Here is a 57,671-nt window from a genome sequence, read left to right as displayed (position 1 = left end):
TTTCCCCTGATGTGCAAGCGAATTATTTAGCTTCACCACCGTTAGTTGTTGCACATGCGCTCATCGGGACGGTGTGTAAAGATTTAACCAAGGAACCTCTTGGTGAAGATTCAAATGGCCAACCCATTTATTTGAGAGATATTTGGCCAACTTCTCAAGAAATACAGGAATTCATCGAAAAAAATGTCACGCGTAAGGTTTTTGCTGAAAAGTATGCAGATGTTTTTAAGGGAGATGAAAATTGGCAAAAAGTTCAGATTCCTACGGGTTCTACCTATTCTTGGGATGAGCAATCCACCTATGTACGCAATCCACCTTATTTCGATGATATGCAGAAAACACCTGATATCTTACCAGATATTAAAGATGCACGGATTTTAGGTTTATTTGGTGATAAAATCACGACGGATCATATTTCTCCTGCTGGTTCTATTAAAGCAGCTTCTCCTGCCGGAAAATATTTAATGGATCATGGTGTTAAAGTGGCTGATTTTAATCAGTATGGAACGCGTCGTGGGAATCACGAAGTTATGGTGCGTGGGACCTTTGCCAATATTCGCATTCGTAATTTCATGTTGGGAGAAAATGGTCGAGAAGGAGGTTATACGGTTCATTATCCGTCAGCGGTAGAACAAGCCATTTACGATGCGGCAATGGCGTATAAACAAGAAGGTACTCCACTCGTTGTTTTTGCTGGTATTGAATATGGCAATGGATCATCGCGCGATTGGGCAGCCAAAGGCACCAATCTTCTTGGTATAAAAGCAGTGATTGTACAGTCTTTTGAAAGGATTCATCGCTCTAATCTTGTTGGTATGGGCATTGTTCCCTTTGTCTTTGAGGAGGGTGTAAGTTGGACATCTTTAGGCTTAAAGGGAGATGAAAAGGTGACAATTGAAGGAATTCATAACTTGAAACCTCGTCAAAAGACAGTAGCGAAAATTACTTTTTCTGATGGTACGATAAAAACCGCTCCGTTATTATGCCGTATTGATACTGAAGATGAGCTAGATTATTTGCATCATGGGGGGATTTTGCAATATGTCTTGCGTAAGTTAGCCGTTTAAATTCTTTTATTTGTTAAGGAATGTCTATTATTAAGCTATAAAGCTGCGGATCAAAGAGTTTGGCTTCGTTTTTTTATGACTATCTTTGAAAATCTAATTGACGTTAGCTTTGGGATTGCGCTATAAGCCACACAGTTATAGGCAGCTTTATAGTTTTGCTTGGGTTGAATTTATTTATATTGGTAGAGTTGTTCTTTAGACTCATTTTACCAAGGTGTTGAAAGAGAGATTATATTTATGGCGAATACACCTTCTGCTCGAAAAGCGGTGCGCAAGGTTGCGGCGCGCACACAGGTTAATAGGGCCCGCCGTTCGCGCGTTCGTACCTTTATACGTAAGTTTGATGATGCTTTAGCGGGTGGTGATAAGGCATCTGCAGAGATTGCATTTAAGAATTTTGAGCCTGAAATTATGCGTGCGGTTTCTAAAGGAGTTTTTCATAAAAATGCTGCTGCGAGGAAAGTATCGCGTTTAGCTAAACGTTTGAAGGCTCTCAGCGTTTAAGCTTTTTCTCCTTTATTGAGAATCAAGCCAGTATCCATGAGGATGCTGGCTTTTTGTTTATTATTTCAAAAAGTTTCTATCGAAAATAAGAATCGATAATGATTCTCCTCTTGAAAAAGGAGAGAAAGTTTATAGGAGGGGTATGGTTATCCACAAGCTTTGTGGATTTTTACAGAGTCTTTTTTGTCAAGCATTTTATTTTTTTTTTTAAATCTGAAGAGATTCTTTAATTGTTGGTAAATTTAGAGAAAAAAAATGAATTGAATCAATATTTTTTTCATTCCTCATTGATACAAGCATTTTTTTCGGGTTTTTTGATTTTATTTTGACCTCTTGCATTTTACCTCTGCTGTTTTGTATGGTTCTTATGAAGACTAAAAAGCATGAAGGGGTCACACCAGCACATTGTTCTGTATTTTGTTGAGTACAAGATGTTTTGACTTAGGCTTTTTGAAGCTTTTGTGCTGGGGAGGTTTTCTGACGATTTTTTAGTTTTCTGAATAGATATGTTTACCATTTTAGAAGGGTGGGTCATATCATGAGTGCAAGTAAATCTTATTGGTCATCTTTGTTAGTGGGGTTGTGATGAGGCTATCCTAGGGGAGGGTGAGTAATCTTATTTGGGGTAGGGCGTTTTGCCTTCGCTAGATTTATTTTAGCTGTTTGGCAGGACAGAATTTTATTTTTATCAGGATGAAAGATGGTGGATAAATTGAACTCTAAAGCTAGTTCCTTTAAAAGGGTTTCGGTGAATATCCTGTCGGCAGAGAACATAATAAAGAATAGGATGACAGAGAGTGATGAGGACGTTTGTAGAAATGCTTCTATAGGGCATTCTATTGTTTCAGAGGAGGAAAGTGCGGCGGCTTTTATACGTGTTATGGCGCAATTAAAGGTGCAGGTTGGTGTTGAGGCTTATACCAGTTGGTTTGGACGTGTGAAGCTTGCTGAATATAGCCATACTCTTGTAAAGCTTTCTGTTCCTACAGCTTTTTTACGTTCATGGATTAATAATCACTATGGTTCTCTTTTGACTCATTTATGGAAACAAGAGAATTCAGCAATTCTTCGTGTTGAAGTTATTGTTCGTGGTATGGAACGCGTTTCAAGAGACGTCGTTTGTAAAAGAAGTGTTCCTTCTGCTGTGCTAGAGGAGCAAGCGACTTCATCTTTTGTTGAAAGTTGTGCAGAGCATTCAGTTAAGAGTTCTCAAACGGGAGTTTTTGGATCTCCACTTGATTCTCGCTATACTTTTGAAAGTTTTGTTGAGGGGGCTTCTAATCGTGTTGCTTTAGCAGCTGCGCGTTCAATTGCGGAGGGGCATAAAAGTGCTTTGCGTTTTAATCCTCTTTTTATTCACGCATCTGTTGGTTTAGGAAAAACACATTTGCTTCAAGCAGTTGCTGCTTCTGCATTGAAGCGTTTAACGTCTGCGCGTGTTATTTATTTAACTGCTGAATATTTTATGTGGCGTTTTGCAACAGCTATTCGTGATAATGATGCTCTTTCTTTTAAAGAGCAGCTTCGTGATATCGACCTTTTGATTATTGATGATATGCAGTTTTTGCAGGGTAAGTCGATACAACATGAGTTTTGCCATTTGCTTAATATGTTGCTTGATAGTGCAAAACAAGTTGTTGTCGCTGCAGATCGTCCGCCAGCAGAATTAGAATCGCTTGATCTTCGCGTTCGTTCTCGTCTTCAGGGAGGGGTAGCTCTTGAAATTGAAGCACCAGATTATGAAATGCGTTTGCAAATGTTGCGCCAGCGGTTGAAGGTGGCACAACAAGATGATGGCATGGTATCAATTTCTGATGATATCTTGGAATATATTGCGAAAACGGTTTTAGGGTCGGGGCGTGATATTGAAGGTGCATTTAATCAGCTCTTGTTTCGCCAATCTTTTGAGTCTGATTTATCTTTAGAGCGGATTGATGAGTTATTAGGTCACTTGACACGTCCTGGTGAACCTAAGCGTATTCGGATTGAAGAAATTCAGCGTACGGTAGCACGTCATTATAATGTTTCTAAACAGGACTTGTTATCTAATCGTCGAACACGTACGGTTGTGAAGCCACGGCAAGTTGCAATGTATTTAGCAAAAGTATTAACTCCTCGCTCGTTGCCAGAAATTGGGCGTCGTTTTGGTGGACGTGATCATACAACAGTTTTACACGCTGTGCGTAAAATTGAAGATTTGGTTTGTGGTGATCAGACCTTGGCTAAGGAACTTGAATTGCTTAAGCGTTTGATTGGAGAACAGGCTGTATAGTGTTTATCGTTTCTTTCTTTGGAGAAACTTTAAAGAATTTAATGAAAAGATTTATTTTCTTCTTATGCAGGAGTGACTTGCCATTTTAAGAGAGGTTTAATAAAGTCTAGCAGGCGATTCTTTGAAGAGGATCTATTTTAATGCTAAGGAATTCTTATAGTTTTTAGTAAATCATACGGGGCTTTTATGCGTATTACAGTTGATCGCAGTCAATTTCTCAAGTCTCTTGGTCGGGTTCACCGTGTGGTAGAGCGCCGTAATACTGTTCCTATTTTATCGAATGTGCTGATTGATGCAGAAAATGGTCGTGTGCAGTTAAAAGCAACAGACCTTGATTTAGAGGTTACGGAATCTTTTGCAGTTAATGTTAAACAAGCTGGAGCAACAACTGTTCCAGCATATTTGCTCTATGATATCATTCGAAAACTTCCTGATAGCAATGAAGTTGTCTTATCCGTCGATGAGAATCAAGCAGGCACAATGTCTGTTGTTTCGGGTTGTGCACATTTTCAGCTTCAATGTCTTCCGAAGGCAGATTTTCCAGAGTCGCTTCCTGGGCAGTTTGGTTATCGTTTTTCTCTATCGGCATCAAGCTTAAAACATTTACTTGATTGTACGCAATTTGCTATTTCTACTGAAGAAACCCGTTATTATCTTAATGGTATTTATTTACATGTTATTAATGATGGTGTTTTGAAATTGCGTTTGGTTGCAACTGATGGTCATCGTTTGGCACAAGTTGAGATGGAAGCTCCTTCAGGAGTTGAGGGAATGCCCGGTGTTATTGTTCCCCGTAAAGCTGTAGGAGAATTGCAAAAACTTCTTTCAGAAGAAAATGATAGCGATGTATGTATAGAGCTTTCAGAGACAAAGATTCGTTTTTCTGTAGGTTCTGTGATTTTTACATCAAAATTAATTGATGGAACATTTCCGGATTATCAACGTGTTATTCCTCTTGGAAATGATAAAGAATTAATTGTTAATAGGCAGGACTTTTCTTCTGCAGTTGATCGTGTTTCAACGATTTCAAGTGATCGGGGGCGTGCAGTTAAATTAACGATTGAGCATGGACAGTTAAGGCTTGTTGTTAATAGCCCAGATTCGGGCAGTGCAGAAGATCAATTATCAGTAACTTATGCATCTGAACCGCTTGAGATAGGATTTAATTCACGTTATCTTTTGGATATTGCTGGGCAGCTTTCAAGTGACGAGATGGTTTTTATGTTGGCTGAGGCTGGAGCACCAGCTCTGATTCGTGATAATGATGATGCGGATGTGCTCTATGTACTGATGCCTATTCGCGTTTAGGGGCAATTGTTTTGCAATGTATGGCCAGTCATGTGCACAAAGTGGCAGTGAGGCAGCTGAAGCTTTTACGTTATCGCAATTATCCTTTTTTCAATATTCATTTTTCTGGTCAGCATGTGGTTTTTACCGGCCATAACGGTGCTGGTAAGACGAATCTTTTAGAGGCGTTATCTTTTCTTTCTCCTGGTCGTGGTTTGCGGCGTGCTGCTTATTCTGACGTTAGCTTTGTAGATGGTGGCGGTGGAGGATTTGTTGTATTTGCGCGTCTTGAATGCGCTCTTTATGGCGAAGTAAAGATTGGTACAGCTTTGGAGGTTAGCGATAACAGTCGAAAAGTCCATATTAATGGTGTGAATGAGTCGGGTGATTGCCTAACAGATTATTGTCATATTAGTGTCCTAACACCGTCTATGGATGGTCTTTTTACAGGTCCTTCGCTTGAGCGCCGTAGTTTTTTGGATCGTATGGTTTTGGCGATTGATCCCTTGCATAGGCGCCGCATAGCCGATTATGATAGAGCTATGCGCGCACGTAATCGTTTATTTTTAGATGGAAATGAAGATTGTGCTTGGTTTGATGCTTTAGAAAAGCAGATGGCAGAACTGGCGACAGCTATTTCTGCGGCGCGTGTTGATGTTATTCGTCTTTTAAATGATATGTTTACACAAATGCCATCACAGATACCTTTTCCACGAGCTTTTTTGCAAATTGATGGTTTTTTGGAAACAGCTCTTAGTGAAATATCAGCAATTGAAGTTGAAGAGCAATTTTGTGATCGATTACGGCATAATCGCGCAATGGACCGTGCTGCTGGTCGGACGTTAGAAGGACCACATCGCGCAGATTTGCAGGTTTTTTATGCTGATAAAAATATAGAAGCAACATCGTGTTCAACAGGTGAACAAAAAGCGCTGCTGACAGGTTTAGTTTTGTGTCATGCTCGTCTAACAGGTATGATGTCGGAAAAAGCCCCCATTCTTCTTCTTGATGAAATGGCTGCTCATCTTGATTCGCACCGACGTGCTGCTTTATTTGATATTCTTGATGATTTAGCTGTACAAACATTTATGACAGGAACAGATCGTCTTTTATTTGATGACTTAAAAGGACGCGCAGAATTCTTTGAGATTAAGGATGGGGCTTTATTGTCGTAAAAACATGCTAAATATTATTTTTAATAAGTGATAGGTCTAAAAGAAAAGGCATGCTATGTCTGAGATGATAACGATTTTAAATGGTCCTAATTTAAATTTTCTAGGTCAACGTGAGCCAGAAATTTATGGAACTGAGACTCTGGAAGATATTGAAAAAAGATGCAGAGAATGGGCAAAAAAAAATGATATCATAATAAATTTTTATCAAAGTAATTGTGAAGGGCAGTTGGTAGCATGGATACAAGAAGCAATAGAGGCAAGTTCTGGATTGATTATTAACCCAGCCGCTTACAGTCACACATCTGTTGCACTTCTTGATGCCCTAAAAATGTTTTCAGGGCCAAAAGTAGAAGTTCATTTATCTCATATTTACCAGCGTGAAGCTTTTCGTCACTACTCTTATACATCTGCAGGTGTAGACGCTATCATAACTGGGTGTGGAGGTGATGGATATTGGTTTGCACTTGAATATATTGCAAAACAATTAAGCAAAACAATTAAATTGTGATAGGTAAAGAATAAGCGTTTGATAAGAGTAATATAGGCATTGAATTCACTTGATAATTATTTTCAAATCTGTACAATACGAGGTATATATTTATGACAATTTTTGGTGCATATGACGGGGGTAAATAGAGATGAAAAGCTTTGTTCGACAATTAGAAATGCTTGTGATTTTAGGGGGAACACTGCTTTTATCTGGTTGTAAAATTGATGTTATACAGCCATCAGGTTATGTTGCACGTCAACAGCTCATTTTGATAGTTGTTTGTGTGGTGGTGATGCTTTGTGTTGTCATCCCAGTTATGGTGAGTGTGGTATTTTTAGCTATAAAATATCGTGCATCGAATATGAAAGCGGACTATTCTCCTGATTGGGCGCATTCAAATAAAATTGAAGCGTTGATGTGGGGTATTCCAATTGTAATTGTAATGGTTTTAGGTTCATTAACAGCTTATTATACTTATAAGCTGGAACCTACAAATCCTCTCCCAGTGGAAGTTGTAGGTGAAGGAAAGCCATTACAGATAGATGCCGTTTCTCTTGATTGGAAATGGCTTTTTATTTATCCTGAATATGGTGTTGCATCGATTAATGAGATTTATGCACCTGAAGGGCGTCAAGTTTTATTGCAATTGACGTCAGAGAATTCTGTCAATGCTTTTTGGGTCCCCAAACTGGGTACAGTTCTTTACGCTATGCCGCAGATGAATGCTAAGTTGCATTTGGTCGCTGAAGAGCAAGGAGTATTCAAAGGAACCTCAGCAAATTACAGTGGTGATGGTTTTTCGAGTATGCGGTTTAAGTGGCATTCTGTGTCTTTGCAGGACTTTGAGGATTGGATTGTAAAAGCTCGGGCTAATGGTCGAGTACTTGATCGTGCATCTTATCGTCAACTTTCTATTGCGCCTCGTATGGGTGATATTGCTGCGAAGAAAAAAGATGCTGAAGTTCGTTATTTTGCACCTGTGGAGAAGCGCCTTTACTATCGTGTTGTTAATCGATGTGTCGATGAAAATACGGTATGTAATGAGGATTTAATGAAACGTGCTGCTGCTCAGACGCTATGGGGTGCACTATGTTCAGTATTTGATCCTGATGTTATTTAAAGAATCAGTAAAGAAAGAGCCCTTTTAACATAGGGTTTCTTTTAAACTTGAATTTCATTTGAAATGGGTTGAGAAATGTTTGGAAGACTTACAGATCCTACGGCAGGTGCTTTTCATGCACTTGCACATGAGCCGATCGTTTTATACACGTGTATTGCGATTGTTGTGGTTGGTTTAATTGCTGTTGTTGCTCTAACAGCACTTGGGTGGTGGGGGATTCTATGGCGAAATTGGATTACAACTGTTGACCATAAACGCATAGGCATTATGTACATAGTTCTTGGAATTATTATGCTTGTTCGCGGTTTTGCGGACGCACTCATGATGCGAACACATCAAGCTTTAGCTCTTGGGAGTGAAAGTGCAGGTTATTTGCCACCTGACCATTTTGATCAAATTTTTTCGGCGCATGGCACTATCATGATTTTTTTCATGGCTACGCCTATTTTATTTGGTCTTTTTAATTATCTTATACCGCTTCAAATTGGTGCGCGTGATGTTGCTTTTCCCTTTGCAAATAATCTAGGTTTTTGGATTACGGCTGCAGGGGCAATATTGATTAACATATCCCTAGGTGTTGGGAATTTTGGTCGTGGTGGCTGGTTGATGTATCCACCTTTTACAGAATTGCAAACGAGTCCAGATACAGGGGTAGACTATTATTTATGGTCACTTCAACTTTCTGGTATAGCGACAACAATGGGGGCGGTCAATTTTGTTGCGACTTTGATTAAGATGCGTGCTCCTGGGATGACGATGATGAGAATGCCTGTTTTTTGTTGGAGCGCTTTTGTTAGCAATGTCCTTATTTTAGTTATTTACCCTGTCTTAACTGTAGCATTTGCACTCTTGGCATGCGATCGTTATTTGGGCATGAATTTCTTTTCTAATGTTGGTGGCGGAAATCCGATGGTATGGATTAACTATGTTTGGGTTTTTGGTCATCCTGAGGTTTATGTTTTGGTTGTTCCTGCTTTTGGAATTGTTTCTGAGGTTGTATCAACTTTTTCTTCAAAACGCCTCTTTGGTTATACTTCGATGATATGGGCCATGTTGGTTATTTTGATTCTTTCGCTTCTTGTTTGGGGACATCATTTCTTCACAATGGGTGGCGGTGAAGCTGTGAATACTTTCTTTGGTATTGCGACAATGATTATTGCTGTTCCAACAGGTGTAAAAGTCTTTAATTGGCTGCTAACTATGTATAAGGGGCGGATTCGCTTTGAGCCTCCAATGCTTTGGTGCATGGGAATGATTTTTACATTTGTTGGTGGTGGATTAACTGGTGTTTTGTTATCTATTGTGCCAGCTGATTGGCAGTTTCATAATTCGTTGTTTTTGGTAGCGCATTTCCATCATACAATTATTGGTGGTGTCGTTTTTGCGTACTTAGCGGGGATTGCATTTTGGTTTCCAAAAGTTTTTGGTTATAAACCAAATCGAGCATTGGGTATTGCATCTTTCTGGTGTTGGTTCATTGGTTTTTACCTTGCCTTTTTCCCAGTCTATGCACTTGGTTTAATGGGTGGGACGCGTCGTCTCCAGCATTACATGGAACCTAGTTGGCAACCGATGTTTATGATTGCTGCATTGGGTGCTTTTATTATTTTGCTTGGTATCCTTTGTTTTGTGCTGCAAGTTGTTTTGGCGATTTGGTACGGTATCAAACATAAGGGACATTTACCTGTAACATTAAATGATTCTTGGGGTGATGCACGGACCCTTGAATGGTCTATCTCTTCACCGCCTCCTTCTTACAATTTTGCAATAGTTCCGAAAATACAGTCTGATGATGCTTATTGGAATATGAAGAAAAGTGGTTATCAACGTCCTACCAGTGGATTTACAAAAATTCATATGCCGTCCAATACATCGGCTGGAATTATTGCGGGATTTTTCTCATTAGTTGTTGGTTTTGCGCTTGTCTGGCATATTTGGTGGCTTGTTGCGGTCGGCTTGATTGGTTTTATTGCAACGCTTGTGTGTCATTCATTAACAGGTGACCATCATGGTTATTATATTCCGGCTGAAGAAGTACAAAAAACTGAAGATGCCTTTACAGCTGTTCTTAAAGAACAAGGAGTGACAGTATGAGTGCAGTAACAATGAATAAAGTGAGTGCTGTGGATGAACATCACCACGATAATAGTTCGGTAATGACGTTTGGTTTTTGGGTCTATATTCTCTCAGATTTGATCCTGTTTTCGACACTTTTTTCAAGTTTTGCTGTTTTTTCTGCTTCTTATGGTGGTGGTAAGGCGGGCAATGAGTTTATTGATTTAAAATTTGTTTTGGTTGAGACTGCTTTCTTGTTGTTTTCATCCGTCACTTATGGTTTTACAATGGTACAAGCACATAAAAATAACATCAGTGGTGTGCGTTTATGGATGGCTATTACCTTTGTATTTGGGTGTTGCTTCATTGGTATGGAACTTTACGAATTTCATGAACTTTTGGGTGAGGTCTTTTATTACGATCCAAATGCTTATGCTGGTATTGATCCTGCGACGGGTTTACAGCTTTTTGGACGGGAGATTCTCTCTGCTTATTGGTCAGCATTTTTTGCTTTGGTTGGCACCCATGGACTTCACGTAAGTGTTGGTCTTCTTTGGATGGTTGTGATGTTTTTTCATCTTCGTCGTAATGGCTTGGATCAGAACAATAAAACACGTTTAGCATGCCTTTCCATTTTTTGGCATTTACTTGATATTGTATGGGTTGGTGTTTTCACCATGGTTTATCTATTAGGAGCGTTGTGATGAGCATGCAAAATGAAACACATGGTCCCAGTACTGGTTCCTATTTGGTCGGCTTTATTCTGGCTGTATTTTTCACCCTAGGTTCTTTTGTTCCTGTGATGTATGGAATGATGGAAAGTTGGGCAGTTAGTACAAAAGTTGTGTATCTTATTGGGATGGCTATCATTCAGATTATAGTACAAATTGTTTTCTTTTTGCACTTGAACTCTGGTCCAGATGCCAAGTGGAATTTAAGCGCATTGTGGTTTGCTGCTATTTGCGTTTTTGTTATTATTGGGGGAACTTGGTGGGCTATCTCTCATTTGAATTATAATATGATGGGTGGTTCAGGACGTGTTATTGAACCGGAAATATCAAGTAGAGATGGTTCTTCAGTATCTGAGCAGTTATCAAACAAAGATATATCCGTAAGAAAACAGCCAGAAAAGATACAGGGCTCAGAAATGCCTATGGAGCAGGGGGGGCTAAGTACGCAGTCTCCTGTGGAGTAGTTGTTAGAAATATCTGTGGGAGCTGATGCGGCATGTATCAGCTCTTACAAGAAATTCGTAGGATATTAAAGAGAGGGGTAGGTACAAGATATCAGTGGAATGAGTATCATGATTTTGAATGTACTTTTATTTTAAAAGAGAAATTCCATGGAGTATTTAGTCAAGCCTTAATTTTTGAGATAAATAGCTGTTTGTAGGATATACAAAAAGTGATATTTATACAATTTACTACAAAGAAAGAGAATGTGAGAAACAAGTTTTTATGTTGTGTGAGATAAAAGCTACGAGGCGGTAACGTTTTTATGATTTACAGGATTTATATTAAAGATAGCATTAAAGTTATTTGTAATAATAATATGCCATTGAAATCAAAAATTTAGAGAATAATCAGAAAACTTAATGAAAACCGTTGCAATGACAGTTATTGGTGCTGGTTCTTTTGGTACTGCATTAGCGATTGCTCTTGCCCGTAATGGTCATAATGTTTTACTTTGGGGATATAAACCCCAACATATCAAAGAATTACAAGAACAACGTTGTAATAAAGTATATTTACCCGATATTCAATTTCCTGAAAATTTATTACTTGAAGCTTCGCTTGAAACTGCAATAGTAGCAAGTCACAATATATTAATCGCTGTTCCAAGCCATGTATTTCATCAAGTTTTGTATAACATTCAGCCTTATTTAGATCAGCATTCACGTGTTATTTGGGCAACAAAAGGTTTAGAACATGGTACCGGACGTTTCTTACAAGAGGTTGCTCGTGAGATTTTAGGTGAAAAAATTCCTTTAGCTGTTTTTTCTGGACCAACTTTTGCTCAAGAACTAGCTGTTGGTTGGCCTACTGCAATGACGATAGCAGCTTCTGATGTTGAGTTTGGTAAAGAATTGCAGCAACTTTTTCATTGTGACAAAAGTTTTAGAGTTTATAAAAGTTCAGATATGATTGGCGTTCAATTAGGGGGAGCAGTTAAAAATGTTATTGCTATTGGTGCAGGAATATCAGATGGCATGGGATTTGGGGCAAATGCACGAATAGCTCTCATCACACGAGGACTAGCTGAAATCAGTCGTTTAGGAGGGGCTATGGGTGCTGAGCTTTCCACATTTATGGGAATGACAGGCTTAGGTGATCTGGTTTTGACATGTACTGATAATCAGTCGCGTAATCGCCGTTTTGGAATACTTCTTGGTAAAGGAGTAGATATCAAAGAAGCGGAAAAACAAATTGGTCAGGTTGTGGAAGGGTACTTAAATACCAAGGAAGTACATACGTTGGCGCAACGTATTGGGATAGAAATGCCCATTGTAGAACAAATTTATCAAATTCTCTATTGTGGTAAAAACATAACTGAAGCGGCGAACGCATTACTAAGCCGTACTCTTAAGGATGAAATACAATGATATCCTGTTTTTTTAAATAATTCCAATTGTAAAAAATAGAAACATGCTATGATAGGCATATAAAATAGATTGTATTGATGGTTGTATAAGACAGTCATATTCTAGGAAATTATAGATTCATATCATTCGATTCTTTATGAAACATGGATGAAATATAAAAGTTTTGGCTTTTGTCTAAAAACTATCTCTTTGAAAATAAATTATCGTTTCCACTTACACATGTTTATGTAATATAATGAATTTATGCAATGTAATGAAGAAGATATTTTGATTTTCTCTTAAATTCATCTCACAATGATATTTGCAAACAGAATAATACAAGACTCATTAGGTGGAAGCATCTTATTTATTAACGTATAAGCTAAAAATATCATTGCTATTATCCAATTTTCAATATTATTTGCTGCGTGTAACAGCGTTTATATCTCGATAGGGGCAGGGATATCGTGTGTCTCTGTTTGTGTAATTCTTTAAAACAAGAAGACAATCTAATTTGGGAAGAAGATGAAATTTTAAAGATGAAAACCAGTTTCCATTTCTACCATCATTTTTAAATTCAGTTTTACGCTATCTAAAGCATATCTTTTAAATAATGGAGATTACCTCACACCTTGATGTGTCAGGTAAAATAGAACGCCCAAAATAAAACACTATTACTATTGTATATTTACGCGCTTGTTTTAAAGAGACCTCTCTTAAAACTCCCAAGCCCAATTCGCGACGGTGACCGTAAATAGTGTAACGATAAAGCCATTGTGCACGTCCCCATCTTTATGTTTATGAAGGAGGAAGCCGAGCATCATCACACATCCTACCTTGAGACAGCTCTTGGCACTTGAGCCTGTTCCGTAGAGATGTTTACGCCTTTTATTTTCTCACATGTCAATTCTGTTTTTTATATGCAAGAAATGACTTTTGGAATTATAAATTTGAAAATCTAAAATTGAAAAAATGTTATTGTACTTATTTGTGGCTGTCATTTAAACTGAAAAAATAATGTGATTATAAAGATAAAAAATTGATTTATATGAATAATTCATTTTATTTTTGTATTGAATTAATTAAAAATATGTGTTTGCTTGTCACAAGCGGGTTAGTATGTGGATAAAAATTATTAAAAATACTTCTAATGAATCATCTCAAGCATCAAGGGGTGTTTCAACATTAGAACATGGCAAGTAAAATGATGGTGTCGGTTTGTCATTTTTATAAACATTAAAATGGTGGAGCAAAAAGGATTTATGTACTTCACGGGGATTTTTATACGTTCTACAGATACCATTGTGAAATGGAATTGCGTGTATTGAGAGATATCTTTTAAAAAAATGCATGAAGGAGCAACAGCCGTAGTGTTTTTGGGCGTTCTATTTTACCTGATATATCAGAGAAATGCTTTCATTAAAGAACGAGAAAATAAAGGTGTGAGGTAAAGCGTAACCTCCCTTATTTAAAAAAATATTGTGTGGGTGCTTTTAAAATTGTAAAGCCTCATTAAAGAATAATAGTCAGATTAATGATTGATTTCTTTACGCCTTCATATTCTTCCTAAATTAGATTGCCTTTGCGTTTCAAGAATAAATAAAACGGTAGGCAATATTTTTTTCAATCTGGTATACAAAAGCTGAAGCTAAGGATTTTAATAATCCCCTAATCTCTGTTTCACACTGCGAGGGCTGGGGATTGATTTATAAGCAACAGCAAAAGCGTATGCTTTAGTAAGGTAAATAACGTCATAAAATACAAAATTTATCAACCATGGATTGAAGAAATATTCCGGATTTTTATGAAACACTTTGCAAAACAAGGTATCTGGTTTTGTATTAGACTTATTCTTATAAAGACCTGCACACGTGCCTTACGTCATATTTTTCTAAGTGCGATGATTTTTATCCTTCCTGAGTATCATCACTTTTTTTCAGCTCTTCAAGTATTGGCATAGACATGATGTTATAGCCTGAATCAACATAATGGATTTCACCTGTAACACCTGATGATAAGTCAGAGAGTAGATAAAGAGCAGATTTTCCAATTTCATGAATATTTACGGTACGACGTAATGGGGCATTACGGCGTTGATGTGAAAATATTGCACGTGCAGCTGCAATACCATTACCTGCTAAAGTTCTAACAGGACCAGCGGAAATCGCATTGACACGAATATTTTGAGGACCAAAGTCCGCTGCTAAATAACGTACCATAGCTTCTAGAGCTGCTTTAGCAACACCCATGATGTTATAATTAGGCACAACTTGCTGTGAAGCACCGTAGGTAAGAGTTAAAAGTGTTCCTCCATTGGGCATAAGCCTACCCGCGCGCTGGGCAATTTCAGTAAAGGAATAAGCTGAAATAACCATCGTGCGTTGGAAGTTTTCACGTGTTGTAACATCAACATAACGTCCTTTTAGCTGAGTTTTATCTGAAAAACCAATGGCATGGACAATAAAATCAATAGTTTTCCATTCTTTTTCAAGTTGCTCAAAGACGTAGTCAATATTTTCAATTTTTTCAACATCACACTCTAGCACTAATTTGCAGCCAAGTTTATCAGCTAGAGGCTGAACACGTTTTCCAAAAGCATTCCCTTGATAAGTCAATGCTAATTCAGCTCCTGCTTGTGCGAGCTGACAGGCAATGCCCCAAGCAATTGAATGGTCATTCGCAATCCCCATAATAAGGCCACGTTTGCCCTCCATCAAACCTTTCATATTATTCTCCGTAAGACCGTACTTTTTTCAATTACTAAGAACGTGTGTTTATTCATAGCGTTGGAAAACAAGCGTTGCATTGGTACCGCCAAAGCCAAAAGTATTTGACAATACGGTATTCAGTTGTTGATGATCACGTCGTTTACGAACGATTGGCATATCAGCAAAAGCTGGATCAAGTTCTTCAATATGGGCACTTTCACAAATAAAATTATGCTGCATCATTAACAGTGTGTAGATTGCTTCTTGAACACCAGCTGCACCCAAGGAATGACCAGTCAGAGATTTTGTGGCAGAAATTGGCGGGCATTGATCACCTGCTCCGAAGATACGGCGGATCGCTTCTATTTCAGGAGGATCACCAACAGGTGTTGCTGTTGCATGGGGATTGATATAATCAATCTTATTTTTGACGGTCGCAAGTGCCATGCGCATGCACCGTTCTGCTCCCTCACCCGACGGAGAGACCATATCGTATCCATCGGATGTAGCGCCATAACCAACAATTTCTCCATAGATTTTTGCACCACGCGCTTTAGCGACTTCTAGTTCTTCAAGAACCAAAACGCCAGCGCCACCAGCAATAACAAATCCATCACGATTAGCGTCATAAGCACGCGAAGCTTTTTCTGGTACATCATTATATTTGCTGGACATAGCACCCATAGCATCGAATAAAACAGATAATGTCCAATCCAGATCTTCGCAACCACCAGCAAAAATGCGATCTTGTTTTCCATATTGGATTGTTTCATAAGCATTGCCGATACAATGATTGGATGTAGCACATGCGGAAGAGATTGAATAGTTTACGCCCTTAATTTTAAAAAAAGTTGCAAGTGTTGCGGATGCCGTGGAACTCATCACTTTAGGCACAACAAAAGGACCGATGCGTTTTGGACCTTTTTGGCGTGTAATATCAGCAGCCTCAACGATTGACTGAGTTGAAGCACCTCCAGAACCCATAATAATACCCGTGTGTTCATTCGATACTTCATGCGGTTCTAGACCCGCATCAGCAATTGCCTGATCCATGGCGATGTGATTCCATGCTGTTCCACGCCCATGAAAACGTAGAGCACGTCGATCTACGAGTTCTTCTATATTAATATCAGGTTTGCCGTAAACTCTGCTACGAAAGCCTAATTCGGCATATTGAGGTGCGTAAGAAATTCCGGATTTTGCTTCACGTAAACTGGTTAAAACAGCTTCAGGTCCATTTCCAATCGCGGAGACAATTCCCATTCCAGTTACAACAACTCGACGCATTCATACCTCCTCGTTCCATACAGAATAGTGAAAAGTTCTTTCTGACGGAAATAACGTTCAATCTTCTTTGAATAAAGCAACGCGTAAATCACTCGCCTTATAAATAGTCTCTCCATCTGCTTTTAGCCACCCATCAGCTATTCCTAAGACTAAATTTCCACGCCGAATACGCTTAAAATCTATTTCATATTCAAGAATTTTGGTTTGTGGAGTTACCATCCCTGATAACTTTACTTCACCTGTTGATATCGCTCTTCCTTTTCCTGGTTCGCCTAGCCAACCAAGAAAAAATCCTGTCAATTGCCACATACCATCCAGTCCGAGACATCCTGGCATGACGGGATCGCCTATAAAGTGACAATTAAAGAACCACAGGTCTGGTGTAATGTCAAATTCGGCGCGAACCATTCCTTTATCGTATTTACCATCAGTTTCACTAATTTGAGTGATTCGATGAATCATTAACATTGGCGGTGCTGGCAATTGCGCATTACCTTTACCAAACATTTCGCCGCGAGCGCAGCTTAGAAGCTCTTCATAAGTGTAGCGAGACTTTTGTTCAGCCATTGTTACTCCATTTATTTGCATATATTTTTATTTCTGCGCTTTTCCCAACCTACTTTTAGAGCAAATTTTAAAGAGAGGGAAATGATTTTATATCATTTTTAATGACAAAAGGCCTTTTTTATGTATTCTACACAGGTAATTATTTAAAAATGGAATACAAGATTACACCATACTATTCCCATTTTTTTGTATTTTGATCTTATTTAGCAGGAATATATTTGGGTTTGTAATATGTCAGTGAGTGCAGACGATTTAGATATGAATGAAGAGCAACAGTTCACAAAAGAGTGTGGAAAAATTGTGCAATATTATTCCATTTCTATGTTAGAAAAACGTTTGCGTCAGAATGGTTTGCGTCCAACACGTCAGCGGTTGGAACTTGCGCATATGATTTTTTCTCAAGGAAATCGTCATATTACTGCTGAAGAGCTCTATGAGGAAGCGGGGAGGGCAGGTGTGCCTGTATCTTTAGCAACGGTTTATAATACGCTTCATCAATTTACGGAAGCGGGATTGTTACGGATTATTGCCGTAGAAGGCTCAAAAACTTGGTTTGATACCAATACCTCTGATCACTACCATTTTTATATAGAAGGCGAAAATCGTATTCTTGATATTCCTTACAATTTGGAAGAAGCTCCCATTATTAGAAATTTGCCTAAGCCACCAGAAGGTATGGAAATTTCACATGTTGATTTGATCGTACGATTAAAACCCAAAAATCAATCTTGTGATAGGCAGTGAGGATATTCAATGAGGAATAAAAATTAAATTTGATGAGTTTGAGCATTCACCAACCTTTTACTTTTTCATCAGGATAGATTCCCCATAACTGGGGTTGCTGAAGCCATCCGCGCGTATTATTAATGTTTAGTTCGCACCATTGTCCATCACATTGGCGGATATTGCCAATGACATTAGGTTCTACTTCTGCCACAAGCTCTGCGTTTTCGGTGGGGTTTTTTCGGAGCATCAGCCTTTTTGTTTTATCTTTTTGCCATGGAATAGTTATAGCAGTTCGCTTTCCCGATAAAAGCGATTGATACACCCACCCCTCATCGCCTTCTGCATCACGAATTTTGCGCCATTGATCATATTCTTGAATGATTTCAATAGGCAAGCCCTTCTTTTTGTAGGTAAAAATGATAGAATAGTTGCTTCCTGGTCCGACGCGCACATTAACGCTGGTGGGTTTAATCGAAGCAAATCGCGGAAGTGGTAAACCACTGGGCCCTAAATTTTGATTAAATGTTTGTGCGTGCAACAAATGAGGTGAACCCAATACAATGACTGTTGCTATTAAGATACATGATGCGAGCATTGAAACGCGAAACCAACGAGAATTTTGCACACTGAACTCCTTTATTTCGTCATATATTGGAAATTTAAAATCTGAAATATAAGACTAAAATTATGACATATCGCTCGTTAAAGAGATCTAAACAATGAAAAAATTGTTACGAGAATAGCAAAATAAGGAAAACAAAAGTTTGTATTTTTTAGTGCTTATCTTGTTTATAAGGGGATAAATATAAATAAACACTGGATTTTTATGCAGCTGTACGCGTTATAAAACAGTAAAGTATACTGGGTCCATAGCAATTTTTGTACAGGAAATTAGGGCTAAAGTATTGCATCTCTTTTCTGAGTTTGTTTCTCGAAGTAAAAGTACATGTATGCATATTATGAACAAAGAGCTGTTCAGTAAAGGGGGTATCATGTGGCTTGAAAAGAAGTTTTGAATGGACAAAATAATACGATGAATAAAACAGTTAAGCTTAAAAATATGAGAAAAATTATGAAGTAGATTGATATATGAAGGGCTGATTTTAACAGGACAGTTTTTCGTGATAATCCATTTTATAAAATTTGCTATACTATAATTTCATGCCATGATAATGCTTATCGGTATGGTAGATAAGCTCGATCCATTATACCTTTACGAGCTCTCAATGTTACGTAGTTCTTATTATTTATGGCGTTCATAAGAAGCATTTTTATTTTTTTCTTAAATAGCTTTTATTCTATTTGCATACTAACCCTGCTTATGATGTACAAGAAATAATCTTGATTGATTCAATATAAGAAGGTGTTGAGAAAATAAGAAGGTGTTGAGAAACTTCACGTTATTCAGAATTATTACTTAATATGAAAAACGATTACTTATAACGATAAATCAACGCGTTAAAAACTTTAACTCGTTATTTGAGTTGTAAATATATTTCCATTAAAAATGGTAATAAAAGGCACATTCATCCATATTAAAATACAGTGTTTTCTCTGTTTATTGTTAATTTTCTTTTTCTATAACTCAGTATAGAAGAAAGTTGAATGAAATAGAAGAGCTTATTCGATACACTTATGGGGGTCATTACATAAGTGATGAATAGAAGAAATTTAACAAGAAAAAAAGAATCTGTAGTGCAGTGGTTGAAATTCGTCATCGTTTAGAGAGACAGAGTCAAGGGATATAAAAAGTTATGGAATTATATCGTTTTGTTACATAACTGAAGGGAAAGAGGATTATGCATTTGATATCATATTTGTATACACAATCGCATATTGCGATAGTTACTTTTGTTTTGCAATCTGATCTAGCATCTTCGAAAGATGTAGAATATTTAATGACAAAAAAAGAAAATCATCATGAAATTTATACATAAGAAACAGTTACTTAAGAGATATCCGGAAGGAGAAAAATTATAGCGAAAAGTGATAATAAAACACCCTACACTCAATTCACATAAGAACAAGTCGCTTAAATATCTAAAGCGTAATTTGTTATCTGTTTTTTGAAATATAAGAATGAAAAAACCACCCCTATGACAGAAACTTTATTATTTCCAGATAACTAACATATTAGATAACATTGTACACAAAAAACTCTACACAAGCAATTTATTGCAACCGCCTATGAAGATAAAATTTTCTGGAAGCTTATTATCTACTGCTTACGCAATTGCATAAAGTATATTACTTTACCGCAACAGTTCGTCCGTTACTAACAAAACCTTCTCTTTGCGCACGCTTACGAGCAAGCTTACGTGTACGACGAATAGCTTCAGCTTTTTCACGAGCACGCTTCTCAGATGGCTTCTCATAATAACTACGCATTTTCATTTCACGGAAGATACCTTCACGCTGCATCTTTTTTTTCAACGCACGGAGCGCTTGGTCAACATTATTATCACGAACGAGTACTTGCACTATCTATCCTGCTTTTTTCAGTGTCATAAATGATAGGAAAAACCTACGTCCTTTTAAAGGCATATCCAAAAGGACAAGCACCTATATCATATAAATAAGACATTTGTCTATATCGCTTTTTAAAATTCTATTCTTTTTGCAATAAAACACTTTTTATAATGAATGATAAAATTTTACGGTTATAAATTTATGAAAGTCCTTGTATTTGATCATTTTCGTCAAGATGAATTTTTTCAGCCGTGGGATAATGGGGTAGTCCCGGCATGGTCATAACATCTCCACAAATGACAACAATAAAGCCGGCTCCTGCGGAGAGACGAACTTCTCGTACGGGAATTTCAAAATCAACAGGAGCACCATATTGCTTGGGATCAGAAGAAAAAGAATAAGGTGTTTTTGCCATACAAATAGGGTAGGCGCCAAAACCTTCTTTTTCCCAAGATTCAAGTTGTTTGAGAATAGGGGCTGAGATGATGGCGCCACGCCCACCGTATAGCTTTGTTATAATACAATTAATTTTTTGAACGAGTGGAATATTATCTCGATATAAAACTTTAAAATGAGAATCTTTTTCTTCAATCAAGGTAACGAGTTCTTGTGCAAGTTCTATAGCGCCTTTTCCACCTTGTTCCCAATGCTTACAGATAATAGCTTTGTGTCCAGTTGTTGCAACTATTTTTTGTAATGTTTTTATTTCAGCATCGCTATCGCTGTCAAAATGATTGATAGCCACAACACAAGGAATACCGTAGTGCTCCATATTCTTTATATGTCGTAAAAGATTAGCTGTTCCTTTTTCTAAAGCGGTGATATTTTCTTCTGTCAGGTTATTTTTATCTACACCACCATTCATTTTTAATGCACGAATAGTTGCGACGATCACTGTAGCATTTGGTACAATACCTGCTTGCCTACATTTGATATTGAAGAACTTTTCTGCTCCAAGATCTGCTCCAAACCCTGCTTCTGTGACAACATAATCAGCAAGTTTTAAAGCAGTTTTTGTTGCTATAACTGAATTGCAACCATGAGCAATGTTGGCAAAAGGTCCTCCATGAACGAGAACAGGGTTATTTTCAATTGTCTGTACGAGATTGGGTTGTATAGCATCCTTGAGAAGAACTGCCATTGCACCTTCTGCATTGAGATCAGAAACGGTGATGGGCGTTTTATCATAACGATAAGCAACAATAATTTTTTTGAGTCTTTGTGTAAGGTTTTCTAAATTTTCAGAGAGACAAAGAAGTGCCATAATTTCTGACGCAACAGTAATATCAAAACCTGTTTGGCGTGGAAAACCATTTGTTATGCCCCCCAATGAAATAACAATATCGCGCAATGCGCGGTCATTCATATCAAGAACGCGTTTCCAAACAATGCGACGTGGATCAATGTTTAGAGTATTTCCCCAATAAAGATGATTATCTATCATTGCGGCAAGAAGATTATGAGCAGCTGTAATAGCATGAAAATCACCGGTAAAATGTAAATTAAGGTCATCCATTGGAACGACTTGCGCATAACCACCACCAGCAGCACCACCTTTTACACCAAAACAGGGACCTAAAGACGGTTCTCTCAAGGTAGCTATTGTTTTTTTACCAATAAGATTAAGAGCATCACTTAGTCCAACTGTTGTTGTTGTTTTGCCTTCTCCGGCAGGTGTGGGGTTGATAGCTGTGACGAGGATAAGTTTACCATCTGGATTTTTATCAAGCGATTTTATGTATTCAGAAGAAATTTTAGCTTTATCATGGCCATAGGGAATGAGATTTTCATGTGAGATACCAATTTTTTGTGCAATTTCAATAATATGCTGCTTTTTAGCAGTGCGAGCAATTTCAATATCTGTTTTAGGCATGGAAAAATTCTTTAAACTTATCTTTTATTAATGTTCGAGATCTGTACTCCATGGATTAATTAGAAGAATTCATAGAGAACAGAAAGTGTTAGGATATCATAGAAGTCGATGACATGCTATGCAAGAGATAATGCTAAAGAAGCACGAGAAGAGTTTCATTGTTTTTTAGGAAAAAGAGTTTCTTTGCTTTTAAGCAGTAAAAATATGTTTAATTCAATTAAAAATATCTCGAAAAGAAGCTTTGGTTTGCAACAAAATGTCTAATGATATTAATGGATACCATAAGTGTTTTATGGCGGCACATCTGAAGTGCCTATTAAGATGGGATTGCTAGGAATAAAATATCCAGAAACATCTAGTTATGGAAAAATTAGAAATAAGCACGCAAAAAATTATCTAACTGATTAAAGAGTATAATCTGGAAGAGACCAAAAACAAGCGCATAGATCGAAAAAAGAAAACAACACACGCTGCTTATGCAATCGTTATGATTATTAGCTAATAAAAGCACCTTGGAGCTGAATTGAAGGACTCATAACATCTTATTCTAGCAAAATGGCTAAAGAAACGACTCACAACAGAATAAAGTAACAAAATACAAAAAACAAAGATAGGCAAAAATAAATCACAAAATAAAGAATTTAAAGAGCCTAAATTTATAAGAAGGTACTATTGATAGATGGCGCACCCGAAGAGATTCGAACTCCTGACCCCCAGATTCGTAGTCTGGTGCTCTATCCAGCTGAGCTACGGGTGCATACATTTCAGTTTTTTACATTATCTACGACAAAGGGTTCCTAATCGTTTCATTAAAGAAATGCAAGTGAAACTTGGGGCGTCATAAAAAAAATCTCTCTTTTTTATGAGATATTTTAAAAAAGGATATAATATATTATGGTTTCAGTTAGTTTTGATATAATCATTTTTTGTTGTGACCGTACAAAGCAATATGAACGATAGTTAACTTGACGTTTTAATCTATGAAAGATAGTCAAGCAAAGATGAGATGTGTTTTTTGCGGTGGGGGGTAAGATATATACACCCGCTGTTTGGTTTTTGTGTAAAACGCCGATATTACTGTTGAAAACTATTTCAGATGAACATGACACAGCAAGGGTGGATGTATGGCGTTATTAAAAAAGAGCTTTCCGTTGGTATTTTTAATCGTCGTTTTAACGGTTACTTATTGGGCTGGAAAAAAGAGTGCAGAACAACCCATTTCTATGGTAGATAAAACAAGAGTATCGTATAAAGCTTCAAAGGAAAAAATGGGAAGACCACCGGCGAATGTTGTTGTTGATCTTGTAAAAGTTCAAGATTTTTATGAACAACTTAACGTTCTTGGGAGTGGAAAAGCTCTTGCAGAAGTCGATCTTACCCCTTTATCCTCAGGTGTTATTGATAAGCTTTTTGTATCTGCTGGTACAAAAGTACAAGTCGATGATGTGATTGCAAAGCTTGATTCTAAAAAAGAGGAAATAGCGGCTGCAAAAGCAAAAGTACAACGTGATAATAATGCATTAACGCTTTCGCGCATTCTTAAATTACGCTCCAGCAATACAGCAACGGAAGTTCAAGAAATTACAGCACGTTTAGAGTTGGATAACGCAAATTTAGTTTTGCGTAATGCTGAATTAGATCTCGATCGGCGAACAATTCGTGCACCGATTCCTGGAGTTGTTGGTATTTTTCCCGTTGATGTGGGGAATAACGTGACCCTTAATACTGTAATAGGCCGTATTGAGAATAGAGAACGTATTTTGGTCGATATATGGGCCCCTGAACGATATGTGTCGCGCATCCATAAAGGAGATGAGGTAACGGCAACATTAACTGCGCAGCCAGATAAATCTTTTGTTGGCCATATTTATGCGATTGATAATATTGTTGATCCAGAAAGTCGCACGCTTCATGCTCAGGTTGAAATCAATAATGAAAAAGATACGCTCATGTCTGGTATGTCCTTTTCTGTTGTATTGCAATTTCATGGTGGTTCTTTTCCTGTCGTTAATCCTCTTGCGGTTCAATGGAATAGTAAAGGGTCATTCGTTTGGCGTGTGAGAGAAGGAAAAGTAGAGTCTATTCCCGTATCAATTATTCAGCATAAAGCGGATCAGGTTTTCGTGAAAGCTCCCCTAGAAAAGGGTGATCAAGTTGTCATTCAAGGGGTGCAAATGCTTTATCCAGGAAGTAAAGTAACTATTGATGACCCAAAGTCCCATCAACAGCAATTATCAGCGGTTTATGGAACGGATATACAATGAGCCAAGAATTAAGCACAAAACAGCCTATGTCAAAGGTGGAGCAAGGTGGTCTCATTGCCTTATTTATTCGCAGACCGGTTTTTACTTTTGTTTTAAATGCTATGATCGTCATTGCAGGATTTGCAGCATGGTTGAATGTTGATGTAAGAGAATTACCCGATGTTGATACTCCAGTAACAACGATTGTGACGATGTTTTCTGGTGCATCAGCAGAAACCATTGATCGTGAAGTAACAAAAATTATAGAAGATGCGGTTTCTCGTGTTTCAGGTGTTAAGACAATTTCTTCAACATCTTCTTTTGGACGCTCTCGTGTGCAAATCAATTTTAATGTCGGTGTTGATTTGAATGTAGCGGCATCTGATATTCGTGATGCTCTGTCTCGTATTGCTTATTCTTTACCAAAAAATGCAGATACCCCTCTGATCATTAAAGCAGATTCGAATGCTGCTGCTATGATGTATTTGGTTGTGACGTCACCAACAATGAGTATTGATGATTTAACAACGATTGTAAATGATCAGATTGTTGATGCAATTTCTGCTGTTGATGGTGTTGGTGATGTACAGGTTGATAGTGCTCGCACAAAGATTTTTCAGATTGATATAGATCAAGCAAAACTTGCAAGTTATGGATTAACTGTAGCAGATATTTCACGTGTTCTTGCTGATATGACAACGGATGTGCCAGTAGGATCATTACGCAATTCTAAGCAAACTTTAGTTGTCCGTGCCACTGCTCGTCTAACAACACCAGAATCTTTTGAACAAGTTGTTTTAAAGCCTCATGTGCATCTTGGTGATGTTGCGCATGTTACTTTATCGCCGGATATAGAAACGGTTATTCTTCGTGTCAATGGAAAGACGGGTATTGGATTAGGTATCGTGCGGAAAGCACAATCCAACACGCTTAATATTTCTCAAGGTGTAAGAGCCGTTGTTGATAATCTCAAAAGTATTGTTCCTTCTTCTGTACATATAGACGTTATTAATGATGATGCAATTTTTATTAAAAGTGCCCTTCATGAGGTTGAGGTTGCGTTGGTCATTGCTATTTTGAGCGTTATTTTAGTCATTTTTCTTTTTCTCAGAGATATTCGTGTAACACTGATACCTGCTTTATCTCTTCCTGTTGCCTTAATTGGTACCATTGCAGCTATTTATCTTGTGGGATTTTCATTGAATATTCTCACATTTTTAGGACTTGTTTTAGCAACAGGGCTTGTTGTGGATGATGCCATTGTTGTTCTGGAAAATATTGTTCGATGGCGCAATATGGGGTTAGGTTCCAGAGCTGCAGCGGTGTTAGGAACACGTGAAGTTTTTTTTGCTGTTGTCGCAACAACATTGACTTTAGTGGCTGTATTTGTTCCTATTTCCTTTCTTCCTGGGCAAGTTGGAGGGCTTTTTAGAGAATTTGGTTTTGTTTTGGCAATTTCTATTTTGCTTTCTTCAATTGTTGCTTTAACGCTTTGTCCCATGTTGGCTTCACGTTTTCTCAAAGAACATGTTGAGGAGAAAGAGGAAAAGTCCCATCATTATTTTACTTTTTTATATAAATTAGGTACTTTTTTTCATAAGGCATATACTTACAGTTTGCATAAGTGTTTAGAAAAGCCTTGGTCTGTTGTTTTTGCTTCACTTATTTTTGCGGGTCTTTGTGTTGGAGGCTATATGAAGCTGAAACAGGAATTAACGCCAGCAGAAGACAGAGCTTTTATCTTTTTGGTTATTAATGGACCACAAGGTATTTCAACACAATATTTGAACGAACAGGTAGAGCAAATTGAAGCAAGTCTACAGCCATTACGTGATGCAGGGGAGATTGCTAACAGTTACTCTATTGCGGGTATTGGTGGTTCACCCAATACTGCTTTTTTGCTTTTATTGCTTTCATCTTGGGATGAACGTTTACGTAGTCAGCAAGAAATTGTGAAAGATGTTAATGCAAAGGTTAGACAGTTTCCCGCAGTTTTTGTGTTTGCTGCGGAGGGAAATTCTCTAGGTGTGAGAGGAACTGGGCAAGGATTACAATTTGCAATTCTTGGCAACGATTATGCAACACTACAACCCATTGCTGATAAGCTGGTGAGTGCTTTACAAGATGATCCGCGTTTTATTCGACCACGTCTTACTGTTGATGCAACACAACCGCAATTTTTTATTGAAATCAATCGAAAAAAAGCCTCCGATTTAGGGATTGATATCACCAATTTGGGCGATACATTACAAGCAATGTTGGATGGTAAAAAGATTGGTTCCATTAACGTGGATGATCATTCTTACGATGTTAAATTGATATCGCGTAAAAATTCTATGAAGAGTCCTAGTGATTTAGAAAATATTTTCTTAAAGACTAAAGACAATCGATATGTTCCTTTATCGGTTATTGCGCATTTACATGAAAAAGCTATCGCTCCCCAATTAAAACGGGAAAAACGCATGAGCGCTGTTATTTTAAGCGCAAATCTTGCTCCAGGTATCGCTTTAGGGGAAGCTTATCAAACTGTACAGAAAATTGCTTCTCCTTTGTTATCAAAAGGAATCTACGTGGTTCCCTTAGGAGAAGCTGAAACGCTTAATGAAACATCTTCCAATTTTATGATTGTTTTTGGCATTGCTTTTTTGATTATTTTATTGATTTTGGCTGCTCAGTTTGAAAGTTTTATTTCAGGATTCATTATCATGGCTACGGTCCCATTAGGGATTGGTTGTGCTGTAATTGCTATGCTATTAAGTGGTGTGAGTCTTAATATTTACAGCCAAATTGGACTAATTTTGTTAATTGGCGTTATGGCAAAAAATGGTATTCTCATTGTTGAATTTGCGGATCAATTACGAGATCAGGGAAGAAGCGTGCGTGAAGCCGTAGAAGAAGCAGCAAATATTCGACTTCGTCCAGTTTGTATGACAATGATTTGTGCCATTTTAGGAGGTATTCCTTTGGTTTTAGCCAAAGGTGCTGGCGCAGAGGCTCGTATAGCTTTAGGTTGGGTTATCGTTGGTGGCTTAGGTTTAGCAACTATTTTTACGCTTTATGTCACACCGGTTGTTTATCTTTTTTTAGGGCGGTTTATAAGACCGAAAGCAGAGGAAGATTTACGCTTAATAAAAGAACTCAATCAAGTTAAATGATGTATCTGATAGAAAAGATTTGAAAGTTTATTCTTGTAAAAATATCATTTTCGGATCTTATCCTTTTATTTTGTATATTCCTTCATTTTCATGTGAGCAGTGAAAATAGCGAGCAATAAAGGAGACGCTTTCTGCTTTGTTATGGTTTGGGCATAGATTTCATTATCAATAACCGTATAGGATAAGCTTATGGGAGATAGCTTTTCGATTCGAAATGAAAAGGCTTTTGAGGCCACATTAAAAGCTTTAAGAAACCATGCAGCAAAGGATGGGGTCTATGATATTCGTCGACATTTTATAGAAGATGAACAGCGTTTTTCCCATTTTTCCCTCAGACTCGATGATCTTCTTTTCGATTTTTCAAAATGTGGTGTGACATTTAAAACATTGCAACTTCTAGATGATTTAGCTGTCGCAGCAGATGTGTTAGGCCGGCGTGACGCAATGTTTTCTGGTAAGGCTATTAATACAACTGAAAAACGCTCAGTTCTTCATATTGCGTTACGTTTACCTGCTGATGAAATTTTCATGTTGGATGGTCATAATCTTATTCGCGATATTCAAGACGTCCTTGAAGATATGGAAAGATTTTCTGAAAAGGTGCGTGATGGCAGCTATAAGGGAAACAGTGGCGAGAGAATAAGTGATATTGTCAATATTGGTATTGGAGGTTCTGATCTTGGTCCTGCAATGGTCACATATGCTTTAAAACCTTATCATGATGGTCCACAGTGTCATTTTGTTTCTAATGCTGACAGTGCCCATATTTCTGATACTCTCTCTATTTTGAATCCAGCAACAACGCTGTTTGTCATTGCTTCTAAAACTTTTACAACGGCTGAAACAATGGTAAATGCTCAAGTTGCACGTCAGTGGATTTGTTCACATTTAGGAGAAGAAGCCATTGGTACGCATTTTATTGCTGTTTCAAGTGCGCTTGATAAAGTAGCAGAATTTGGCATAGATTCCACAAGAGTTTTTAAATTTTGGAATTGGGTGGGAGGACGTTATTCAATTTGGTCGGCCATTGGACTTGTTGTTATGTTTGCAATAGGTGGTGGAAATTTTCGCCAATTTCTCAATGGTGCATTGCAAATGGACCAACATTTTAAAACAATGCCTTTGCATAAAAATATTCCTATTCGTTTTGCTCTTTTAGGATTCTGGCATCGTGTTATTTGCGGTTATTCATCACGTTCGATCATTCCTTATGCACAGCGTTTAATACATTTTCCAGCTTATTTACAACAGCTTGATATGGAATCAAATGGTAAGCAAGTCTCGCTGGATGGAAAACCATTAAGTTTTTCAAGTGGTCCGATTGTTTGGGGGGATTCAGGAACAAATAGTCAACATGCTTTTTTTCAGCTTCTGCATCAAGGAACAGATATTATTCCTGTAGAATTTATTTTATTTATAAAAGGGCATGAGCAAAATTTACATTCTATGTATGAGATGTTGCTAGCAAACGGTTTAGCACAATCAAAAGCATTGATGAAGGGGCGTAGTATTGAAGATGCTCGGCATATCTTGATAAAAAATGGAGTTGATGAGGGTGAAGCAGATCATTTAGCACTTCATAGGAGTTTTAAAGGAAACCGTCCCAGCATTACGCTAGTTCAAGATTTATTAACACCTTTTGCACTCGGTCGTCTTATTGCGCTTTATGAACATCGTACTTTTGTTGAAGGGATTTTAATGAATATTAATTCATTTGATCAATGGGGTGTTGAACTTGGTAAAGAATTAGCAAACGAGTTACTACCAATTCTTCGTGGCGAAAGTAAAGCGGATAATCGTGATAGTTCAACATTAGGGTTGCTAGCACATATTCAAGCAAGACGTGCAAAATAAATATGATTTTACAGTAGTTTTTGTACTAACTAAGCAAAAGTAGAATGAGAGAGAAATATGAGATAATTCTGCAATTTTACTATGCATTCTCTTATTATCTGAACTATATTTATGTAAAATAAAACAAAAAAGTGAAAAAATTGTAAAAATGAGAATTTATTCGCACAAACGATAAAGAGCTTTGAAAAGTCTTGAAGACCTTTTGAAAAATGGATTGGTACAAAACCTGCTGATAAACTACACTAGGTAAAAACATACAGAATTCACCGGCAAGCTACGATTAAAGACATTTTAATAATATCGCTTTATAAACTTTGGCGGAGAGAGAGGGATTTGAACCCCCGATAGAGTTGCCCCTATGCCGCATTTCGAGTGCGGTGCTTTCAACCACTCAGCCATCTCTCCATAATAAAGTGAAATAAAAATTGGCACTATTTGAGTATATAAGGGGTAGATAACCTTCAATTGTTTTTGGTACAACCTTTTTTTCTTTTTTATGGGACTTTATTGACAGAGAATAGAAATTCCTTCATATATACGGAACATGAGCGTGGAGAAATCTGCGCATATTTGTGTTGAAGAAGGTTTTATCCTTCTTTAAAATCTATTACGACTGATAAAAAGCAGCCTATTTTCCCTTATTTCAAGGCAGAAATTAAATAAGAGCTGGAGTGAACGGAAGGATAAAAAATGTTCGCAGTCATTAAAACTGGTGGTAAGCAATACCGCGTTGTTGCTAATCAAGTGGTGAAAGTTGAAAAAGTTAGTGGAAATGCGGGTGATGTTGTTGAATTCAATGACATATTGATGGTTGGGCAAGAAGGTAATGCGGTTATTGGTACCCCTGTCGTTGCTGATGCATTGGTGACAGCTGAGATTGTAGAACAGGCACGTGGGCGCAAGGTTATCGCATTTAAGAAGCGCCGTCGTCAAAATTCTAAACGCACGCGTGGTCATCGTCAAGAATTTACGAAGCTTCGTGTTTTAGAAATTTTAATGGGTGGTTCAAAACCTAAAAAAGCAGCTGCAAAGCCGATAAAAGAAGAGGCAACTGCACCAAAAGAAACAAAAGATGCTGCTTCTGTTGAGAAGACGGCTAAAAAAACGGCTGAAAAAAAGACTGCGTCGCAGAAGAAAGCGTCTGTAGCATCAAAGAGTAAGAAAGATTAAAGGAGAGCGTCTATGGCACATAAAAAAGCTGGTGGTTCCTCGCGTAATGGTCGCGATTCAGAATCGAAACGTCTGGGCGTTAAAAAATTTGGTGGTGAGACCGTTATTGCTGGAAATATTATTATTCGCCAGCGTGGTACACGTTGGCATCCTGGCAACAATGTCGGCATTGGAAAAGACCATACGCTTTTTGCATTATCAAATGGAAAGGTTTCTTTTCAACGCAAAGCGGGTGATCGTTCCTATGTTTCAGTCATTCCTATGGTGGAGGCAGCAGAGTAATCTGTAACACTCTCTAGCAATCAACGGGATTCCATTAAATTGTAGTTGTGGTTTTATAAGTATTAAAAGGGAAAGATAGAATCTCATCTTTCCCTTTTTGCTTTGGTACTATAATAAATATAGAAGATATACGAAAAAGGTAGAATTGGGGAAATGACTTTTCTCAATGAGGGGGGGAGAAGTTTGTGCGGTGTTATGTTAGTATTTAGTACTGAACGTATTGATATTATGATAGAATTTGTTGATAAATTTTTGTATAATAATAATGAGGAGAGACTTTCTTTTTATGCATGAAGAAGTGTCTAGTAATTTCTTTATAAGAGAAGCAGTTTGTTTTCAGGAAATTATGAGAAATTTAATGAAAGCATTATTTATGTAATCATTTTGATAAAGATGGATCTTTTTATTGGCATTGTAGTATTGATGAGTTGTCATACTGTTTTTAGGTGGAGGTGTGGATAGGTGATGCTATTCATTTAAAAGGATATAGGGATAAAAAATCCATAAGATGGCAGTCAAAACTACTTTGAAAGTGACGTGCATTAAGGAGTTTTTGGTAAATCGAGAGTGAAATTATATTTTTAAAGAGGACGGTGTTTAAAGATATAAAAATAACCAATCTGCAATCAGCGCTTTTCAAGAATATTTTTTCTGATTTCACTATTATTGTATTGTACATTATTTGAAAACAAACAAGCATAAGAGCTAGGGTTAAGGCAATAACTGCTTTTCATTTTTTACTTTATTCATCTTATTTGTAGAGTTTTTCTTGATTTTAGTAGTTGATGATAGTGCTTGGGTGATGTTCGTACTTTGCAAATGTGCGACGGAGGGCATTGTGTGTTTGCGATATTGATTAAAGTAAAGGAGTAGCTTAAAATATATAAATGTTATATATCAAGGATTTCGTATCATAGGATGAGCTGTACGGAATTTTAAAGATGATAAGTTGCATGGAGCAATTTATAATTATGTAATGAATTTATAAAGAGGAATAATAGGTTAAATAAACTTTGAGGAATCAGTTAAAATATTAGCTGAAGTTACAGATGATTGGGAAGGATGCTTTCTTGTAGGGAGAATAATGAAAAGTTATGTTGAATAACTTGGGATAATGAGAGCGTTTTTAAAACATAGTTTTTTAGGTGATTGGTGCTGTAAAAATCGGGGTTTTGTCTTTGTAAAGTAGAAGAGTAAGAGGCAAACTTGCTTATTATACTTTTAAGCACTTCGCTAGATGATAATATCCAATTGTATTATCGGTTATATTGAGGTATTTAAGCACCTCACTTAACTACATTTCCTAAAATATAAAGAGAGCTGTCGTGGTATTTATAGCTTGTATTTTGGGAAATGCAGCTTTGAAAAGGAATTTATCAGAGATATTGGTGTTCAAATGTGAGGCAATTTGAATTCATGATGAGATGTGAGAAAGCAGAAGCAGTGAATGTAGATTTTATCGAGAGTGAAATCTTGTCTATAAGATCTGTACAACTTGCAGCTGCTTTTGATCATAAAAATGATGCAATTTATGCTGCTGCTGAATTGCTTGTGCAGGTTGGTGCGGTTGATAAGTGTTATCTGGCAAGCATGCTCGAACGTGAAGAAACAACCAATACTTGGCTTGGAAATGGTATAGCCATTCCTCATGGTATGGCTGAAAATCGTGATTTAATTATCAAGGACGCTGTTGCTGTTATACAGGTTCCTGCTGGTGTTGAGTGGCAGGATGGCAAGAAAGCACATTTGGTTATTGCTATTGCAGCGTGTCCAGATCGTTATAGAGAAATTTGTAAAAAATTGACGTCTCTTTTATTTGATAAAAAACAGCTTGAAGTACTTGCAACAACTATGGACAAACAGCAAATTGTTACAACTTTGTTTGATCAAGATATGAAGATAGAAAAAGCTTTTATTGGTGACCTTTCGGTGTGTCAGGAATGGACGTTAGATTATCCAAGTGGTCTTCATGCACGACCAGCTTCTCTTTGGGTTGATTTTGCGAAAAAGGCTCAAAATTCTATCAGAGTTCGCCATGGTCAATATGCTGTTGAAATGAAAAATTTAGTTGGTTTATTGCAATTAGGAGCAAAAAACGGTGATGTTCTGATTTTTTCTACAGATGCTGCAGAAGGAGCACAACTTCTCAATGATGCCATTGCTATTGCAAAAAAAGTGAGTATTAGTGAAAAATGTCTGATGAGAGCAATGGAATCTCAAACAAAAGCTTTTCATGGTTGGTATCCACGCTCTATGCAAAAAGGCATTTCTGGTGTTGGAGCAAGTTCAGGATTAGCATTTGGTAAGATTTTTGTTTTAAGACAAAATGATATTTCCATAATAGACCAGCCAATTGATTTTGCAGCTGGTGCAGCATGTCTTGAAAATGCTCTTACAAAAACAAAACATAAAATGGCATCTGTGATTTCTGATATTACAGTGCGTATGGGAGCAGATTCTGCTGCGATTTTTTCTGCGCAAATGGTTTTGCTTGAAGATGAAAATTTAATAGCTCAAGCTTGTCGTTTTATAGCAGAAGGTCATGGTGTCGCTTGGTCTTGGGATAGAGCGGTTCGTCAATTTTCAGATATGTTTTTTAAGGTAGATAATCCTTTGTTAGCAGCACGTGCTGTTAATTTAGTTGATGTTGGTCGACGTGTTTTAGGTGAAATCAATCCATCCTATAGATCATTCTTTTTAAATGATATTCCACATGGTGTAATTCTGGTTACAAATGACCTTTCTCCTTCTGATGTAGCACAACTTGATTGTACAAGGGTAAAAGGATTAGCAACAGCATGGGGAGGTCCATTATCTCATACAGCTATTTTGGCGCGTACTCTTGGTATTCCAATGGTTGTTGCTGCAGGTGATGATATTTTAGCGATTCAGTCTGATATTCAGGCTATTATTGATGGCGATAACGGGTTTATTTACCTTGATCCTACGCTTGAAGACGTTGAAGATGCTCAAAGGCATATTGATACTGTTGCGCAAAAACGTGTCAGTGAAATAAGTACGTGTAGATTACCAGCGCAAACGACAGATGGTCAAAGAATCCGTATTATGGCTAATGTCAACTACGCAAATCAGGTTCCTGTTGCGCTTGATTTGGGGGCTGAAGGTATTGGACTCATGCGCACGGAATTTTTGTTTTTAGAGAATCCTCATATTCCGGATGAAGAGCTACAATTTAATATATATCGGGCGATGATTACAGCTGTAGGAGATAAGCCATTAATTATTCGTGCACTCGATATTGGTGGGGATAAACAGGTTACGCATTTACATTTATCTAAAGAAGACAATCCTTTTTTAGGTGTTCGAGGGACGCGGCTTTTGTTACGTCGACGTGATCTTTTGGTGCCTCAATTACGTGCTTTGTATCGAGCAGCAAAAGAAGGCGGAGATCTATGGATTGTGTTTCCGATGGTAATGTCTGTTTCAGAGATTGTCACTATAAAAAAGATTGCAGAAGAAATCCGCAATGATATTGATGCACCAAAATTAAAACTTGGTATTATGATCGAAGTTCCAGCAGCCGCCATTATGGCAGATGTGTTGAGCGCCCATGTTGATTTTTTCTCAATTGGAACCAATGACCTAACACAGTATACAATGGCTGTTGATCGGCAAAATCCGTACCTTGTGTCTGAAGCGGATAGCCTTGATCCAGCAGTTTTGCGTATGATTTATCAGACTATACAGGGAGCTTCACAACATAAGTGTTGGGTTAGTGTATGTGGTGGTATGGCTGGAGATCCTTTTGGTGCAATGATTTTGACAGGGTTGGGAATTAATGAGCTTTCTATGATATCTTGCGATATTTCTCCAGTAAAGGCGTGTTTGCAGACTCATAGTTTTGAAGATATGAAAATTTTAGCACAAAAAGCATTACAATGTGAAACTGCACGAGCTGTACGTGCTCTAAGCAAGGATATAAGGTGATAAAGAACATTAAGGGGAACGAGCTAGCTCATTTTGCAGAGTAATCAGATCGTTAGTGCTGTAAAACATTATTCTTTTATACGTTACAGGGAGGAGTAGCGTGTGGATAAAAACGCTTTAAGAAAGAATAAATGCCTTTTATGCATTCTCTCAAATCGCAAGGGATGTTGCAACATTAGAGGCTAAATAGCGTGATGGTACTTGGCTTGTACTTTTTATTTAAGGAAAGATGATGCTATTCAATAGATTTTATACCATTCATAGACACCGTATGAGATAGATGTGACAATCTTTTTATTCCCATTATTGTATTATACAAACCTATCCACGGAAAAAGTTTTTTCTTAAAAAGAAAGGATGTGCTTGTTATTCAACAGATATAAGCTCTTACTTTAATAAATGAATTTGTTTTTTGAACTTTGAATGTATAATTTAGGCTTGCACGTTATTTCTTTCTGGGTATAGTGCGAGACTTCTGGAGAGGTGGCCGAGTGGTTGAAGGCGCACGCCTGGAACGCGTGTATATGGGAAACCATATCGAGGGTTCGAATCCCTCTCTCTCCGCCATTAATTTAAAACGAACTTTCATATGCTTGATATGATATAGCTTAAAAAGCTCAGGATTTTTTACTGTTTGCAATTGACCAGTTTGCGCTGATCTGTGTCTGTCATTGTGTATACCTAGAGATTGCTGTTTAATTTCCATGAATTTTATAATTTCTAAGTTCCTCTCTTCTCGATCTTTAGATAACCTGATCTAGCATAAACGATCTCTTCAAATATCATTAAAGGATTTTTGCCATTATCACTAACTTCTTATAAAGCTTCAGAATTAATGGCGATTATAGTGCTATTTGTAACGGGATAAATGCGTTTTATCCACATGAGAGGTAACGAACACCTCAGCTTTTCTCACGCAATGTGCTCATTTAAAATTAATGTCATGAATATTTGTACGAAATCTTTATCTATACAATAATCAAAAAAAGGCTGACGTAATATAATAATTGAAGATCATTCATGCGGCGCTTTCTTTTATTTCTAAGCTTTGTATGTAAATAGATAGTCCGTGTACAATAAATAAAGGGGCGCAAAAACCTATAAATATACACAGGACATATAATATAGAAAATGAAAAAAATTTTTCTGCATATAAAAGCACAATAGAGAATAAAGCCGTTATGATGCGCACACTGGCATCGCCTGCCAAAATCACCTCGGCTAAATTTTCACTAGGTGTGATAGCTTGTCCAATTGTTATTCCCGATACCCTAAAATAAAATTGCCCAATACCTAATAAAAAACCCATAATATAAAGGGAATATTGAGTAAAATTTAAATATAAAACAAAAGAGATTGCGATCACTGCAAAAGCCGGTGTTCCCCATACAAAAAAACGAATTAAAGATGGAAATTTCCGTAAATAATAGGATGAGATAAGACCATTGACTACAAAACCCAGTGCTGACAAAGCAAAAATAGAATTTTGAATAGCTGTGAATTTTATATTATCTGATGTTATAGATGCAAGAACAAGTGGCAATAGAACAATAGGCCCCGTATAGAGAAAATTATTCAAAATACGATTAATCGTTAAAAAACGCAACGCAGAAACCCGCCAAAGGCACCTAAAACCAACTCCATAAGCTTTTTGATATGGCTTTTTTAATAGCTCTTTTACTCTGTTTATTTGTTGTATAGACTTTATACGAAACCATAGGCTGGCATTCAAAAGATAAATAAACACAATAAAGGCTATGGCTGTTTTGTGCCCCAAATGCGCAATTATAAAATATATAAGCAATGGGGATATAATAACAAAAAACTGACAGCAACTAGTATAAAATGCAAAAATTCCAGCTTTTTGTTTGGGAGCTGGAACCAGCTGATTCAAGGCACTATTGTTATTTGGGTTATCTGCCCCCATCAAGAGAGCAAGTAAAAAAAATACAAATAAAATAAGTACCGGATTGTTCATAAATAATAAGAACGATAATAAACAAGCGCAAATAATTTGACTATAAAACCCAATTATAAAGCCTTGATAGTGCGCCAACACATTCCCCAAACATAAGCCAGCAATTCCAATTGCGATTAAATTAACAACATTTAAAGTAGCAGATGCTTCTCCCGTTGTATCTTGGAATTGTAACAAAGAAAGGCCAATAGATAATACACCACTAGCACAAAAACTCGTCAAACAACCAATCAAAATCATAAGAAAAACAGAATTACGCAATAGCCTTCCCCCTCTTAAATAGAGACTCAAGCCATTTTATGATTTTTTCCATTATCGAATATGGTTCGGTACTAAATTCCAGTTTTTCACAAAATTTTAGTTCAAATGCGTTATAGGCACTTATTTTTTGCAAGTCATCTGTCCGTATGGATTCTATACTTGGCAACGTTGCGCCCATAGATTGAGACAAATAATAGGAAATTACTTTCCAATACATATAAGTACGCTCTCTTGCCAAATAATTTTCCAAGACATATTTCAAATGACAACCATCTAAAATATATTTCGAACAATGGTGCAAAGGATAACAAATACAAATAGCATCTGTTTCATGTACGGGACAAGAAGAAATATTAAAATTTTTATCATTTCATAATATTATAAAAACTTCAGTGAGCAGATCTTCTAAATTTAGTCTAGACAAAACAAGAGTGTTTGCTATTTTTGAGCAACATGAGACAAAGCCAATCTTACTACTAAAGTTCCAATAACCTTTAAGTCAGATTCTGGATAAGCTTTTTTAAAATTCCCCACCCATATGGTTCTATGATATATAATAATTGGCTCATCTCGTCTGAATGAACAAGATGTAATTCTAAATCAATATTATCACAAAGTTTTTAGTTCTTGAATTGCTCGGATCCTAATCTGGTATTCTTAAATCATCATAGGAACTAAAGATTTTTTAAGTATTTCAACTTTTTTAAACTTTGTGTCAATGTATTGGAATCTCCCCTTCACGGACTTCGACAATTATTGTATCACCACTATAAGAACAAAAAATTATCTTTGAATTTGCTTACTTTTAGAAAGAAAAATGAGCAACACTCTTCCTTAACTAAAAGAAATACGCTTTCTACCTTTTTCTTTATGATGATCAAAAGTCTATTCTGTTACAATTCGATTATCAATTATTAGGATAAATATTCTGCGTTTAGCTTAATAAACTGTTATGATCAATGTTTCTCTCTGTTCTAAAAGTCAGCGCTTTTCTTCCTAGAGATACTCGTAATTGCTGTACAATCTTTCCAAAAAAGGCACTCCTTCAACATTGCTATTAACACGATCATTCTGAGAAGTTTAATACATACACACTTCATTATACGGAATTCTATGTATTTTTTTTAACTTACTCAACGAACCAACATTTTCTAATGGGCAACATAAATCACGAAATTTGTGTGCTGTCACAATTCGAAAAACAATCACATATCTCCCTCTAATGATAGACAATGTCATTAGAAGAAAGCCTTAATGATATCGGTAGAATAAATTAACCAGAAAAAATTGCAGCGCAGATAGAACAAATTTTATTTTATACCTTGTAACTCTCTATAAATTTTAATCCTTTTTGTTAAAGGTTCTTATGCAATTTTTTCTACTTGTTTGCAACAAAAGATTAATAGCTAAATTCACCTATGTCATCATAGTTCTTTTTTTGGTAAAATAGGTCAGCTTCAATTTCGACATATAAATACTTTAACTCTTTAATATATTCTCTTCAGATGCTTTAGATTAACAACACACCAAAACCAAAATATTTATTTTACTTAAGTTATTGAATATTATTTAAGAAGTAGGAAAATAAAGTGATGCAAGAGTTAAAAAAATTATTTAAAAGTTCAAATCCATCTACATTTTAGAGCCATCACGCATGGTAATAACAGTTGTCATTAGGTATACTAAATATGCTTGATAGCTTTTCTGCTTCATGCTTGTAGGGAGTTCCAGATAGAGATAATACCAGAATCCATCCGTGAATGCTTGATAATAAAGCTGTAAACAAAATTATTTTCTTGTTGTTTAACCGGTTAAGCTTGATCCATTTTTTTCCTAAAGAATAACGTTCTATTTTGTGCTGTAAAATGCGGTTTCTGAAAAGTTTTTACGTTGGTTTGGGGTAGGGGCCGTAAACTTCAGAGCCTTATTTTCCGCAGAATCTAGGGGCGTAGAAGTAGGAGTAAAAGAATAAAATCCTATATGAGAAAGAATCCATTAAAGAGCGAGCAGTTACCTATCTCCAATATCTCCAATAGTGAGATTTTCTGTAGCAATTGCATATATGCATCCTACATCTGCTGCAATTGATTTGTGCCTTGTATTGGCAGGTAGATGTATAATATCTCCTGGTGTACAGGTTATACGTTTTTCGCTATAGAAAAAATCTAACCCTCCTTCTATAATTAAGAGAGTTTCATCGACCTGGTGAATATGCCAATCGTGTATTTTTTTTGGAAAGTCTCTTTGTACCTCTATTGATCCTTGCTCTGGAAGCATCATTTTGAATATATCATAGATATTTTTATTTAATTTAATTTTAGAAAATTTAGTCATTATCGTGCTCCATTATATGATATGGGCAAGGTGGGGATTCAATATTATTATCTTGCAAGAAATATTGCGTCCATTCTCTATTTTGGGGTTCGCCATATTTTCCTAAAAAAGGAGATTTTGTTATAATATCAAAAGGTTCAAGTCTTTTTGTTACAGCGGAGAATGCATTTTTTGCTTTTTGTTCTGTATCCAGCAGATCAGGAAAAACCCACCTAGGCTGGAAAGTTAACATAAATATAGAACTTACTTAATTCTGTTTATATAAGACGGGGTATTGCAAACTATAAACATGGGCTCGCCATGAAAGCAGAACTCCCATAGAGGATTATCCATATTTTTTGGTATATGCTTAGGCCATTCTTGGTCATCAAGAGTTCGCAAATCTTTAAGTATAGACCAGAATTTTTCTCTATAAACTTTGATACTTTGTACGAGGGCAGGCTTCTCGAATGCAACAAAAGATGTGTTCTTCAAAAATTTTTATAGTTATCGAAATAAGTTATCAGGTCTTCCATCATATTTTTTGCGGTCAACTTATTGTAGAACCCAAATCTAAGCATATTTTTTGAGTATCCATTTACACCGAATAGGCAGGAAAAGGTCTAATTGTGTTATTCATGGTTGCATCGAATTCTTTAAAAACGACCTGCTTCCATTTTTCATATTTATCTATATTTTCAATTATTTGCGCTGCTGAATCCATGTTTTCCTCCCAATTGTTGTATTTTATAAGAAATTGCTACGAATGATTCTCTCCAAAGCTGATAATTCATCATCACTGTGTCCCCAAATTGCTATAATAGCTGGGCAGGTATTTAAATCGATGGTTAGGGGTAGGGGCTCGTTTTCTTTAAAAAAGAGCATAAAATGAACCACATTTTCCCAAGAATGAAGCTTTTGCTGCCATACGTTAACATCTTTTATAATATGACCGTCGATCTCGTTGATAAGAAAGATAATACGCCCTTTTTTCTTAAAGCGACTTGGTGTTTGCGAAAACACGCCTGCAATAAGGTTAACGGAGCTTTCAAGTAAATCATCTTCATAGCAATGCGCGAATAAAGTGGGTGCAATTCCTCCGTGGAGGCGGGCTCCTACTTCGATCATCACTGGACCACGAGCTGTTTGCATGATTTCCATATGCGCGGGCCCATATTCAATCCCCAGCGCGCGAATGCATTGTTTTGCATAAGAGATAAGAGGGGCATAAGAGGGATCTTGAGCATCAAGTACATCAAGAGATTCATAAACAAAGGCACTTTCATTATGAATACCTTTTTTATACCGCGATAAAGCACATATCTTTATAGCCTCTCCATTTACAACGGCGTCGACGATGTATTCCTCTCCCTCCAATCTTTCTTGGAGTAAATAAGTCTCGTTAGGTGCACCAAAAATATTTTTTTGCGTCCAGTCGATTCTAGAGGACCATGCCGCCACTTCTTCACAGCTGGAGAAAAACAAAACGCCATCGCTTCCAGCAGAATCATTCGGCTTTACCACATAGCCGCTGGGACTTTCAAAACCATCGAGAGTACAATTGTCTTTTGTAAGAATTTTTGATCGGATGTAAGATAAACCATTTTCACAAAGGCGCTTTTGCATTGCTGCCTTTTTTCGTCGCCAATCGGTGGTTGAGGGATTGTTCCCAAGGCAACCATAATAAGCCGCCAATTGATCTGCACAATAAATACTTACCTCGGCGCCTGCCACCACGGCCTCTATCGCGCCGATAGGAAAGCGTGTCTTTATCTCATCTACATTATGAAGTTTCGCTTCTGCCATGCCCTCTCCCTGATAAGAAAGCATATAGTGTGAAAAAGGAGCTTGTTGAGAGACAACACCATAACAAGTATAGCCTAATTTTTGCAAAGCAGGGGCATAGAGGGCACCCGTGGAGAAAGGGTCGACAATAAGAATAGGTTTTCTCATACTTTGTTCCGCTGCAATAAAAGGAAAAGAATATAAATAAAGATTATTAGCCCTATAAGGGGGAGAAGATAAACAGCTGCTTGAGGACCCATAAGGGCAGAGCTTGTAAGAAGACCAAGGATAACATAACCTGCCGATTGGGAGAGAGTATAAAGCATGCCGCTATAGCTTCCCACCAGCTCTGCTTGAGCCTCTGTTTTAGTCGCTTCAATCGTATGTTTGCGGGCATTAATTCGCATGGTATTCATTGAAAAGCCAATAAAAAAGCAAAAGACCACAGCCAAATAGGGCGATTGTGTGGTGCTAAAAACAAGATCAGCCACGCTCAACATAAGGGCTGGGAGAATAAATTCAAAGCGAGGGATTTTGATAAAAGCAGCCAAAAAAGCGCCCATGCCCGCGACCGCACTGCAAAGCCCATAATATTCAGAGCCAAAATTTTTCACACTCTGAAAAAGAATGGTTGCCAGTGTATTATAAGCGCAAATATGAAAGCCAATAAGTCCTATGCAGACGCATAAAAGTTTAAGCTCACGGGAGAGTCCATCCGCTTGCGGTGTAGGTGCTGTCTTCTTATCGGTTGCAGGTGCTGTGGTATCTGTAGCCTTATATTCATCGCAAAAGATGATATATCCGGCTATAAGGCTTATAATGATGTCAAACACACAAAGTGCCACAATCAAACCATTATAGCCAATTTCAGCCGCTACCCCTCTTGGGCTGGTTGCTTCTAAGAGATAACCACTCAATGCTGCTCCCAAAAAGGCGCCAATTTGCACCACTGTTTGCATAATGCGGGAAGCCTTTTGGGCGCTAATATAACCACTAAGCGCTAGTTTAGTATTATAAGTCTCGAGTGTGCTTAAGGTAATCAAAGAGAGATAGCCGATAGAGATAGAGACAGCGATAAAACCAAAGGGGGAATCAGCATAATGGAAAAGTGCAATCAATAAAAGAAGGCTATAGATAATGATCCGCCTTTTGTATAAATCGACCAACCGCAGTGAGGCTTTAATGCGCACAAGTCCGCTTTTTTTCAAAAAATAGGGCATAAGGGTGCCCAAAGCCATGGTTACGCCCAAGAAAACCGATGAGGATGTTATGCGATAAGCATTCCAAAGATTACTTAAAAATAAAACCATATCAGAGAGATAGAGCAGGACAACAAGCCCATAAAACCGAAACATCAGTTGTTTGTGCACATCATCCCCCCATTTCGGAATCTCTTAAAACACACAGTATTATAAATCAGCACACATTTTTACGAATGATGAATACGCACACATATTACTGGGCATGTCAAGTTTTTTGATCGGGAAAAATTGAACGCTGATGTTTATGGTAGTGATAGCTTATTTTCAGGAGAATGAGTAGGGTAGAGGCTGGTATTTTTACTGCAGGTGGCTTGCCAATAAGGAACTATGTCCTAGAGATATATTTTGCGCTTTCAAGTTGATTTTGTTTACACTCAAGGTTGAGGTTTTGTTATTGACCGTTGTTAGATGTTGTTGTGACAACAAAATTCGTTATCTATCAGAAACATTTATGGCATTAGCGCTAAGGTATGCGGTTGTATTAAAGTCTTTACATGGTAGTCTTTTTCATAGAAAGGTATTATTGGTTCAGTTTTAGGAGGCTTTGTTACGGTTGATTTTGATGTTGTTGTTTGAAGGCTTATTATAATAATTCTTAATTTCAGTTTATGAATATATTGAAAATATAGTGAAACATTTGATTTAAACGCTTTTGCAAGACATATTTCAATATCTCAGCGATGTTTTCTGAGAATTGCTCTGCTGCTTTTTAACGGAATCGGATATCAAATGCTTATGGCGTGGGCAGCGGTTTGAGAAAAGATAGAATTGATTTCATTAGCTTCCTATGGAGCGCAATCTAGTAGCAGCTCTTAAGGGACAATAATATACTGAGATCGAACTCATTTCTATACACTTACACGACGTTATAGGAGTAATCCTCAGAAACTCTACTAGAATTCGTTAAGAAATGGTAGGGTATGTAGTGTGAGCAAAAAATATATTTTTTTACAAATGCTTAAGCTCATTTTAAGTTGTCTAAAATATAATCTTATCTTAAAACTAAGTCTATATACCGCCATTTATCATAAAGTTAATAAGTTATACAAATGCGGGAGTATTGTGTGTTTCTGTTTAGAGACGAGTAAAAAAACACCTTATTAAACATTAAGAGATTTTAGACATAAAACAATTTAACTTATGGAAAGTATATAGACAAAATGTATCTTGATAAAAAAGTTTATAATTCCATGTGGTCTTCAAAGAAATTTTCCGGTTCTTTTATTGTCTTATGCGGGTTTGATGGGAGTGGTAAGACAACACAAACAAAAGAAATTGCTCGCCATTACTCAACAGAAAAACATATAATAAAAACTTTTCAACCCAGTTATTGGTATAGAAATAATCCAGAAATTAGAGATTACTTAGATAATGGAAAAGCAATTGATCCGTTACTTTTAGCACTTTTAGCAGCGACAGATAGACGCAAACATACGCTTGAAATTATTTAACCTTCCTTAACGTCATCGCAAAATTTATTAATTAGCGATCGATATGTTTATTCTAGTCTTGCTTATTTTTATGCTCGAGAGCTTTCTGTTGAAAGTGTAGTTAAATTAAATCAATCTATTCCAAGACCTCATATTACATTTTATCTTCATTTACCGCCCACTACTATACTGGAGCGGTTGCAGAAAAGGGATGGTTTAAACTTAAAATACGAAGAAAAACTCTCTTTTATTGAAAAAGTTTACAAAGTATACAAAGTTTTATCAGAAATAGATGAGCGGTTTATAACAATTGATGGAACTGCTTCTGTTTCTTTAATTCATCATCAAATACGACATCATATAGATAAGGTTTGTTTTTGATTATGAATAAAATCATTTATTAATCAATTTATCCACGATAGATCCTCCTTTATGTATTCGTACTCTAAATCTGAAACTTTAGAGATATGATTGCAATAATTTAACTGCTCAGGAAAAATATCACGTTATATATTTTAATTGGAAAATTAACTGTAATGGGTTTGTTTTAAAAGATTTAGAGAAGGGGAGTAGAAAAGTTATCAATATTTATCGTGAGAATAATAGTATGTTTATTCTTTTAGAGACGAAGTGTGGTGATAGAATAACGACATGGAGGGATATACTCGAGCATATTTTAGTGCACGGAATAATAAGGACAATGATGTGTGTGAAGCTTCCATACCGTAAATTGTTCCACATATGTATATAAGGTGTAGCTTCTGAATAAAATGCACATAAAATATCAATTTTATTGTATTTTTGTGCATAAATGTTTTGTTTTCATAGAAGAATTAATCATACATACCACAGCACAAAGATTTTAAAAGTCTCACAAAAGGAATTTTGCTTTCTTAAATTTAATGATCTAAAATGAAAATTGTAAGAATGCATGTTTTTAAACAGGATGTATCATGCATATCGACGGGTATTTATTTTAGAGGATAATTTATGTTCACTTCAAATTTGAAGGAACGCATTGCTTTATTTGAAAATAGAACTTTTCTCTATTTTACTTTGAGCGGCTTATTTGCTACATTTGGAAGTGGATTAAATTATATTACATTGTCATGGCTCGCTTACAATCAGACGGGCTCAATCCGTGGTGTAGCGTTGATGATGCTTTTTCTTTGGATGCCTGGCATTATTTTTGCGCCTATTTTTGGCATATTGGCAGATAAATATAACCGTAAAACGCAGATTATTATTTCAAATCTTGTGAGAGGTTTGGTAATCGTTGGCTGGGTAATGCTATGGCATTTTGGTATAAAAATTGAATTGATGATCTTATCTGCTCTTTTGGGTATTTTTATCCCTTTTTATATGCCATCAGCTATTTCTTTAATTCAAAGTATTGTGCTGAAAGAACAGCTCATTAATGCAAATGCGACCATCGATATGGTTTATGAACTTGGCACTATCGTAGGTATGGGCTTAAGTGGATTGATACTGTCCTATGCAGGAACAAAAGGAACTCTTCTAATAGGTGGTATATTCTTTATCATTGCTGGTTTATTTAATTTTGCAATGAAGGTACCTAAAAACCGAAGATTTAAAAATCGAAACCAGCAAAATTGGTGGGAAAATTATACAGCAGCCCTTCATTATTTTAAACAGAATCCGGCTCTTTTTGTACCTTATACAAGCCAGATGATTATTATGACTCTTTTGATGACCATTCCTGTTATCCTCGTTCCTTATATACAAGAGGTTTTACATGCGGATAGCAGGACCTTTGCAATATTTGAGGTGCTTTATTCTATGGGCGTATTGACAGGTGCGTTTTTTTCACCACTTCTTTGTAAAGTTTTATCCATAAAGAAAACATTAGCCATTTTATTAGCTTTTATGGCTATTGGTCTCGCTATTCTATCTGTTAATACACACAATTTTGTTGCTTTTCCTGTTTACTTTATGATTGGATTTGGACTTTCAAGTTGGGCTCTTTCGATTTCTTTATCACAACTCTCTTGTGATCCTGAATACCAAGGAAGATTGCAGGCAAGTTTTAATGCTATCTCTGGATGCTTGATCCTCGCAGTCTATCTCATTATGGCAAGCGATAACAGTAGCATATCACCTCAATCGATATATTTTTTTCAAAGCATTGTTGCGTTTGTTGGAATACTCATAGTGCTGTTTTATAGACATGAAAAACAATAAATTACGTTTAAGAGTGGTCAATATACGCTATTTTATAAACATTTACGCTGCTGCACATTTCATATTTTGCTTTTAAAGGAGAGTTGAGAAAATGTAAAAATTGGTGCTTAATGAATAAAGCATACATTGATGTATGCTAGAGAATACTCTCTATTTTTTGATAACGACCCACAAGAATTTCTGCGTTTCTTTAATTCATCTCACTGTTGTTAAGAAGATGAAACCGCAACACTTTAAATCTTTTTGAAAGTTTTTTTGTTTAAGCGCAGTAGAAAATAAAGCGATGAGGTAATATCGTATCATACGGGGAGAGTGTTGCATTATTTTTGTTTTTCAAAATCCATATGAAAAATTGTATCAATTTCATCTTCATTGGAATGGGTATTTCTACGACGATGCAAGGTTTGCACAATCTCTTTTTTTAATACGGCATCTGTTTCACTTAAACGGTGAATACTGAGTTCCAATTCAAGAGATAACGCCAAATCCACGCACAGTTTAAGCTCTTCTCCAATGTCGAAACCGCGTTGATAGTCGTCATAAAGACCAACCAGTGTATCAGATAATTCTTTATCGCATAAAGAGGTCATGCTTAATTCCTCAACGTTGCGGGTTTCCGTGCAGCTTTTTTAAGTATCACTCCACTATTATCACTTAGAATTGCCATGTATATGAACCTCATGGTTTTGTCAATTTTCTGCAAAATACGCGCTTTTAAACCAATGTCTATTAAAGACTTTATTACTTCAAGATTTTGAAGCGCCCAATTGTAAATATGGATGGTAATGTGTTTACTATAGAACTTATAGCATTTAAAATACATTGCCAAAAGGCTTTTAATATGCATAGAGGAGGAGCATTCTGACGATAAACCAAACACCCTGAAATCTCTATTGCCAAGTACAGCTAAATCAGCACTATTAATATACAAAATAAGCAAACATGGTTTGTAAACGTCTAACTTTTTAATAACGAGTGATGATCTCATTTTTTGTAGAATACCAATTATTTTGCCTATTTTATATTGATTTTTAGACATTGATAAACTTTTTACCTTATGTTGTAATGTAAAAACTTTGGGAAGTGTATTTATAGATTTTTGCAAAAAGGTTTAAGCAGGTTTACTGGGCTGTTGAGTGAGAGAACCTGTGTTGGGCTTTTTGCTTCTGAAAGAATATGACTGTGACTTTTGAGAAAGTAGTTGGCAAGAATTTGCTTGGCGTGCAAACTGATAGAGTTGGCAGTGGCGCATTTAGCTTTTTCATTAGGCTGTGTCCAAATGTTTTTGACTCTGGAAAATAGCTTCTGATAGGCTTGAGTTTTCCAAGGTTATATTACAGGGGCGCAGTTCAGTAAAATACCACGGCGATTGCATTTTTTGTGTGATTGTCATAAATTTCGCTCCTGCTTAAACGGATACTACAACATCCATTTTTGTGGGGTTATGTATGTGATAACTGCTCTTCTTAAGGAGCAGTAATGATAGATATAAATCAATATAATTATTTAGTCAACAATTATATTGATTTGGGAGTGTTTTTTTGGCTCGTCCGGAAGCAAAACCTAAAACTGAGTTGGCAAAACGTTTTCGTGAGGTGCGTCACGCTCTTGGTTTTACAGAGCGTAAGCAGTTTGCTGAACATCTTGGTATCACTGCTGGCTCTATAGGAACTTATGAAACTGGTATAAGTGAGCCTACAGCCTCTGCGCTCTCCAAATATCAAGAAATTTGTGGTGTTTCATTAGATTGGCTTGTAACGGGCAATGGTGAGATGTTTTCAGATATGGCAAAGGCGAAAGCAGCTGGTTTTAAACCACAAGCGATTCCTGTTGGGCTGATGAAAAAGCTTGGACATTTGGTTTATACGGCCTATCATGATGCAAAAATAACACTTTCTCCTGAAGATGTTGCAGAATTAGCAGCAGAGCTTTATGGGAAATTGCAAGAGCTCATTCAAAATCTCAATGATATGGAAGAAGTCGAAGCCACTTTGCCACTTTTAAAATTACATTTAAAGCGTAAAATCGAAACTGAAAAGCACATCTAGAAAATTTATAAGATATAAACGAACAGCCTTTTTAAAAAATAAAACTTTTTTGGTCTCTTATTCAACATGAAAAAATGATAAATTATCGTTATAAATTAATGTGTTGCTCTAATAAAGGTAAAACTTCTTATAAAAAGAATTACAGTTAGTAATACAAAAAAATTTATACAACAGTGAAAATACAATGACGATGTTTTGTTTCTATAAAAGGGTCACAGACATATAAGAGAGAAGAAGGAAAGACTATTTATAGGTGCACTTTTGTCTTTTTATGAAGATGATGAGATGAGTACGTTGAAACTTTTTACAGAGCGTGCATCATTATATTAAGAAAGATTTCTTTCAAAGATATATATCATATATTGAAACAGCTTACCTTGCAGAAAAGAGTGAGGTCATTATGATAATCGTTATCCATTACATTATGCTATAAGTTAAAAAAATCATAAATTTGCGCTTATAAGAACAGCTAATTTATTGAGAAGTATTTTGGTACATTTATAAAAATTATTTTTTGTACTCTTGTCATTCTTCTGAGGTGCTTTATCTAAAAAGTAGAATTGCTCTTTAGTGAAACTATTTTTGTTAAGAGATAAATCGCAGTGTTTTTGAATGGAGATTACGTTATATTTTCAAAGTCTTGTGTTTTTATTTATTTTTTAGCTTGAATCCCTCTAGCTAAAAGGGTTGGGGACTTTTCTAGATTCGATGTTGTTGCAAAGATTTTAGGGCGATGCCGTAATAAATAGCGGTGTCGAGGGGGGATTTTGTCTTCATTTATTGGTTTTTGAAGTGCGCAAACTTAAGGGTTTTGCCATGTGCGTTTTCACGCGTTGTGATGATGTTGAACTCTGTTGGAGGAGGTTCTTATGAGGAAAAAATATTCCACACCAAATTTAATTAAAGCTGTCTCGCTCAGCGCGGCAATGGCCACACTCTTATCGAGTGTTTCTCCTGTTTTTGCTGCCAATTTTGCCTTCGTAGGAGGGAATAATAATAGTACAAGTGGTGCCGGTGTTTCCTATGCACATGGTAGTCATGGCAGTGTTGTTCTATCTGGTGATGATGATTTCTGTGGTGCAGACAATGTTATCGGGCGTGGCGGCAAGCAACAGCAGAGAGTTGGTGATAGCCAACGAATAACCGCACAAGAACAATATGAGAGATTTATTGGTGAGAAAGTTTTTAAGGGTCGTCAGCCTTATGGCACGACCACTGAAAAGGTTACTTGGACGGGTGATGGAACAGTAAGTGATAGCACTAAAGGTTATATGGGGACACCGACTTTTGGTACTGCGAATGCTATGCCTGAGGCTTATGGTATTTATTCTTTTGCAACCGGTTGTGGGTCTGCTGCGACGGGTAATTATTCAACCGTTTTTGGTGCAGGTGCGACAGCAAAGGCAGGGGGTGCGCAAGCTTTTGGTGTTTCTGCGCTTGCAGGTGGTATAGCAAGTGTTGCTATAGGTGTTGATTCAGAAGCATCGGGAAAATCTGCAGTTGCTATTGGAGGGCTTGCAACTGCATTAGGTGAAAATAGTATTGCTTTAGGAACTAAAGTAAAGGCTGCAGAGAATTATGCGATTGCTATAGGTTTAGATGCTGAAGCTTTAGGTTCAGGTTCTATTGCAATAGGGGGGAGGCGCTCTGACAGAACTGAAGAGGTTAATCCTAATAGAAAAGTAACAGCAAAAGGTGAAAATTCGATTTCTATAGGTACCCATGCTTACACTGAGAAGGATGATGCGGTTGCTATTGGTGTAAACGCGCAGGTCTTTCAGACTGATGGTGTTGCTATAGGGGGTGGCTCTGTTTCTAGAAGAGCAAAAGGTGTCGAGGCTTATGATCCTGCAACAGGTACAGTCTCGAACCAAAAGAGCGGTCTTGCATGGAAAAGTACAGCAGGTGCTTTTAGTATTGGTGAAGTAGGGGCTGAGGGTAATGATGGCAAAGGTAATTTAACACGGCAAATTACTGGTGTGGCTGCTGGTAAAGAAGATACTGATGCAGTTAATGTAGCACAGTTAAAAGCTCTGAGAAGTATCGTGGGAGAAGGAGGAGGAAGTTGGCAAATTTCTGCTAACGATAAAGATGCTACAGATGTAAATTCAGGCAATATCGTGGATTTTTCAGTGAAAAGTAAAAACGATGAAGGAAAAGACAATTTAACGATTGCAAAAAACACTGCAGATAATAAGCATAAAATTGAATTTACTTTGAGTGATACTCTGAAACTTACAAGCGTCACTACAGGCAAGAGCACGATGAGTGATGATGGCTTTGTGATTAAGAATGGCCCTAGCATGTCTCAGAATGGTATTGATGCTGGCAATAAACAGATTACAGGAGTAGAAGCAGGTACTAAAGATACCGATGCAGTGAATTATAAACAGCTGAAAGCTATAGAAAATGCGACCAAAACGAGTTGGCAGCTTTCTGTTAATGGTGGAGATGCTACAGCTATTGGACCAAATGGCACAGTAAATTTCCAAGCAGCTGGAGATGAAAATAGAAAGAATATTAAGATTGAAAAAGACGACGATCACGATGTCACATTTGATCTAGCTGATGATATTGAGGTAATGAGTGTCACAGCAGGAGAAAGCATTATGAGTGCTGCTGGCTTCGGATTTATTGATGGTGATGGGCCGAGCATAACTGTTAAGGGCATTCATGCTGGTGGTAAAATGATTAAAGGAGTAGCGGCAGGGGAAAACGATACCGATGCTGTAAATTATAAGCAGTTAAAAGACTTTACAGCAGGGATGGCAACAGGCTGGAAACTTTCTGTTGATGGTAACAATGCTACAGACGTTAAAGCTGGGAGTACAGTAAATTTTGTTGCAGCTAAGCAGAAAGACGATGATAATAATGAGAGTGAGAATACAAATATAAAAATTACCAAAGGCGATAACAATGAAGTCAAGTTTGATTTAAGTGAATATATTAAAGTTGGTCGTGTAGAAACTGGGGATAGCCGCATGAGTCACGCTGGGTTCATAATCAAGGATGGTCCAAATATGACGAAAGGTGGTATTTTTGCTGCTAATAAAAAAATTACAGGAGTACAAAAGGGTACTGAAGAGAATGATGCCGTAAATGTTTCACAGCTGAATGAAATAAAAGATCAAATAGTAGATAATAACCTTGTTAAATGGCATGAAGATCGGAAGCTTATTACCATTGGTAAAGAAAAAGGCGGTATGAAAATTGATATCACAGGCACTGATGGAGTGCGGATCATTGCGGGTGTGAAAAATGGAGAGATTTCTGAAAGTTCAACAGAAGCAATAAATGGCAGTCAGATTAATAAGATATCAGCAGATATTGCAAAGTTTTTTGGTGGTGGTACAGAATTTAATAACGGGGTTTTTTCAGGTCCAAGATATAACTTATCTACAGTTTCTACAGATGGTGATGTCGTTCAGAAGACTTTTGACAATGTTGGTGAGGCTCTTGAAGGACTTGATGTCAATATCAAAAATGTCAATAAACATATACAATATGTAGACAATAAATTTGATAAGTTTTCTCAAGATGCTTTACTTTGGGATGATGGTAAACAAGCATTTGCTGCACGTCATGGAAAAGACGGACGTAAAACAGATAGTAAGATTACTGACCTTTTGAATGGTGATATTTCAGAAGAGTCAACAGATGCAATAAATGGTTCCCAACTTTATGCGATGGGCGATACGATTGCAAATTATTTTGGCGGTGGCGCTAGTTATGAGGATGGAGAGTGGATAGAGCCTACTTTCAAAATTTCTCAGCGTGAAGCGAATGGTACTATTACTCAGAAAGAACACCATAATGTCGCTGATGCTTTTGAGGGTGTCGATAATTCTATCACAGATATTTATAATCAGATTAATAATGTGACAGAAAATAGCCTTGTAAAACAGGAAGGAGAAGATGGTCTTATTACTGTGGGTAAAGCAACCGGTGGTACTGAAATTAGCCTTGTAAATAAAGATAATCAAGAAAGAACACTTTCCGGTGTGAAAGATGGAGAACTTTCTCAAACATCAACGCAAGCAGTAAATGGGTCTCAGCTCTTTAAAACAAATGCAAATGTTACTACTGTTACCAATAATCTCAAAACAGTTGCTCAAAATACATCGAAATATTTTGGTGGCAGTACAGATGTACTGAACGGTGTAGAGCCATCTTTCCTTATTCAGGATACAAAATATAATAATGTTTTTGATGCATTTACTGCTGTCAATACTTCTATCACAAATATTGATAATAAGATTTCCGATGTGGTAAAAAATAGTCTTGTTAAGCAAGACGGAGTTTCTGCTTCTATCACTATTGGTAAGGATACAGCTGGTACTGAGATCAATATTGCAGGATATGGTAAGGTCGCACGTTCCATTTCTGGTGTTAAGGCAGCAGAAAAGGGCGATGAAGCTGTTAACAAAGACCAACTTGATAAAAGCATAAAGGATATTACGAAAGATATTGAGACAGCAAGTGCTGCTGCGGTTCTCTACGATAAGAATGGCGATGATAGTGTTAATTATGGGAGTGTGACTTTAGGCGGCAATAAGAGTAATGGGCCAGTTGCTCTTCTTAACGTAAAAGATGGCAGCCTTTCTCAAGATTCTCATGATGCAATCAACGGTAGTCAGATTAATAAAATATCAGCAGAGATTGCAAAGTTTTTTGGGGGTGGTGCAAAGTTTATTGACGGTGCTTTTAAAGGGCTGAAATATACTTTATCGGCTATTGTAGATGGTAAGGTAGGGCAGGCTAATTTTTATGACGTTGGTTCAGCTTTAACAGGTCTTGATAATAATGTTCAAGATGTAAATAAGCGCTTAACAAATGTATCCAATGAGTTTAATCAGAAAATTGAAGATTTCTCAAAAGATGCTTTACTGTGGGATGATGGTGAAGAAGCATTCGTGGCACGTCATGAAAAAGATGGGCAGAAAACAAAGAGCAAATTGAAGTATCTTTTGGATGGTGAAATTGCTAAAAATTCAACAGATGCCATTACGGGTAACCAGCTTTATTCCATGAGTAACCAGCTTGCTAATTATTTCGGTGGCGGTGCCAAATATGAGAATGGCAAATGGACAGATCCTACTTTTAAGATTGTTCAAGTCAATGCTGATGGTACGACTGTTGAGAAAGAGCACCATAATGTCGCTGATGCTTTTGGTGATATTAATAATGGGATGTCAAATATTAATAACCGTATTGATGATGTCATCAACAAGGTCGATACAGATGCTTTAAAGTGGAATGATAAAGAAAAAGCCTATGATGCTGGTCGCAATGGAAAGCCGAATAAAATTATCAATGTAGCTGATGGTAAAATTGTAGAAGGTTCGAAAGATGCGGTTAATGGTGGACAACTTTGGAAAACCAATGAACGTGTCACGGGTGTTGAAAAAGATGTTAAGCATCTTACCAACAGAGTCGACAATATTTCCACTACGGTTACGGATATTGGTGAAACGGTTTTCAATATTGAAAACAAAGTTAACGATATTGCTGAGGACGCTGTTCGTTATGACAGAGATGAAAACGGCAAAAAAACCAATAAAATCACATTAGCGGGTGGTGATGCCAGTGAACCTGTTTTAATTGATAATGTAGCTGATGGTAAAATTGAGAAGGGATCAAAAGAAGCTGTAAATGGTGGTCAACTCCATGACTATACTAAAGAACAGATGAAGATTATTCTTGATCAATCCAAGCATTACACAGATCAACGGGTGAACAATATTGTTGTCGATGCGATTGATGATGCTGTTGATCGGGCTAACCAATATACAGATATGAAGTTTAACGTTTTAAACTACAGTATTGAGAATGTAAAAAAAGAGGCAAGACAAGCAGCGGCTATTGGTCTAGCGGTGTCTAACTTACGCTATAATGATACACCTGGAAAATTAAGCGTTGGATTTGGTACTGGTTTATGGCGTAGTCAGTCTGCATTTGCCTTTGGTGCAGGTTATACCTCAGAAAATGGAAAATACCGCTCTAACATATCCGCAACAACTTCTGGAGGTCACTGGGGTGTAGGTGCGGGATTCAATATGACATTAAACTGATAATAAACAAAATACATAAAAATTCCTTTTCACCCCTGTCTCATGAGGCAGGGGTGAAATGTTGTTACGTATGTAAAAATTATATATATAAATTGATAAGCGCTATAACGACAAATACAGGTTTAAAAAACAGAAAAAACCTATACACTTTCAACAAAATGAACTTCTTATTTCAAAATAAGATAATAAGTTTTTTCATAAATCATAAGTCCATTATTTTCTGCGTTAACTTTTAAATCTAAAGAAAATTTCACTCTCTAAAAATCTATTAAAAAACTTTCTAGTAAGACAAAGGTATATATTTAAATGTATTTCAATTTTACTGTAGGAAGTTATAAAAACAATATACTAAACCAATTCTACCCCTTGCAAAAAACAACCAACAGGTTTAAAGATTAAAAAAAACCAACCAACACAAGAAAACTTACCTTTTTAGGAAAGGTAAGAGAACAGAGCACGTTAACTACAAAACATCAACTTCTCTATCTTTTCAATCAGTCCTTAAGCTTTTGAATATATTTAGAAAAAACAATTTCAGAGAACTTTGTAGCGTTTAAATGTGTTTTTTTTGTGGTTATAGTTATTTTTTCATTGGGGAGTTCATTATGAAAAAATTATATACAAAATTAGCAGGGAGCGATTTAAAATTTTCTCGTTTTTCTTTTGTTAAAGTTCTTTCATTGGCTACAGCCGCTACATTTTTATCGAATTTTACACCTGTTTTTTCAGCAAATCCTGATTTTAGAAACAGCTTTCTCGAAGGTGTTAACAGTGCTGGTGTTTCTTATCCGCAAAGCATTATCTCTGTTTCTGGTTTGAATGCTTCTTCTGTTTCAAAAGACAATTATTTAACAGCACTCAATAAAGCCGGGTTAGAAAAGATTAATGCTGCCGATGACTATGCAAATTTTTTAACTAAAACCCTCTCTGGTGTAAGTGATTATAGTCCTGTCGTGAATGTTTTGATGGCGGATAGCAAAAATGTATTGGCAAGAACCCTAGATGCAGGAGGGCAATATAAAAGGTCTCTCGTCAGTCCACGGTCATTTGTGGTTGATAGCTCTTTAGACCAACAGCTTGCACAGGATGATGAGAATACAGATATTATTAATGTGTCTAATATCTTACGGAGTGGTTCAACAGAGGGAATGCAACGTGATGTATCGGGAAATAATGTTATTTTTGGTAATGATATTACTTCGGAAACCACGGACAGTGTTGTTATTGGTTATAAAGCGAAGGCGGTATTAGCTGAAGGAAATAAAAAGCTAGCGGCATCCGTTATCATAGGTTCTAAATCTGAGATCCATAGAGGTGGATCCGTTGCTGTTGGTGCAGATATAGTGTCACTAAAGAATGACGCGGTTGCTGTTGGTCGTTTTGTACGGGTGGAGGAGGAGGACGGTACAGCTTTAGGCTTCAAAACGCAGGTGAAAGTGGCAGGGGGCGTTGCTCTAGGAAGCAATTCTATAGCTAATAGGGCTGCTGGTGTTCCGGGTTATACTTCTGTGCTGCAGGGACCTGCAAAAAATACGTCATCTTATTGGAAATCTACATTAGGTGCTGTTAGTGTTGGTGATGCTGGTACTAAAAAAACGCGCCAAATTACAGGTGTAGCGGCTGGTAGTGAAGATTCAGACGCAGTGAATCTAAGACAATTGCAAGACTTAGAAGAAGTCGTAAGAAAAAATGGTTGGAAACTCTCTGTCGGTGGGAAAGATGCTAAAACAGTCATTATGGATAGCGGAGTAGATTTTTCAACTGGAAGTACAAATCTTAACATTACAAAAGGCGATAAAGATAATAATGTAAAATTTGATTTAGCTCAAGATGTTACATTAACGAGCTTAAAGGCAGGCACAACCACCCTAGATGCAACAGGTCTGGTCATTACTGATGGTCCGAAAATAACGACCGATGGTATTGGTGCTGGAAATAAAAGGGTAACTGGTATTGCATCTGGTGATCTTAGTGCAGATTCACAAGATGCGGTAAATGGGAGTCAGTTGAATGTTGTAGCGACCCATATAGCCGGATATTTAGGCGGTGGTGTTAAATTTACGAATGGCCAATGGGATGATCCAAAGTTCAAGATTAAAACTTTCAATCCTAAGACGAATGAGATTGAAGAAGAAAGTTTTTCGGATGTAGCAAAAGCCTTTGAGAGTGTGGGTAAGTCTTATGTAAATCTTCACAATGAGATTAAAAAAGCTACCGATGATAGTGTCTTTAAATGGAATGCCGAATCGAAGAGCATTAAAATTGCAGCCGGTGAGGAAGAAAGTGGGCAAGGAAGTATTGCTATAGGTATTGGATCAAAGACAAAAGGGGATGCAGGAATTGCGTTAGGGAAGCTTTCAAGTGCATCTGCCGAAAATAGTATTGCATTAGGTGGTTTTGCAGCGGCATCTGCTGAAAATAGTATGGCATTAGGTGGACTTTCAAATGCATCTGCTGAAAATAGTATTGCATTGGGCTCAAATGCACAAGTACAAGCTGATGTTACTGGTGGTGTTGCTGTGGGTTATAAATCTGTTTCTCGTAACTCGGCGTCTATTGTTGGCTATGATCCTTCTATAGGTAGCCAGTCAACAAATGATGATGTGATATGGAAAAGCACTCAAGGAGCTTTTAGTATTGGTGATACTCCGAATAAGATAACACGACAGCTTACAGGTGTTGCCGCTGGTACCAATGACACTGATGCTGTCAACATTGCGCAGCTGAAAAAATTAAGAGAATTTGTAGCACAAGGGTGGACACTTTCTCTCAATGATAAGGCTGTTTCAGGCTTTCAGCCGGGCGATATATTAAATTTGGTCTCTGGAAGCGAAAACTTTGAGATTAAAAATAGTGATGAAAGAGACAGTAACGATAAAAAAATAACATTTGATTTGGCACAAGATGTCACATTAAACAGCGTAAAATTAAAAGACGTCACTTTAGATAAAACGGGCTTAACCATTGAAAATGGCCCCAAAGTAATAGCGGATGGTATTGATGCTGCAGGTAAAAAAATAACAGGTGTTGCCGGTGGTTCTATAATATCAGCTTCGAGTGATGCGATTAATGGTGGTCAGCTTCATACAATCACTGAGGATTTATCAAAAATTTTAGGCGGAGATGTATCCTTTGATGGCAAAAACTTTAAAGTACCGGAGTATAAATTATCGAATATTGATGAAAAAGGTGAAGTAACAGATAAACCGCATACCGATGTTGGTTCTGCCTTTAAAGGACTTGATGACAATATCAAGAATGTGAACGCTCGTATTAAGGAAGTTTCTCAAGGTGTTGCAAAGGATTCGTTGACGTGGAGCAAGGATGATGATGCCTTTGTAGCGACGCATGGAGAAGGAGAGAAAAAAGGCAACAGCAAGATCACGTCTCTTAAGGATGGTGAGCTCTCAGAAAGCTCAACCGATGCGGTTAATGGCTCACAGCTCCATTCTACGAACACAGCCCTTGCGGAATATTTTGGTGGTAAT

The 57,671-nt window shown here is 37.0% G+C and carries 36 protein-coding genes, 3 tRNA genes and 2 pseudogenes (1 of these 41 running past the window's edge); 24 read left to right on the top strand and 17 right to left on the bottom strand.

Annotation, left to right across the window (positions count from 1 at the left end; all coding sequences use genetic code 11):
* The 11 genes from acnA to gpsA all read left to right on the top strand — a co-directional run.
* Positions 1-1,067, top strand: partial view of an aconitate hydratase AcnA gene (acnA, locus tag ACFIJR_RS01925; protein ID WP_375626254.1) — the end only. It extends 1,621 nt beyond the left edge of the window; only the last 1,067 of its 2,688 coding nucleotides appear in the window; its start codon lies beyond the left edge, outside the window; the stop codon is at positions 1,065-1,067.
* Between the two features lie 237 nt (positions 1,068-1,304).
* Positions 1,305-1,571, top strand: a complete 267-nt coding sequence (gene rpsT, locus ACFIJR_RS01920) for a 30S ribosomal protein S20 (protein ID WP_012754537.1) — start codon at positions 1,305-1,307, stop codon at positions 1,569-1,571.
* A gap of 700 nt (positions 1,572-2,271) precedes the next feature.
* On the top strand, positions 2,272-3,843 hold the full coding sequence (dnaA, locus tag ACFIJR_RS01915) for a chromosomal replication initiator protein DnaA (protein ID WP_375653359.1): 1,572 nt from the start codon (positions 2,272-2,274) through the stop codon (positions 3,841-3,843).
* A 186-nt stretch (positions 3,844-4,029) separates the two neighbouring features.
* Positions 4,030-5,151 (top strand): DNA polymerase III subunit beta, encoded by a 1,122-nt coding sequence (gene dnaN / locus ACFIJR_RS01910; protein ID WP_375651634.1) that lies wholly within the window; start codon positions 4,030-4,032, stop codon positions 5,149-5,151.
* Positions 5,152-5,171: 20 nt separating this feature from the next.
* On the top strand, positions 5,172-6,305 hold the full coding sequence (recF, locus tag ACFIJR_RS01905) for a DNA replication/repair protein RecF (protein WP_375625424.1): 1,134 nt from the start codon (positions 5,172-5,174) through the stop codon (positions 6,303-6,305).
* A gap of 55 nt (positions 6,306-6,360) precedes the next feature.
* On the top strand, positions 6,361-6,813 hold the full coding sequence (aroQ, locus tag ACFIJR_RS01900) for a type II 3-dehydroquinate dehydratase (protein WP_375625423.1): 453 nt from the start codon (positions 6,361-6,363) through the stop codon (positions 6,811-6,813).
* Positions 6,814-6,943: 130 nt separating this feature from the next.
* Entirely contained in the window at positions 6,944-7,915 is a 972-nt protein-coding gene (gene cyoA / locus ACFIJR_RS01895; RefSeq protein WP_375653356.1) for a ubiquinol oxidase subunit II, read from the top strand.
* Positions 7,916-7,990: 75 nt separating this feature from the next.
* Positions 7,991-10,009 (top strand): cytochrome o ubiquinol oxidase subunit I, encoded by a 2,019-nt coding sequence (gene cyoB, locus ACFIJR_RS01890; protein ID WP_273787464.1) that lies wholly within the window; start codon positions 7,991-7,993, stop codon positions 10,007-10,009.
* The gene (locus tag ACFIJR_RS01885; RefSeq protein ID WP_375619284.1) at positions 10,006-10,674 is read left to right on the top strand and encodes a cytochrome (ubi)quinol oxidase subunit III; all 669 of its coding nucleotides are present in this window, start codon (positions 10,006-10,008) and stop codon (positions 10,672-10,674) included. Before cyoB ends, ACFIJR_RS01885 begins: the two co-directional genes overlap by 4 nt.
* Positions 10,674-11,165, top strand: a complete 492-nt coding sequence (gene cyoD / locus ACFIJR_RS01880; protein WP_375626263.1) for a cytochrome o ubiquinol oxidase subunit IV — start codon at positions 10,674-10,676, stop codon at positions 11,163-11,165. Before ACFIJR_RS01885 ends, cyoD begins: the two co-directional genes overlap by 1 nt.
* A gap of 399 nt (positions 11,166-11,564) precedes the next feature.
* Positions 11,565-12,572, top strand: a complete 1,008-nt coding sequence (gpsA, locus tag ACFIJR_RS01875) for an NAD(P)H-dependent glycerol-3-phosphate dehydrogenase (protein WP_375625419.1) — start codon at positions 11,565-11,567, stop codon at positions 12,570-12,572.
* Positions 12,573-14,458: 1,886 nt separating this feature from the next.
* Here gpsA and fabI read toward each other — a convergent pair.
* Genes fabI through fabA form a run of 3 tightly spaced genes read right to left on the bottom strand, consistent with a single transcriptional unit; the run spans position 14,459 to position 17,113 of the window.
* Positions 14,459-15,277, bottom strand: coding sequence for an enoyl-ACP reductase FabI (gene fabI / locus ACFIJR_RS01870; protein ID WP_273787460.1), 819 nt, complete (start codon positions 15,275-15,277; stop codon positions 14,459-14,461).
* 48 nt (positions 15,278-15,325) lie between these two features.
* Positions 15,326-16,546: a beta-ketoacyl-ACP synthase I gene (gene fabB, locus ACFIJR_RS01865; RefSeq protein ID WP_375619287.1), complete on the bottom strand. Its 1,221-nt coding sequence runs from the start codon at positions 16,544-16,546 to the stop codon at positions 15,326-15,328.
* A 57-nt stretch (positions 16,547-16,603) separates the two neighbouring features.
* Complete coding sequence (gene fabA / locus ACFIJR_RS01860) at positions 16,604-17,113, bottom strand: 3-hydroxyacyl-[acyl-carrier-protein] dehydratase FabA (protein WP_375625418.1); 510 nt, start codon at positions 17,111-17,113, stop codon at positions 16,604-16,606.
* A gap of 231 nt (positions 17,114-17,344) precedes the next feature.
* Here fabA and irrA point away from each other — a divergent pair, with 231 nt between their 5' ends.
* On the top strand, positions 17,345-17,857 hold the full coding sequence (gene irrA, locus ACFIJR_RS01855) for an iron response transcriptional regulator IrrA (protein WP_273787458.1): 513 nt from the start codon (positions 17,345-17,347) through the stop codon (positions 17,855-17,857).
* Positions 17,858-17,903: 46 nt separating this feature from the next.
* Here the strand turns inward: irrA and ACFIJR_RS01850 are convergent, their stop codons facing one another.
* The 4 genes from ACFIJR_RS01850 to ACFIJR_RS01835 form a co-directional block, all read right to left on the bottom strand.
* Entirely contained in the window at positions 17,904-18,464 is a 561-nt protein-coding gene (locus tag ACFIJR_RS01850; protein ID WP_375625417.1) for an SH3 domain-containing protein, read from the bottom strand.
* Between the two features lie 1,622 nt (positions 18,465-20,086).
* On the bottom strand, positions 20,087-20,320 hold the full coding sequence (rpsU, locus tag ACFIJR_RS01845; RefSeq protein ID WP_012754552.1) for a 30S ribosomal protein S21: 234 nt from the start codon (positions 20,318-20,320) through the stop codon (positions 20,087-20,089).
* 187 nt (positions 20,321-20,507) lie between these two features.
* The gene (locus ACFIJR_RS01840) at positions 20,508-22,181 is read right to left on the bottom strand and encodes a formate--tetrahydrofolate ligase (RefSeq protein WP_375653353.1); all 1,674 of its coding nucleotides are present in this window, start codon (positions 22,179-22,181) and stop codon (positions 20,508-20,510) included.
* A 680-nt stretch (positions 22,182-22,861) separates the two neighbouring features.
* Positions 22,862-22,938 (bottom strand) — tRNA-Arg (locus ACFIJR_RS01835).
* 367 nt (positions 22,939-23,305) lie between these two features.
* On the opposite strand from ACFIJR_RS01835, the gene ACFIJR_RS01830 reads away from it, so the two are divergent.
* The 3 genes from ACFIJR_RS01830 to pgi all read left to right on the top strand — a co-directional run bounded on the left by ACFIJR_RS01830 (position 23,306) and on the right by pgi (position 29,433).
* Complete coding sequence (locus ACFIJR_RS01830) at positions 23,306-24,445, top strand: efflux RND transporter periplasmic adaptor subunit (RefSeq protein ID WP_375651632.1); 1,140 nt, start codon at positions 23,306-23,308, stop codon at positions 24,443-24,445.
* The gene (locus ACFIJR_RS01825) at positions 24,442-27,579 is read left to right on the top strand and encodes an efflux RND transporter permease subunit (protein WP_375653351.1); all 3,138 of its coding nucleotides are present in this window, start codon (positions 24,442-24,444) and stop codon (positions 27,577-27,579) included. The genes ACFIJR_RS01830 and ACFIJR_RS01825 overlap by 4 nt, the downstream gene beginning before the upstream one ends.
* Positions 27,580-27,768: 189 nt before the next feature.
* Entirely contained in the window at positions 27,769-29,433 is a 1,665-nt protein-coding gene (pgi, locus tag ACFIJR_RS01820) for a glucose-6-phosphate isomerase (protein WP_375651630.1), read from the top strand.
* A 315-nt stretch (positions 29,434-29,748) separates the two neighbouring features.
* On the opposite strand, the gene ACFIJR_RS01815 is transcribed toward pgi, so the two are convergent.
* Positions 29,749-29,838 (bottom strand) — tRNA-Ser (locus tag ACFIJR_RS01815).
* A gap of 285 nt (positions 29,839-30,123) precedes the next feature.
* Here ACFIJR_RS01815 and rplU point away from each other — a divergent pair.
* The 4 genes from rplU (at position 30,124) to ACFIJR_RS01795 (ending at position 35,400) form a co-directional block, all read left to right on the top strand.
* Positions 30,124-30,603, top strand: coding sequence for a 50S ribosomal protein L21 (gene rplU / locus ACFIJR_RS01810; protein WP_273787452.1), 480 nt, complete (start codon positions 30,124-30,126; stop codon positions 30,601-30,603).
* Between the two features lie 12 nt (positions 30,604-30,615).
* On the top strand, positions 30,616-30,885 hold the full coding sequence (gene rpmA, locus ACFIJR_RS01805) for a 50S ribosomal protein L27 (RefSeq protein WP_273787451.1): 270 nt from the start codon (positions 30,616-30,618) through the stop codon (positions 30,883-30,885).
* 1,416 nt (positions 30,886-32,301) lie between these two features.
* On the top strand, positions 32,302-34,833 hold the full coding sequence (gene ptsP, locus ACFIJR_RS01800) for a phosphoenolpyruvate--protein phosphotransferase (protein WP_375653348.1): 2,532 nt from the start codon (positions 32,302-32,304) through the stop codon (positions 34,831-34,833).
* A 477-nt stretch (positions 34,834-35,310) separates the two neighbouring features.
* Positions 35,311-35,400: transfer RNA gene (locus ACFIJR_RS01795), tRNA-Ser, on the top strand.
* 451 nt (positions 35,401-35,851) lie between these two features.
* Here ACFIJR_RS01795 and ACFIJR_RS01790 read toward each other — a convergent pair.
* From ACFIJR_RS01790 to ACFIJR_RS01760, 7 genes are all read right to left on the bottom strand, one after another.
* Positions 35,852-37,051 carry an MFS transporter gene (locus ACFIJR_RS01790; protein WP_375627398.1) on the bottom strand — a complete coding sequence of 400 codons (1,200 nt, stop codon included), beginning with the start codon at positions 37,049-37,051 and terminating at the stop codon, positions 35,852-35,854.
* Positions 37,052-39,082: 2,031 nt separating this feature from the next.
* Positions 39,083-39,406, bottom strand: coding sequence for a cupin domain-containing protein (locus tag ACFIJR_RS01785; RefSeq protein WP_375651626.1), 324 nt, complete (start codon positions 39,404-39,406; stop codon positions 39,083-39,085).
* Positions 39,399-39,638 carry a YqcI/YcgG family protein gene (locus tag ACFIJR_RS01780; protein ID WP_375651625.1) on the bottom strand — a complete coding sequence of 80 codons (240 nt, stop codon included), beginning with the start codon at positions 39,636-39,638 and terminating at the stop codon, positions 39,399-39,401. Before ACFIJR_RS01780 ends, ACFIJR_RS01785 begins: the two co-directional genes overlap by 8 nt.
* Before the next feature lie 11 nt (positions 39,639-39,649).
* The gene (locus ACFIJR_RS01775; protein WP_375627400.1) at positions 39,650-39,880 is read right to left on the bottom strand and encodes a YqcI/YcgG family protein; all 231 of its coding nucleotides are present in this window, start codon (positions 39,878-39,880) and stop codon (positions 39,650-39,652) included.
* A gap of 103 nt (positions 39,881-39,983) precedes the next feature.
* Entirely contained in the window at positions 39,984-40,109 is a 126-nt protein-coding gene (locus tag ACFIJR_RS01770; RefSeq protein ID WP_375627401.1) for a hypothetical protein, read from the bottom strand.
* 23 nt (positions 40,110-40,132) lie between these two features.
* Complete coding sequence (locus tag ACFIJR_RS01765) at positions 40,133-41,338, bottom strand: ATP-grasp domain-containing protein (protein WP_375648676.1); 1,206 nt, start codon at positions 41,336-41,338, stop codon at positions 40,133-40,135.
* Entirely contained in the window at positions 41,335-42,525 is a 1,191-nt protein-coding gene (locus ACFIJR_RS01760; RefSeq protein WP_375653516.1) for an MFS transporter, read from the bottom strand. Before ACFIJR_RS01760 ends, ACFIJR_RS01765 begins: the two co-directional genes overlap by 4 nt.
* 1,067 nt (positions 42,526-43,592) lie before the next feature.
* Between ACFIJR_RS01760 and tmk the strand changes: the two are divergent.
* Positions 43,593-44,243: pseudogene (gene tmk / locus ACFIJR_RS01755) on the top strand (dTMP kinase).
* Between the two features lie 609 nt (positions 44,244-44,852).
* Complete coding sequence (locus ACFIJR_RS01750) at positions 44,853-46,064, top strand: MFS transporter (RefSeq protein ID WP_375653345.1); 1,212 nt, start codon at positions 44,853-44,855, stop codon at positions 46,062-46,064.
* Between the two features lie 320 nt (positions 46,065-46,384).
* Here the strand turns inward: ACFIJR_RS01750 and ACFIJR_RS01745 are convergent, their stop codons facing one another.
* Positions 46,385-46,654 carry a hypothetical protein gene (locus ACFIJR_RS01745; RefSeq protein WP_012754562.1) on the bottom strand — a complete coding sequence of 90 codons (270 nt, stop codon included), beginning with the start codon at positions 46,652-46,654 and terminating at the stop codon, positions 46,385-46,387.
* A gap of 2 nt (positions 46,655-46,656) precedes the next feature.
* Positions 46,657-47,103, bottom strand: a complete 447-nt coding sequence (locus ACFIJR_RS01740; protein ID WP_375653342.1) for a hypothetical protein — start codon at positions 47,101-47,103, stop codon at positions 46,657-46,659.
* A 502-nt stretch (positions 47,104-47,605) separates the two neighbouring features.
* Between ACFIJR_RS01740 and ACFIJR_RS01735 the strand changes: the two genes are divergently transcribed.
* From ACFIJR_RS01735 to ACFIJR_RS01725, 3 genes and pseudogenes are all read left to right on the top strand, one after another.
* Positions 47,606-48,112, top strand: a complete 507-nt coding sequence (locus ACFIJR_RS01735; protein ID WP_375651621.1) for a helix-turn-helix domain-containing protein — start codon at positions 47,606-47,608, stop codon at positions 48,110-48,112.
* 869 nt (positions 48,113-48,981) lie between these two features.
* Positions 48,982-54,183, top strand: a complete 5,202-nt coding sequence (locus ACFIJR_RS01730; protein WP_375653340.1) for a Vomp family autotransporter — start codon at positions 48,982-48,984, stop codon at positions 54,181-54,183.
* A 605-nt stretch (positions 54,184-54,788) separates the two neighbouring features.
* A pseudogene (locus ACFIJR_RS01725) lies at positions 54,789-57,671 on the top strand (hypothetical protein); the annotation flags it as partial.

The organism is Bartonella sp. OD88NMGDW (assembly GCF_042193775.1).
Classification (GTDB): Bacteria; Pseudomonadota; Alphaproteobacteria; order Rhizobiales; family Rhizobiaceae; genus Bartonella; species Bartonella grahamii.
The sequence above is the reverse complement of the archived record's forward strand: the minus strand, read 5'-3'. Positions and strand labels throughout refer to the sequence as shown.

Coding starts and splice junctions, on each gene's coding strand:
- ACFIJR_RS01740 (WP_375653342.1), bottom strand. CDS start 47,103: ATGTCTAAAAATCAATATAAAATAGGCAAAATAATTGGTATTCTACAA.
- recF (WP_375625424.1), top strand. CDS start 5,172: ATGGCCAGTCATGTGCACAAAGTGGCAGTGAGGCAGCTGAAGCTTTTA.
- ACFIJR_RS01750 (WP_375653345.1), top strand. CDS start 44,853: ATGTTCACTTCAAATTTGAAGGAACGCATTGCTTTATTTGAAAATAGA.
- cyoB (WP_273787464.1), top strand. CDS start 7,991: ATGTTTGGAAGACTTACAGATCCTACGGCAGGTGCTTTTCATGCACTT.
- ACFIJR_RS01730 (WP_375653340.1), top strand. CDS start 48,982: ATGAGGAAAAAATATTCCACACCAAATTTAATTAAAGCTGTCTCGCTC.
- dnaA (WP_375653359.1), top strand. CDS start 2,272: ATGGTGGATAAATTGAACTCTAAAGCTAGTTCCTTTAAAAGGGTTTCG.
- dnaN (WP_375651634.1), top strand. CDS start 4,030: ATGCGTATTACAGTTGATCGCAGTCAATTTCTCAAGTCTCTTGGTCGG.
- pgi (WP_375651630.1), top strand. CDS start 27,769: ATGGGAGATAGCTTTTCGATTCGAAATGAAAAGGCTTTTGAGGCCACA.
- rpsT (WP_012754537.1), top strand. CDS start 1,305: ATGGCGAATACACCTTCTGCTCGAAAAGCGGTGCGCAAGGTTGCGGCG.
- gpsA (WP_375625419.1), top strand. CDS start 11,565: ATGAAAACCGTTGCAATGACAGTTATTGGTGCTGGTTCTTTTGGTACT.
- cyoA (WP_375653356.1), top strand. CDS start 6,944: ATGAAAAGCTTTGTTCGACAATTAGAAATGCTTGTGATTTTAGGGGGA.
- fabB (WP_375619287.1), bottom strand. CDS start 16,546: ATGCGTCGAGTTGTTGTAACTGGAATGGGAATTGTCTCCGCGATTGGA.
- ACFIJR_RS01765 (WP_375648676.1), bottom strand. CDS start 41,338: ATGAGAAAACCTATTCTTATTGTCGACCCTTTCTCCACGGGTGCCCTC.
- ACFIJR_RS01770 (WP_375627401.1), bottom strand. CDS start 40,109: ATGGATTCAGCAGCGCAAATAATTGAAAATATAGATAAATATGAAAAA.
- cyoD (WP_375626263.1), top strand. CDS start 10,674: ATGAGCATGCAAAATGAAACACATGGTCCCAGTACTGGTTCCTATTTG.
- rplU (WP_273787452.1), top strand. CDS start 30,124: ATGTTCGCAGTCATTAAAACTGGTGGTAAGCAATACCGCGTTGTTGCT.
- rpmA (WP_273787451.1), top strand. CDS start 30,616: ATGGCACATAAAAAAGCTGGTGGTTCCTCGCGTAATGGTCGCGATTCA.
- ACFIJR_RS01885 (WP_375619284.1), top strand. CDS start 10,006: ATGAGTGCAGTAACAATGAATAAAGTGAGTGCTGTGGATGAACATCAC.
- ACFIJR_RS01825 (WP_375653351.1), top strand. CDS start 24,442: ATGAGCCAAGAATTAAGCACAAAACAGCCTATGTCAAAGGTGGAGCAA.
- ptsP (WP_375653348.1), top strand. CDS start 32,302: ATGATGAGATGTGAGAAAGCAGAAGCAGTGAATGTAGATTTTATCGAG.
- aroQ (WP_375625423.1), top strand. CDS start 6,361: ATGTCTGAGATGATAACGATTTTAAATGGTCCTAATTTAAATTTTCTA.
- ACFIJR_RS01745 (WP_012754562.1), bottom strand. CDS start 46,654: ATGACCTCTTTATGCGATAAAGAATTATCTGATACACTGGTTGGTCTT.
- ACFIJR_RS01785 (WP_375651626.1), bottom strand. CDS start 39,406: ATGACTAAATTTTCTAAAATTAAATTAAATAAAAATATCTATGATATA.
- fabA (WP_375625418.1), bottom strand. CDS start 17,113: ATGGCTGAACAAAAGTCTCGCTACACTTATGAAGAGCTTCTAAGCTGC.
- fabI (WP_273787460.1), bottom strand. CDS start 15,277: ATGAAAGGTTTGATGGAGGGCAAACGTGGCCTTATTATGGGGATTGCG.
- ACFIJR_RS01780 (WP_375651625.1), bottom strand. CDS start 39,638: ATGTTAACTTTCCAGCCTAGGTGGGTTTTTCCTGATCTGCTGGATACA.
- ACFIJR_RS01760 (WP_375653516.1), bottom strand. CDS start 42,525: ATGTTTCGGTTTTATGGGCTTGTTGTCCTGCTCTATCTCTCTGATATG.
- ACFIJR_RS01840 (WP_375653353.1), bottom strand. CDS start 22,181: ATGCCTAAAACAGATATTGAAATTGCTCGCACTGCTAAAAAGCAGCAT.
- ACFIJR_RS01790 (WP_375627398.1), bottom strand. CDS start 37,051: ATGATTTTGATTGGTTGTTTGACGAGTTTTTGTGCTAGTGGTGTATTA.
- irrA (WP_273787458.1), top strand. CDS start 17,345: ATGTCAGTGAGTGCAGACGATTTAGATATGAATGAAGAGCAACAGTTC.
- ACFIJR_RS01830 (WP_375651632.1), top strand. CDS start 23,306: ATGGCGTTATTAAAAAAGAGCTTTCCGTTGGTATTTTTAATCGTCGTT.